Here is a 49,157-nt window from a genome sequence, read left to right on the forward strand (position 1 = left end):
TGGCACGCTGTTGAGTTCTCAAGGAACGGACACTTCCTTCGGACCGCCTTCCAGCGGGCCCTCCGGGCGCTTCGTTCTTTCGTGTTTCCAGCTTATCAGATCCTCGCGGCCGTTCTTACCGGCTTCGTTTCTCCGAATTCCCGCTGGCGGGATTTCCTTCGAACTTCGCTCCGAAGCTTATCAAAGCTTTCGGTGTGCTCAGTCCGCGGGATTTTGCTTCGTCGAAGGATGCGCATTCATAAAACGCACTCACCTCGATTTGGCGGTGTCGTAGACACTAACGCCCGGGACTGACCGTTGTCCAGTCTGTCCCAACCGTTCAAACCTACTAGCCCACCCTCACCACGTCAATGGTTTGGTCGGGATGCGAGAAGGGTACCAGGTCAGAGGCGTGTGGATCACCTCGCCTCAGGCCGCGACGGGTTGCAGATCCGCCCGATCGGCCGCGTCCAGATCACCGACTTCGCCGGCCTCGGCGGCCTTTCGGCCCCACACCAGCGCGTAGAGGAGGAATGCCGCCTCGGCCAGCACGCCGATCGAGATGCGCGCCCAGGTGGGCAGTCCGGAAGGGGTGACGAACGCTTCGAGTACACCGGAAACGGCCAGCACCGTCGCGAGGCCGATGGACATGCCGATGATGGAGCGGCCCTGTTCGGCCAGGGCCGCTCCACGGGTGCGCGGGCCGGGGTCGATGACCGTCCAGCCGAGGCGCAGGCCGAGGCCGCCGGCCACGAACACCGCGGTCAGCTCCAACAGGCCGTGCGGGATGAGCAGGCCGAGGAAGACGTCGAGTCGCCCGGCGGAGGCCATCAGCCCGACGCCGACACCGAGGTTGACCACGTTGGTCCACATCACCCAGAGCACCGGGAGACCCAGCGCGATCCCGAACAGCAGGCACTGCACGGCGATCCAGGCGTTGTTCGTCCAGACCTGTGCGGCGAACGAACTCGCCGGGCGGTCCGAGTAGTACGACTCGTACTGCCCGCCCGGGCGGGTCATCTCCCGCAGGTGATCCGGGGCGACCAGGCTGTTGCGGACCTCGGGGTGGGTAGCCATCCACCAGGCGAGCACCGCAGTGGCCAGCAGCGAGACGACCGCGACCGGCACCCACCAGCGGCGCGCGCGGTACAGCGCGGCCGGGAAGCTCACCGTGTAGTACCGGGCGACGTCGTGCCAGCCGCTGCTGCGCGATCCGGTCACCGCGCTGCGCGCCCGCGAGACCAGGCCGGTCAGTCGGCTGAGCAGGGCCGGGTCCGGTGCGGCGGCCTGGACCTTGGCCAGGTGGCCGGTGGCGCGCTGGTAGAGAGTGACCAGTTCGTCGGCCTCCTCCCCGCTGAGCCGGCGCCGTCGGGCGAGGGCGTCCAGCCGTGCCCACTCCCCCTGGTGGGTGGCGACGAAGACGTCCAGGTCCATTCGGCGGCTCCATGGTCGGCGGTGGGCGCGAGGGGCCCGGTCGCGGGCGGGCGGACGGGCGGGTACGTACGGACACGCGCGGCCCAGCATGCCAGGAGCGGTGGGCACCCCGGCCGCCGGGATCTCACTTCCCGTGCGGCCACCGGGCGCCGTATGTTTGCGGCTGCGGATCAGACTGCGGAGAGCAGGTCGTGGGGGTCGGTCCGGGTGACGTCCCTCCCCTCGTCCGTGCCGCCCTCGGCGGCCTCCATGAGTGAGCTGTACGGCTCCACGAACGTGAACGGACAGGTGTCTTGAGCGACCTGGTGACGGGTGAGGCGGTCGTCCTCGACCTGCAGACGGCGAAGCTTCCCAGCCGGGCGCTGGCGATCACGCTGGACCTGCTCGTGGAGTTCGCCGCCCTGTTCCTGGTCTCGCTCACCCTGAGCGTCGCCCTGATCGGACTGGACGGTGCAGCGCTGGCGGCCACGCTGATCGGGTTGCTGGTGTTCTTCCTGGTGGCCGTGCCGGTGATGGTCGAGACCTTCAGCCACGGGCGCTCGCTCGGCAAGGCCGCGCTCGGCCTGCGGGTGGTGCGCACCGACGGCGGCCCGGTGCGGTTCCGGCACTCGCTGGTGCGCGGGCTGGTCGGCTTCATGGAGCTGGTCGCCATGACCGGCGTGCCGGCGGTGATCACCTCGGCCGTGAACGCGGACGGCAAGCGGCTGGGCGACATCTTCGCCGGGACGGTGGTCGTCCGCGAGCGCACCCCGGGTGGTGGGGCGCCGCCCCCGCTGCCGCCCGTGCACCCGCACCTGCTCCAGGCGATGGGCCGGGAGCTGGTCGCGATGGACCTGTCCGCGGTGCCGGAGCCGCTCTGGCTGGCGATCCGCCAACTGCTGGGCCGCATAGGCCAGTTGGACCCGGCGGTGGCGCTCCAGATGTCCACCCGGCTGGCCGGCGACCTGGCCGCCCGGACCGGTCACCCGGTGGCGCAGGGGCTGCACCCGGCGGCGTACCTGGGCGCGGTGCTCACCGAGCGCCAGCGCCGGGAGTGGACGCGGGCCCAGGCGCAGTGGCAGCGGACCGCGGCCCCCGCACCCGCCGCGTGGCCGGCTCCCGCACCCCAGCAGGCCGCCCCCTCCGTCGAGAAGCCCGCCCCGCCCACCGCCGACCAGCCGTCCCCGGCACCGGCACCAACCCCGGAACCGGCCCCGACACCGGCCCCCGACACCGGCTTCGCGCCGCCCGCCTAGGCTCACCGCGCCCTCGGGCCCGCCGCCCGACCCACTCAGCCCGGCCCGCGCAACCTGGGCCTACTCCCCGAACTGCGCCGGCCAGGCGTTCGGCGGCGACGCCAGCTCCTCCAGTTCGATCCCGTCGGCCGCCAGCACCACGTCCCCCGCGAGGTGCACGACCTGCTGCTCACCGGTCTCCAGGTCCGCGACCTGGTACCGCTCGACCAGCAGCGGCCCGGAGTCGGTCTGGTGCGTGTCGACACCCTCCAGCAGCCACCCCTGGTCGAAGGTGCGCGGCGCCAGCACCGGTTCGGTGAACGCGACCAGCCGCACCCGCGCGCTCGCCCCCTCCCGCAGCCGCAGCAGCCGGGCGGTGGCGACCAGGAAGGCCGGCGAGCCGCCGGTGAACCCGTGCGCCCGGTCGTGCCCCTCCACGCTGTGCTCGCCGCCCGGGTCCGCCGCGTCCGTCCGGACCCAGGCGACGCCGTCCACCGCGCCGCCGCGCACCTGCCAGCCGCCGGCCCGCAGCTCCATCCGCAGCGGGCGGGCCCGCGAGTCCAGGGTGAGGTCGACGCTGCCGATCACCCGCCCGTCCGGCGCGTAGGTCTTGGAGACGTACCGCCAGCCGGCCGCCCCGGGGGCGCAGCTGAAGCGCTCCTCCCCGAGCAGCACGCGGTCGTGACCCAGAGGAGTCATGGCTGTATGGAGCGAGTACCGGCCGTTGGGCATGCCCGAAAGCCTACGTGCGCATTCGCATGCAACGTTCGGGGCGGGTGCCCGCATTAGGGGGGTGGACGGCGCGCACGAGCGCCGACGACACGAGGGAGAAGGGGGGCGCAGATGGCGAAGCAGGCACGCGACGAGGAGTTCACGGAGTACGTGACTTCCAGGAGCGGCTGGCTGCGCAAGGTCGCCTATCTGCTGTGCGGGGACTGGCACCGCGCGGACGACCTGGTCCAGGAGACCATCACCAAGCTGTACGTGAACTGGTCGCGGGCAGGCCGCATGGAGAACCTGGACGGCTATGCCCGCAGGGTGCTGGTCAACACCTTCCTGGCCGAGCAGCGCACCTCCTGGTGGCGGCGGACCAGCCGGCCGGGCACCGACCTCGACACCGAGTCCGTGCCCGTCGACCTCGACGCCTCGCTGGACCTGCGCCACGCCCTGGCGACGCTGCCGGCCCGCCAACGGGCGGCCGTGGTGCTCCGGTACTACTGCGACCTGACGATCGACCAGGCCGCCGACGCCATGGGCTGCTCGTCGGGCAACGTCAAGAGCCAGAGCTCCCGGGCCCTGGACACCCTCCGCGGCAGGCTCGCCGCCCGCCCCACCGTCGCAGAGAGGACGCCATGACCAGCAAGGATCACCACGACCTCACCGCCCGGCTGACGGCCCTCGCCGACGGGTCGGCGCCACCTGCGCGGTTCGACGCCGACCGCTCGATCGCCGAGGGCACCGCCCGGCTGCGCCGTCGCAAGCGCGCCGCGGTCGGCGCCGTCGCCGCCGCCGTGACGGTGGCGGTGGTGGCGACCACCGCGCTGCTGGCCCCGGGAAGCAGCACCGTTGCCCCGACACCGCCGGCGGGGCCCACCTCGAGCACCTCACCGTCCTCGACGCCGACTCCGACCCCGACCCCGACCCCGACCCCGACCGTGAGCGGCATCGACCCGCTGACCACCGAGGTCCACTTCGGCTGGCTGCCCGACTGGGTGGGCGGCGAGCAGCACATCGGCTACGAGACCGGCTACCACGGCATCTACGCCCAGGCCCGAGGCGCGGGCAAGAACGCTGCCCGCATCAGGCTCTCCCAGTACCCGGCGGGCTCCGAGCCCCCGATGACGGGGGTCAACGTGAAACTCGGCAAGGTCGACGCCGAACCGGTCAACGGACGACCGGCCTACCGGGTGGTCGCCGACCAGCCCGAGAGCTACCAGCCGACGCTGCGCTGGCTGACCCCCGAGGGCCGCTGGGCCGAGGTCAGCGTGGACGGCCAGACGCCCGGGGACGTCACCGACGAAGTCCTCCACAAGGTCGCCACCGGCGTCCGGTTCGGCCACTGGAACGTCCCGCTGCCGGTGCAGTTCACCGGCCTGCCCGAGACGTTCAAGGCCACCGACGTCATGCTCTCGCGTCCGGACCTGGACGGCGTCGGCGCCTGGGACCTGTGGCTGATGTTCCAGGTCGAGGGGAAGAACGTCTCGGTCAGCATGCGGCCGGTCGGGCCGCGCCCGGTCTACACCAGCACGGACGGCTCGCCCTACACCGACCCGCACCCGCCCTTGGAGTCCGTCCAGAACGGGGTGGAGATCTCCATCGGCACCGGAGCCGGCGATCCGCCCTCCCTGGAGCAGCTCGGCGGCCTCCCCTGGATGCTCGCCCACACCAAGGCCCTCGGCCCGGACGCCGCCGACTGGACCACCGACGTCATCGTGCCCTGAACGCGGACCGCCGAACGCGCCGGTGGCCGGCACCCCTGCGCAGGGGTGCCGGCCACCGGCGTACGCCGCACCGCGTCAGCCGCGGTTCACCGCATCAGTAGCGGTACTGATCCGCCTTGTACGGGCCCTCGACCGGGACGCCGATGTAGTCGGCCTGGTCCTGGCTCAGGGTGGTCAGCTTCACGCCGAGCGCGTCGAGGTGCAGCCGGGCGACCTTCTCGTCCAGGTGCTTGGGCAGCACGTAGACGCCGATCGGGTACTGCTCGGTCTTCGTGAACAGCTCGATCTGGGCGATCGTCTGGTTCGCGAAGGAGTTGGACATCACGAACGACGGGTGGCCGGTCGCGTTGCCCAGGTTCAGCAGGCGGCCCTCGGAGAGGACGATGATGGTGCGGCCGTCGGCCTTGCGCCACTCGTGGACCTGCGGCTTGACCTCGGTCTTCACGACGCCGGGCAGCTGCGCCAGGCCGGCCATGTCGATCTCGTTGTCGAAGTGGCCGATGTTGCCGACGATGGCCTGGTGCTTCATCCGGGCCATGTGGGAGGCCATGATGATGTCCTTGTTGCCCGTGGTGGTGATGAAGATGTCGGCCGTCTCGACGACGTCCTCCAGGGTGGCGACCTGGTAGCCGTCCATCGCCGCCTGGAGCGCGCAGATCGGGTCGATCTCGGTGACGATGACGCGGGCGCCCTGGCCGCGCAGCGACTCGGCGCAGCCCTTGCCGACGTCGCCGTAGCCGCAGACGACGGCGACCTTGCCGCCGATCAGGACGTCGGTGGCGCGGTTGATGCCGTCGATGAGCGAGTGGCGGCAGCCGTACTTGTTGTCGAACTTCGACTTGGTGACCGAGTCGTTGACGTTGATCGCCGGGAACAGCAGCTGGCCGTCACGGTGCATCTCGTACAGGCGGTGGACACCGGTGGTGGTCTCCTCGGTCACGCCCTTGATGGTGGCGGCGACCTCGGTCCACTTGTTCGGGGAGTCCTTGAGGGTGCGGTTGAGCAGCTCCAGGATGATCCGGAACTCGTCGTTGTCCGCGGTGGACGGGTCCGGCGCGGCACCGGCCTTCTCGAACTCGACGCCCTTGTGGATCAGCAGGGTGGCGTCGCCGCCGTCGTCCAGGATCATGTTCGGGGTCTTGCCCTCAGGCCAGGTCAGGGCCTGCTCGGTGCACCACCAGTACTCGTCCAGGGTCTCGCCCTTCCAGGCGAAGACCGGCACGCCCTGCGGGTTCTCCGGGGTGCCCTCCGGGCCGACCGCGATGGCGGCGGCCGCGTGGTCCTGGGTGGAGAAGATGTTGCAGGAGCACCAGCGGACCTCGGCGCCCAGGGCGGTCAGGGTCTCGATGAGGACGGCGGTCTGCACGGTCATGTGCAGCGAGCCGGTGATGCGGGCGCCGGTCAGCGGCTTCGACTCGGCGTACTCGGCGCGGATCGACATCAGGCCGGGCATCTCGTGCTCGGCCAGCTGGATCTCCTTGCGGCCGAACGGCGCCAGGGAAAGGTCGGCGACCTTGAAGTCACCGGTGGTGTCGGTCGACATGCGTCTGCTCCTCGCTGATGGGGTGGGCGTGGCCAAGGTCCTGTGTGTGCGGTCGCAGCGGGGCGGGGCCGTACGGGTGCACGGCTACGCCGGGGCGGCCGGATCCGTGGTGCTGGACCGGTTCCCTGCTGCGCAGCACAAACCGTCGGAGGACCTCTCTCCCTCGACCGGGGCACACCCCACAGGGGCGGACCGCCGATCAACCGCCATCAGCAGCGACGTTCTGGCTCTGGTGACGAATCTACACCGGCGGCCCCACCGGCCGTCCGCCGATGAGCGATTTCGGCCTCGGACCGGACGGGTCCTCAAGCGGATCCCAGCCGGCCCCCTGGTCCGCCCCCGGCCGGCCCCGGCCAGGGGCGGCCCGGCGCCGGTCAGTGCGAGGCGCCGGGCCCGGGCCCGCCGGGGGTGGCCGCCGGGTCCTCGCCCGCGGCGGCCTTCTCGGCGCTGTAGACGTCGGGCTCCAGGTAGATCGCCCGCGCGATCGGGACGGCGGCCCGGACCCGCTCCTCCGCCGCGTCGATCGCCTGCGCGACGCGGGCGGCGCTGTCCTCCGCGTTGACCGCGATCTTGGCGGCGACCAGCAGTTCCTCCGGCCCCAGGTGCAGGGTGCGCATGTGGATCACGCCGGTGACGGCCTCGCCGTCCACCAGCGCCTCGCGGATCCGGCGCACCGAATCCCGGTCGGCGGACTCGCCGAGCAGCAGCGACTTGGTCTCCAGGGCGAGCACCACCGCGATCACCACCAGCAGGACGCCGATGCCCAGGGTGCCGACGCCGTCCCAGACGCCGTCGCCGGTGATCACGGTGAGCGAGACGCCGAGCAGCGCGAGCACCAGGCCGATCAGCGCGCCGGCGTCCTCCAGCAGCACCACCGGCAGCTCCGGGGCCTTGGCGGTGCGGATGAACTGCACCCAGCCCTGGCCGCCCTTGGCCTTCGCCGACTCGCGCATCGCGGTGAGGAAGGACCAGCCCTCCATCGCGACGGCGAAGAGCAGCACACCGACCGCCCAGCCCCAGGAGTCCAGCTTCTCCGGGTGGTTGACCTTGTGCCAGCCCTCGTAGATCGCGAACAGGCCGCCGACGCTGAAGAGGACGATCGCCACCAGGAAGCCGTAGACGTAGCGCTCGCGGCCGTACCCGAACGGGTGCTCCTCGTCCGCCTCCCGGCGCGCCCGCTTGCCGCCGATCAGCAGCAGCACCTGGTTGCCCGAGTCGGCGACCGAGTGCACGCCCTCGGCCAGCATCGACGAGGAGCCGGTGAAGCCGAAGGCGGTGAACTTGGCCACCGCGATCGCCAGGTTCGCGGACAGTGCCGCGACCAGTGCCTTGGTGCCGCCTTCTGTACTCATGCTTCGGGTCCCTCCGCCGCAATGGCTGGTCGCGCTGCTCCGTCGAGCGCTTACCGTACCGGCCGTGCGGCGCGGCTCAGGACTGCGCGGCGGCGAGCCCGAGGTAGACGGCGGCGAAGTCGGTCAGCGCGACCAGGTCGGCGAGCGCGTGCAGCGGGTCCGGCCGGCTGGTCGCGTACTCGGTCAGCCGGACGTCGTGGGCGCCGGCCAGCCGGTGCGCGCGGGTGACGCCGAAGCTGCGCGGGCCCGCGTCGTCCTCCGGCACCTCGGCCGGCCCGCCCTGCTCCTCGGGCGCGCCGCCGGGACGGACACCGGACTGGGCACCGGGCGCCCCCGGGACGTGCCGCAGCAGCAGGACCTGGAGGTGCAGCGGATCCGGCTCGTCGACCCGGTCGCGGAAGAAGTCGTCCGGGTCCGCGCCCGCGCCCAACTGGCCGGTGAACATGCCGCGGTGGGCGGTCAGCACCTGCGGCAGCGGCCCGGCCAGCGCCGGGCGGCCGGCCCGTTCGGCGAGCTGGGCGGCGAAGCGGGTGGCGACGGCCCCGGCGATCGGGCCCTCGGCCCACAGCAGCGGGACCGTCCCGGCCAGCCGGGCGGCCAGGCCCTTGGCCGGGTTGGTGTACGCGGCGGCGTCGGGGCGGCAGCGGACGGCGGTCGCGTCCAGCAGGTCGGCGACGGCCGGCAGCGCGTCGTACGGCAGCTGGGTGATGCCGATCTTCTGGGCGAGCGCGAGCAGCGGGGCGAGGTGGGACCACAGCGCGGCCGGGTCCTCGGCGGGGAGGTCCGGCTCGGCGGCCGGGCCGGCGGGCGCCTCGTCCTCGGGCAGCGCGGAGGCCACGTACGGCAGCGGCAGCGCGCGCACCTGCAGCGCAGCCTCGGCCAGCGGGCTGCCCGCCGGGGCGGTGACCACGATCGCGCAGCCGCGCGCGTAGGCCTGCTCGGCGAGGCCGACCAGGCCCGGTTCGCCGCCGTCGGCGGAGCTGACCACCAGGAGGTCCAGCGGGCCGGCCCAGCCGGGCAGTTGCCAGCCGAGCCCGGCGGTGAAGGCGGGCGGCGCGCCGGCCCGGTCGGCGCGCGGGGCGGCCGCCTCGGTCGGCGGCAGCGTGGTGATCAGGCCGGCGTGGCCGGCCAGCGCGGTCAGGATCTCGCCCGCCGTCAGGGCGCTGCCGTGGCCCGCGACCAGGACGGCGCGCGGGCGGCCGTCCGGGCGCAGCCGGTCCAGGCCGGCCGCGTCGGCCAGCCGCAGCGCGGTGCGGACCCGCGCGCCGGCACCGGCCAGGGCCAGCAGGGCGCGGTCGCGGTCGGCGCGCTGCAGGGCGGCCGGGTCGTCGAGCAGGGTGTCGTCGAGCATGCGGCGGGCCTCCGGCTGCTGTCCTGTGCGCGCTGGGCTGGCGGGGTGGGGGCTTCGCCCCAAGGATCAGGCCGGGCGGCGGGCCTCGTCCACCAGCAGGACCGGAATGCCGTCCCGGACCGGGTACGCGAGGCCGCAGTCCGCGCCGGTGCAGAGCAGCTCGGGCTGCTCCTCGGTGCCGCCCTCGGTGAGCGCGGCCCGGCACTGCGGGCAGACCAGGATCTCCAGCAGGAAGGATTCGAGCTTCATGGGGCTCTCCAAAAGTCGGGGGGTGGCACGGCGGTGCCCCGGCCGATAGGCAACCCTACCGGCCGGGGCACAGGAGGCCTCGGTCAGGCGCGGACGATGGCGAGCACGCCATCGCGCAGCTCGGCCATCTTCGCCGGGTCCTTGGCCTCGGCGTTCAGGCGCAGCAGCGGCTCGGTGTTGGAGGCGCGCAGGTTGAACCACCAGTCCGGGCCGGCCACGGTGAGGCCGTCCAGCTCGTCGACGGTGGTGCCCTCCAGGCCGGCGTAGGCGGCGCGGACGGCGGCGGTGCTGGCGGCCTGGTCGGCGACGGTGCTGTTGATCTCGCCGGAGGCGGCGTAGCGGTCGTACTCGGCGGTGAGCGCGGACAGCGTGCCGGGCTGCCCGCCGAGCGCGGCCAGCACGTGCAGCGCGGCCAGCATGCCGGTGTCGGCGCGCCAGAAGTCGCGGAAGTAGTAGTGCGCGGAGTGCTCGCCGCCGAAGACGGCGTCGGTGACGGCCATCTCCTGCTTGATGAAGGAGTGGCCGACCCGGGTGCGCACCGGGTTGGCGCCGAGCTCGCGGACCACCTCGGGGACGGTCCAGGAGGTGATCAGGTTGTGGATGACGGTCGGCTCGGCCTCGCCGGCGGCCTGGGCGCGGGCGATCTCGCGGGCGGCGACCAGGGCGGTGATGGCGGACGGGGAGACCGGCTCGCCGCGCTCGTCGACGACGAAGCAGCGGTCGGCGTCGCCGTCGAAGGCCAGGCCGAGGTCGGCGCCGACCTCGCGGACCTTGGCCTGGAGGTCGACGATGTTCTTCGGGTCGAGCGGGTTGGCCTCGTGGTTGGGGAAGGTCCCGTCCAGCTCGAAGTACATCGGGACGAGCTCGATCGGCAGGCCGTCGAAGACGGTCGGCACGGTGTGGCCGCCCATGCCGTTGCCCGCGTCCACGACGACCTTGAGCGGGCGGATCGCGGTGAGGTCGACCAGGCCCAGCAGGTGGTCGGCGTAGCCGCGCAGGGTGTCCTGCTCGGACAGCGCACCGGGCTTGACGTCCTTGGCCGGGACGGTGACGGTGTCGTCCTCGCCCGTCCAGGACTCGACCAGCTCGCGGATCTCGGCGAGGCCGGTGTCCTGGCCGACCGGGGCGGCGCCGGCCCGGCACAGCTTGATGCCGTTGTACTGGGCCGGGTTGTGGCTGGCGGTGAACATCGCGCCGGGCAGGTCGAGCTTGCCGCTGGCGTAGTAGAGCTGGTCGGTCGAGCAGAGGCCGATCTGGACCACGTCGGCGCCGTAGGCGGCGGCGCCCTCGGCGAACGCCCGGGTGAGCGACGGGGAGGAGGGGCGCATGTCGTGGCCGACGACGATCGCGGACGCGCCGGTGACCTGCACGAACGCGGCGCCGAAGGCCCGGGACAGGTGCTCGTCCCACTGGTCCGGGACGACGCCGCGGACGTCGTAGGCCTTCACGAGCTGCTTGAGGTCGCGCACTGCGGCTCCACCCTGGTCTCTGTACTGGTCGGTGTGCGTGTGATCGGCGGCTGGCCGCCCACGGTCACGATACGTCGGGGTCACCGCCCGTTCGGTCGACGGTCCGCGGTGACGGTAGACGGGCAGCGTACCCAAGTCGGACGAACGCCCGGTGCAGGCCCGGGCGGGGTACGGCGTCGGCTGTGCGGCGTCAGTTGTCCGGCGAGCGCAGGACGCGCAGGTGGCCGCGGCGGCCGCCCTCGGTGGACTCGCCCTCGGACCCGCGGCCCTGACGGGGGGTCTGCGGCCGGGCGGCCTCGCGGACGGCGTTGGCGAGGGCCTCCAGGTCGTCACTGCTGCGGCGCAGCGGCCCGGCCTCGGCGGCCAACCGGACGACCTCCCAGCCGCGCGGGGCGGTGAGGCGCTCGGCGTGCTCGGCGCACAGGTCGTAGCAGTGCGGCTCGGCGTAGGTGGCGAGCGGGCCCAGGACGGCGGTGGAGTCCGCGTAGACGTACGTCAGCGTCGCGACGGCCGGCCGGCCGCACGCGGTCCGCGAACAACGACGTACAGAGCTCACGAGGGTGGACGGTACCGCACTCCTCGCCGGGGAGCGAAGACCGCCTGTCCGGCGGGTGTGCCGTGTCGCGGTCCGCACGCCGGTCCACGCCTCCGCCACCCCGGGCGTTTCCCCGTCGGAGTAGTCCACTTCCGACCGTCCAAGGACTACCCTCGGCAGTGATATGGACAGCTCTGCACCGCAGTCATCGACGGGACCCTCGCGCCGTCCCCGGCATCGCGACCGGCACGGCAGGGGGCTGCGCGGCCCGCTGGCGCCGCCCCAGGTGCCGATCTCGCTCACCCGCTCCGAACTGTTCGACGACTACGTGCGCGAATCGGTGGAGCGTCTTGAACGGCGCTGGCCGCAGCTGATCGAAGTGGAGTTCGCCGTCCAGGAGGTGCCGCTGCACGAGCCCGACGCGGCCGACGGCGAGGACGGCGTGCCGCTGGGGCGGGTGTTGCCGGGCAAGCAGGGGCGCAAGAGTCAGATCGTGGTGTACCGGCGGCCGGTGGAGATCCGGGCGAAGACCCGCGAGGACCGCGCGGCGCTGGTGCACGAGATCCTGATCGAGCAGGTGGCGGAGCTGCTGGGACTGTCCCCGGACGCCATCGACCCGCGCTACGACGAGGACTGAGCACGCGGACGGGGCGGTACCCGGGCCTGCCGGGTACCGCCCCGTCCGACCGGTCAGCGCAGGACGACGCCCGCATCCTGGCCGGCCCGCGGGACCCTGACGGTGCTGTGGTCGTCGCGCAGCGCCTGGATGGTGAACATCGGCACGTCCTTGGCGGGCAGCGAGAGCATCCGGGCGGCCATCACCGGGCCGCCGGAGACGGTCTCGACGGTGAGCGCGAAGCTGCCGTTCAGCCCACCGGGCTCGGGCGCCGGAAGCGCGACCGTGCCGCCGGCCGGCAGCTGGACGTCCTTGCTCACCGGGGTGCCGCCGCCGCTGCCGGCCGAGGCGGTGACCCGGACGGTGGCGGCGTCGCCGGCGGAGGTCAGGAACAGCGTGGACGCGCCGGCCCGGTTGTCGGCGACCGTGGCGCGGGCCCCGACCGGGCCGGTGCCGGTGAGCCAGGCCGCGTCGCTCTTGCCGCCGCCCCCGGCCCGGTCGACCCGCAGGCCCGCCACGACCCGGGTCGGGTGCTTGTCGTCGGTGGGCGACAGCCGCAGCCCGGCGACCTCGTCGCGGGTGACCTTGCCGAGGTCGACGGCGGCCACCATGCCCGCCTTGATGTGGATGGACTCGTTGCCGGCCGGGGTGAACCAGCCGTTCTTGCCGGAGAGCTGGATCTTCAGGTCGGCGTCGTCCTCCGGCGGCGCCCAGACCACCAGGTGGGCGGCGGAGGTGTCGGCGGGCAGGCCGGGCAGCACCTGGGTGGCCGCCGGTTCGGCCGAGGCCGGGATCCAGTCGGCGCCCTTGGCACCATCGGCGGCGTGCAGCGCGGCACCGACCCGCCCGCTGCGGGCGACCACGTGCACGGCGAGGTCGTTGACCGCGCCCTTGCTGATCGTCGGCAGCAGCACGGACTGGGAGCTGCCGGGGGCGACGGTGATGCCGTTGGCGGCGTCGTTCTCGATCAGGCCCTTGTCGCCGTACAGCTTGATGTCGACCACGGCGGCGGAGGACTCGGTGTTCACCAGGCTGACGTAGTCGACCCGGTCGCCGGCCGTGCTGGCCCCGGCGAACCAGAAGCTGGTCCCGGCGGGGGTGCAGGTGAGGCCGGACAGGCCGAGGCCGCGCTGCTCGGTGACCACGGTGGTCTGGGTGACGGTGAAGCCGGGGGCGAGAGCGCCGGTGGCGACGGCCCCGGTGCCGGGCGCGGTGTCGCCGTTGGCGGCCGGGCCGGTGGCCGGGGCGCCGGGCTTGGCCAGGGTCAGCCGGGCGTCGGCGGGCGCGGCGCCCTTGTCCGGAGCGGCCGGAGCGGCCGAGCCGGACGGCGCGGCGGGGGCGCCGGACGCCGGGGCGGAGGGGGCGGTGGTCGGCGGGGTCGCGGGCGCGGCGGCGTCGGAGAGCCAGCCGGCCCCGCCGGTGGCGCCGCCCGCCCCGGGCGGGGTGTAGGCGGTGAGCGTGGTCGAGCCGGTCAGGCCCTGGAGCGGCTGCGGGCAGACCGCCGCCGTCCGCTCGACCTGCGCGGTGGTCGGGGCGACGCCGCCGTCCGCCTTGGCGGGGACGGCCGGCGGGCGCGTCTCGGCGATCCCGAACACCGCCGCGAGCACGACGGCCGCGGCCAGCAGGGACTGCGTGGTCCTGGTGCCCCCGGACCGCCCGGCCGGCCGGGCGGAGGCCGCGGGCTCCGGCGCCTGGGCCGGGGCGTGCCCGGACTGCCCGGACTGCCCGGCCTCGGCGGTCTCCGTCGGCTCGACGGCCTCGGGCGCGGACTTCTTCCTGAATGCGGGCTTCTTCATCGCGGGTCAGCTCCCCGATCCGTGCTGGTGCGGGTACCGGCCCGTGCCGTTGGGGTCGTTCGGGTCGTTGGGGTCGTAGTAGGGCTCGGCCTGCGGCTGCCCCGGCACCCACGGCTGCTGGTGCTCCGTCTGCTGGTAGGGCTGCTGCTCGTAGCCGTACTGCTGCTCCTGCGGGTACGGCTGCTGCTCGTAGCCCTGCTGCGGGTACGCCTGCGGCTGGTAGCCCTCGTAGCCCTGGCCGTCGTACCCCTGGCCGCCGTACGGCGCGGCCACCGGCTGCTGGGCCGCGTACTGGTCGTAGCTGTACGGGTCGGCCTGCTGGTACGTCTGGTACGGGTCGGCGTACGGCTCGGTCTCCTGGACGGCGGCGGCCGCCTGGACCGCCTCGGCCATCGGCTCGCCGGCCGGCTGCGCCGGGATCGCGCCCGGCGGGCCCTCGTACACCCCGCCGTCCTCGCCGCCCTCGCCGCGCTCGGCCATCCGGCGGGCCCGGCGGCTGCCGGGGGCGGGCGCCTGCGCCTGGGCCGCGGCGGCCAGCGCGGCGGCGGCCACCACCTCCTCGGGCAGGTCGTCGTCCTTGTGGCTGCGGCGTCCGGGCAGGGCCAGCACCAGGACGGTCAGGCCGAGCAGCACCTGGGCCCAGATCCAGCCGGTGTGCGCGAAGCCGTCCTCCCGGGTGACGGTCAGCTTGCCGCCGCCGGCCGGGAGCTTGAAGCCCTGCGCCCAGCCGTCGACCGTGACGGACTCCAGCGCGGTGCCGCCCACGGTGGCCTTCCACTCGGGTGCGGCGGACTCGGCGAGCCGCAGCACCCGGCCGTCCGGGCCGGCCGGGACGGTGGCGGTGAGGTCGCGGGCCCCGGCCGGGACGACCACCGGGGCGGCGCCCGGGGCGGTGATCACCGCACGGACGGCGGGGGCGCCGGTGACCTGCCAGAGCGCGGAGTCGCCGTCCTGGTTGGCCTTGACCAGACCGGGGGTGGTGTCCAGGACGTCCTTGTAGGTGCCGATCACCGACTGCTGGACCAGCACGTAGGCGATGCCGTAGCCGGAGAGCGCCCCGGCCTGGTCGGCGCCGGAACCGGCCAGCAGGCTGCCGACCATCTTGTTCAGGCCGTCCTGGGTGCCGGTCGCCGGGTCGACGGTGGACTCGGCCTGGCCGAGCGTCAGGCCCGCGCCGCGGACCACGGTGTAGCGGACCGCGCCGCCGCCCGGGTCGCCGGTGACGACCAGGGTGCGGGAGCGGTCGGTGGTGCCGGCCTCCTCCGCGATGAACGCGGGCACCTGGCCGGCCTGGGCCCGGTGCAGCGGCTTGCCGGCGCCGGTGAGCGCCCACCACAGGCCGGTGCCCAGCGGGGCCAGCACCGCGGCGGCCACCACCAGCGCGGCCACCGGCTGGCGCCAGCCGAAGGCGATCCCGGCCACTCGGGCGTTGGCGCCGTCGGCACCGATCGCGGCGGCCGCCAGCAGGGCGATCCCGGCGATCAGCGAGGCCGGGCCGGCCCAGGCGGGCACCGCCGGGCCGCCGGAGGCCGGGGTGACGGAGGTGCCCGCCACCGCGACCGCGAAGACCAGACCCGCACCGGCCGCACCCCAGGCGGACAGCACCGCACGGCGGCGGTCGGCGCGCAGCAGTGCGGCGAGCGCGGCGAGCACCACGCCGGCCGACAGCCAGACCGGCGGCACCCCGGCGCCGCCCGGGTTGACCAGCAGCAGGCCGGCCGCGCTCGCACCGGTGCCGTGCAGGCCGGGCAGGCCGGCCTCCAGCAGCAGCCACTGCGGGTGCGCCAGCACCGACAGCGACCACGGCGCCAGCACCAGGACGGGCAGCGCGAGGATCACCAGGACGCGCAGGCCGAGCAGGCGCAGCGCGGCGCCGCCCGAGCCGAAAGCACCGCCGCGGACCACCGCGACGACCAGCGTCGCCAGGCACAGCGGCAGGGCGAGCGCCCAGGTCAACGGCACGAAGGAGGTGGCCAGGGTGAGCAGCAGGACGGTCATCCAGACCGGCCGCCACCCCGGGCGGGCGCCCTTGGCGGCGCTCTCGTCGCGGATGCCGAGACCGGCCGCGATCGCGGCGGCGCGGGCCAGCGGCGGCAGCAGCACGGCGAGGACGGCGGTGCCGATCCGGCCCTGGGCGAGCGCGCCGGTCGCGGCGGGCAGCAGCGCGTAGGCGGCGCTGGCCCAGGCCCGGACGAGCTTGGAGTCCAGCAGCGGCCGGGACACCAGGTAGGCGCTGACCGCGGACAGCGGCACGGTGAGCACGACCAGCAGGGTGAGCGCGAGGTCGGCGTGGTCGAACAGCACCCAGGACAGCACCGCGAGCACGCCGAGGTACGGCGGCGCGGCGGCGGCGGAGCCGGTGCCGATCGGGTGCCAGGCGTCCGCGTACATCGACCAGAGGCCGCCGGCGCCGTCGGTGGCCGGCAGCAGGGCGCCGCCGAACAGCTCGCCGCTGCCGAACAGGCCGCGGCAGGCGATCAGGGCGAACACCAGCAGGGCCGCGAACAGCACCGGCGCCGGACGCCGGGCCAGCTTCTTGATCAGCGTGAACTGCTCGACGACCAGGTCCTCGTCGTCCTCGCCGCCCGGCCCGGCCTCGACCGTGCCGTGCCGGCCGGTGTCGTCCCCTCCCCCTATGCCGAGGGAGCCGATCACGCCCTCGACGGCGAGCCGGGCGGTGGCGCCGGGCGGCGGGAAGAGCGTGCGGTCGTCCAGAGCGTCGGCGGCCCGGGTGCGGGCGCGCTGCTTGCGCGCGGCCAGCAGCCGGGGGAAGCGGACGAGTTCGTGGCCGAGGCCGGTGAGCTCGTCGAAGGCCTGGCGCGGGTCCTTGCCGAGCAGGTTGGTGACGGCCCGCAGCAGGGTGCCGAGCACCAGCCGCAGCAGGACGTAGGGGAAGAGCGCGCCCTTGCAGTTGGCGAGCAGGGTGTAGACGGCGCCGGCCTTGTCCACCCGGTGCGGGTGGGCGGGGCCGCAGTCGATGGCGCGGCGCTCGCGGCTGGCCGCCTCGGCGTGCCGCAGCACGGCGTCGGGAGCGACCACCACGCGGTGGCCGGCGGCGTTGACCCGCCAGCAGAAGTCGGCGTCGTCGCGCATCAGCGGCAGCGCCTTGTCGAAGCCGCCGAGTTCCTCGAAGACGTCGCGGCGCACCAGCATGCCGGCGCTGGAGACGGCGAGCACCGGACGGACCTGGTCGTGCTGGCCCTGGTCCTGCTCGCGGCGGTCGAGGCCGGTCCAGCGGCGGCCGGAGCGGGCGATGGTGACGCCGACCTCCAGCAGCTGGCGGCGGTCGTACCAGCTGCGCAGCTTGGGGCCGACCACGGCGGCGCTGGGGGTGGAGTCGGCGACCTGGAGCAGCCGGCGCAGCGCGTCGGTCTGCGGCTCGCAGTCGTCGTGCAGCAGCCAGAGCCATTCGACGGGCTGGGTCTCGCGCGGGCCGCCGCGGCCGAGGTCGTCCTCCTGGGCGAGCGGGTCGCCGAAGTCGTCCCAGCCGCCGGTGACCGGGTCGTAGCCGGAGGGGTCGAGCCGGTACGGCAGGTCCTCCGGGCGCAGCGGCGGGCTGCTGAAGACGGCCTCGGCGACGGCGGTGCCGAAGCCGGCCCGGCGGCCGAGGAGCAGCGGGCCGCTCTCGGGCAGCCAGTCGGCGAGGGTGTCCGCCAGCAGTTGCGGAGAGTTGTCGGTGGAACCGGTGTCGACCGCGAGCACCCGCTGGACCTGGCGGTCCTGGCCGAGCAGGCCGGCGAGGGCCTGCGGCAGCCAGCGGGCCCCGTCGTGCGAGACGATCACCGCGGTGACCAGGTGGCGCGGGTAGGCGGGCGGCCTGGCAGCGGTGAAGCCGCTCTGGTGGCTGTAGACGGTCATCGAGTGCGCGGGCCTCAGTTCTCGGTGGACACAGCCGGTGAACGGCAACCGGATGGCGCACCACACTAACGGCTCCGGATGGCGGCTTCGTCCGCGGTGCCGGTGCGGGACCGGTGAAGAGCCGGCAGGGAACACGAAAGCGCCCCACCGCCGCGGTGAGGCGCCCGTACTGCCGTGTGGTTGTCGAAGGGTCAGCGGGGGTCGGCGGCCGCCCCGGTCAGACCGCGCTCTTCTTGAGCCGGCGGCGCTCGCGCTCGGAGAGGCCGCCCCAGATGCCGAACCGCTCGTCATTGGCGAGGGCGTACTCCAGGCATTCCGAACGGACCTCGCAGGCGAGGCAGACCTTCTTGGCCTCGCGCGTGGAGCCGCCCTTCTCGGGGAAGAAGGACTCGGGGTCGGTCTGGGCGCACAACGCGCGCTCCTGCCAACCGAGTTCCTCTTCCTCCTCCGCGATGCCGTCACCGATCAACAGCTCAAAGAGCTCGCTCATGTGGCGCGCCTCCTCTGCCCCTACTTGGCGTCCCCGTGGTTGCCGTTGCCTCGTGCGGCCGACGACACGAGTGAAATTACAGTTGCGTCACTCTGGCTCAGTCAAGCCGAGCTCTGGTATTGGGGCGAGGATTCACTCCCCGGCACCAAGCCGTTACGAATAGTGTACATATTCGGACACATTGGACCTTCGATCCGAAAGCCCTGAACGGCGTCGAACCAGCCACAACCCTTCGGCGAGTGACGCTCGGTCACCATCACAGGCCGGTCATCGCCCTGCCTTCCCGGCGATCTTCCCATCGAAACATAGAGCGTGATTTATCACCCCATCCGGGCAACTTCTTGGCGTAACCCTCTCGAATGCCGCATCCCTGTGTTTGACACCGGCCCCACGGATGCGGTCTCCTTTCCCCCATGTCAGAGTTCGCCAGCCCCCGGAGCGGTTCCACGCTCCGCCGTGCCGTGAACTCTTGTTGTCGCCTCTGCTCCTGCTGTATCTAGGCGCCCGCGTCCCACCGCGCGCCGCCCCCAGGAAGCACAGAGGCCGCCCGCGATTCCCGTCCCAGGACATCCCGGATCCGGCTGATCCCCGACGAACCAGCCGCCACTCCGAGGACGACTCCCGTGCGTATGACCCGCATCCGCAAGCGGAACCGCGACCGCAACAAACTCGCCCGCCGAAGCCCCTCCCCCACCGCGCCCACCGCGCCCGCCCGGGGCTGGACCGACGGCCTCAGCGACGTCTCCATCGCCGGCGACCCGCTCGCCTTCCCGCACCTGGCCCGCACCGACCTGCCCCGCCACCCCACCACCGTGGCCGGCCACGCCCGGCTGATCCGCGAGATCGCCGCCGACCGCGCCCGCTGGGAACCCCTGGTCCGCTACGACGCGCTCACCCGCTGGTACGCCCGGCTGGAGACCGGCCCCGGCTACGAGGTCTGGCTGCTCAGCTGGCTGCCCGGCCAGAGCAGCGGCTTCCACGACCACGGCGAGTCCTCCGGCGTGATGACCGTCGTCCAGGGCGAGCTGATCGAGCGCTCGCTCACCCGCGCCGGCGAGGGAGCCCGCACCCTGCGCCCCGGCGGGCAGCGGGTCTTCTCCTCCGGCTACCTCCACGAGGTGGTCAACGGCACGCTCGAACCCGCCGTCTCCATCCACCTCTACACCCCGGGCCTCACCGAGATGAACCAGTACGGCGGCACCGCCGTCCCCGAGCAGCACCCGCAGGCCCAGGCCGAGGCACACTGAGCACCCGCCCGCGTCAGCCCGGCCGTCGCACCCGCCGGCGACCGGACCTACGACCGGGCTGACGGGCAGTCGGACCGTGGCAGGATGAACCCATGCGCATCGTGGCACTGGCAGGCGGAATCGGCGGAGCGCGCTTCCTGCGCGGACTCCTCGCGGCGGTCGGACCGCAGGACGAGATCACCGTCATCGGCAACACCGGCGACGACATCCACCTCTACGGCCTCAAGGTCTGTCCCGACCTCGACACCGTGATGTACACCCTCGGCGGCGGCATCCACGAGGAGCAGGGCTGGGGCCGCACCGACGAGACCTGGTCGATCAAGGCCGAGATGAAGGAGTACGGCGTCGGCCCCGAGTGGTTCGGGCTCGGCGACCGCGACTTCGCCACCCACCTCGTCCGCAGCCAGATGCTCACCGCCGGCTACAGCCTCAGCCAGGTCACCGAGGCGCTGTGCGTGCGCTGGAAGCCCGGCGTACGGCTGCTGCCGATGAGCGACGACCGGGTCGAGACCCACGTGCGGATCACCGACGAGCAGGGCACCCGGGCGATCCACTTCCAGGAGTACTGGGTCAGGCTGCACGCCGCCGTCGACGCCGAGGCGATCATCCCGGTCGGCGCCGACACCGCCAAGCCCGCGCCCGGCGTCCTGGAGGCCCTCGCCGCCGCCGACGTCATCCTCTTCCCGCCGTCCAACCCGGTCGTCTCCATCGGCACCATCCTCGCCGTCCCCGGCATCCGGGAGGCCGTCGCCGCCGCCCCCGCCCCCGTCGTCGGGCTCTCCCCGATCATCGGCGGCGCCCCGGTGCGCGGCATGGCCGACAAGGTGCTCGCCGCCGTCGGCGTCGAGGCCACCGCGGAGGCGGTCGCACTGAACTACGGCTCCGCACTCATCGACGGCTGGCTCGTCGACACCGCCGACCAGGCCTCGGTCGCCGCCGTCGAAGCCGCCGGGATCGCCTGCCGGGCCGTCCCGCTGCTGATGACCGACGTCGAGGCCACCGCCGAGATGGCCCGGGCCGCCCTCGCCCTCGCCGAGCAGGTGCGCAAGTGAGCGGGCGCGGGCGCGGGCGCGGGCGCAGCGGGGCGGGCGCATGAGCCTGCAGATCCTGCCGGTCGAGGGGCTGCCGGAGATCGACGCCGGGACCGACCTCGCCGCGCTGCTCGCCAAGGCCGGCGAGTACCAGGACGGCGACATCCTGATCGTCACCTCGAAGATCGTCAGCAAGGCCGAGGGCCGGCTGCTGCACGCCGCCGACCGCGAGGCCGCGATCGAGGCCGAGACCGTCCGGGTGGTCGCCCGGCGCGGCCACGCCCGGATCGTCGAGAACCGCAACGGCTTCGTCATGGCCGCCGCCGGCGTCGACGCCTCCAACACCGCCCCCGGCACCGTCCTGCTGCTGCCCGAGGACCCGGACGCCTCCGCCCGCGCCCTGCGCGGGCGGCTCCAGCAGCTCACCGGCCGCCGGCTCGCCGTCGTCGTCACCGACACCTTCGGCCGGCCCTGGCGCAACGGACTCACCGACGTCGCCATCGGCGCCGCCGGACTGTCCGTGCTGGAGGACCACCGCGGGCGCACCGACAGCCACGGCAACGAGCTGGCGCTCACCGTCACCGCCACCGCCGACGAACTCGCCGCCGCCGCCGACCTGGTGAAGGGCAAGACCAGCGGCGTGCCGGTCGCCGTCGTCCGCGGGCTCGGCCACCTCGTCACCGCCGAGGACGGCGACGGCACCCGGCCGCTGGTCCGCCCCGCCGTCGACGACATGTTCCGGCTCGGCACCTCCGAGGCGCTGCGCCAGGCCGTCACCCTGCGGCGCACCGTCCGCTCCTTCACCGACGCCCCGGTCGACCCCGGCGCCGTGCGCCGCGCCGTCGCCGCCGCCGTCACCGCGCCCGCCCCGCACCACACCACGCCGTGGCGGTTCGTCCTGCTGGAGACGGCGCAGACCCGCACCCGGCTGCTCGACGCGATGCTCGCCGCCTGGCAGCGCGACCTGCGCGAACTCGACGGCTGGGACGACGCCCGGATCGCCCGCCGCACCGCCCGCGGCGACGTCCTGCGCGAGGCGCCCTACCTGGTGGTGCCCTGCCTCGTCATGGACGGCTCGCACCACTACCCCGACCAGCGGCGCGCCGCCGCCGAACGGGAGATGTTCACCGTCGCCGCCGGCGCCGCCGTGCAGAACCTCCTGGTCGCCCTCACCGGCGAGGGCTACGGCTCCGCCTGGGTGTCGTCCACCATGTTCTGCCGCGACACCGTCCGCGCGGCCCTCGACCTCCCGGACGGCTGGGACCCGATGGGCGCCATCGCCGTCGGCCGCCCCGCCGAACCCCCGCGCGAACGCCCGGACCGCAGCGCCGACACCTTCATCGAGGTGCGGTAGCGGTTCAGAGACCGCGATAGACCTCGCGGCGATTGCCAACGGCCACCACGAGGATCACCAGCACGCCGTCGTGGATCTCGTAGGCCACGCGGTAGACGCCGACCCGGAGACGGTAGAGGCCGACGTGACCCGCCAGCTTCTTGACATCCGGGCCCTCGACGTAAGGGTCCTCGCCGAGAACGGTGAGCGCGGTGAGGATCCGCATCGCGTCGACCTGGCTGATGTCACGCAGCTGGCGCCTGGCGTGCGAGGTGAAGCGGAACGCGTACTTCACGCAGCGCTCCCGGAGGAGTCCTTGGGCGAGTCGAACAGGTCGGCCAGGAGCTCGGCCATGGTCACGGTGGGATCGTTCCGGTGCTGCTCGGCCTCACGGGCGAGCAGTTCGTCGGCGGCATCCTCGATGGCATCGAGGATCTCGATCGGCACGACCGCTCCGACCCGCTCGCCCTTCCGAGTGATCACGGTGATCTCGCCGGCCTCGGCCTGGGTGACCACCTCGGCGAGGTTCGCACGCAGTTCCCGGATGCTCAGTGCGTCAGTCATGCATCAAGCGTACACATCGACGTGTACACCGCACGGCGCTTCCGGTTCATCGCCGCCGGTGGTCGTCGGGGGTGAGGCGGGGGCCGTAGCGGGGGGCGTGGGGGGTGGTGGCCAGCAGGAGGCGGCAGAGGCGGTGGCGGTGCGGGCGGTAGGGCTCCAGCAGGGCGAGCATCTGGGCGTCGTCGCTGCGGGGGCGGCCGGCCAGGGCCCAGCCGACCAGGTTGGGCAGGTGGAAGTCGCCGACCGAGACCGCGTCCGGGTCGCCGTTGCTGCGTTGCAGGGTCTCGGCGGCCGTCCAGGGGCCGATCCCCGGGACGGCGGTGAGCCGGGCGAAGGCCTCGACGTGGTCCATCGCGGCGGCCTCCTCCAGCCGGGGCGCCAGCCGGACGGCGCGCATGACCGTCGCCGAGCGCTTCGGGTCCACCCCCGCGCGGTGCCACTCCCAGCTCGGCACCAGCGCCCACTCCCGGGCCGACGGCGCCACCCGCATGCCCTCGGCCGGGCCCGGCGCCGCGGTGCCGAAGTCCCGTAGCAGGGTGCGCCAGGCGCGGTAGGCCTCGTCGGTGGTCACCTTCTGTTCCAGGATCGCCGGGACGAGGGACTCCAGGACCAGCCCGGTGCGGGTGAGGCGGACCGCGGCGGTGCGGCGCTGGGCGTCCCGCAGCGGGCCGGGCGGAAGCACCAGGGCCTCCGGATCGTCCTGCGCGCCCAGCAGCGTCGGCAGCCGCTCCAGCAGCCACGTCGCACCCGGGCCCCAGGCCGTCGCCTCCACCTCGCCGGCCGCCGGGCGCGCCAGCACCCGCAGCGTACCGATCCCGGCCGGGGTCCGGGACGCCCGCCAGAGCGCGCCGTCGCCGGTGGTGCGGTACGCCGGGTCGGCGGGGCCCCGGCGCAGCGGCAGCAGCGTCCGGGCGACGTCCAGCGGGAAACCCGGCCGCCAGCGCCGTACCGACTCGCCCGTCACCGCCGCGCACCTCCTCCGCTGTCCGGCTCCACCGCCTTCGTCGACCATGGGGATATGAACGATACGCGGCTGCCGGAGCTGTCCTCCGGGGACGAGAGCGCGGTGCGGGCGCTGTACCACCGGGCGCTGGAGGGGTGGAACCAGCGGGACGGTTCGGCCTTCGCCGGGCCGTTCGCCGAGGACGGGGAGGTGATCGGCTTCGACGGCACCCGGCACTGCGGGCGGTCGGTGATCGCCGCCGAACTGGGGCGGCTCTTCGCGGACCACGCGACACCGGAGTACGTGGCCAGGGTGCGCCGGGTCCGCGCGCTGGGGCCCGGGGTGGCGCAGCTGGACGCCGTCGCGGGGCTGGTGCCGGACGCCGCGGAGGACCTGGACCCGGCGCTCAACGCGGTGCAGACGGTGATCGCGGTGAACGCCGGGGCGGGCTGGCGGATCGGGCTGCTGCAGAACACGCCGGCGCGCTACGACCTCCGGCCGGATCTGGCGGCGGCGTTGACGGCGGAGCTGCGGGGGCTGGTCGGGCGGGGGCCGGGGCCGGCGTAGGGCGGTGCGGTGCGGTGGGGTGCGTCAGGGGGTCTGGATGCGCACCGCGGCCGTACGGAGGGCGGGGAGCCGGGCGTAGAGGGCGTTGCCGGGGCACTCGGTGTTGAAGGCGTCGCGGTGGCCGGAGACGGCGTCGAAGTCGACGACGGTGCCCTTGGGGTAGCGGCTGGCGTCGGAGGCGGAGGTGAGCTTGGTGCGGCCGTCGGCGGGGTGGCCGGTGAGGCCGAGCTTCCAGCCGGCGATGGCGGCGAGGCCGTCCAGGAGGGGCTGGGGCGGGGCGTCGCCGACGTAGGTGCCGATGGCGGCGACGCCGGCCGAGTCGGTGTTGAAGCCGAGGGTGTGGGCGCCGTGGACGGGCTGGTCGACGCCGCCGGCCCGGCCCTCGTAGACGGTGCCGCAGCGGTCGACCAGGAAGTTGTAGCCGATGTCCCGCCAGCCGCTGCTCTGAACGTGGTACTGGTAGATCGACCTGATCACCCGGGGGGCGTCGGAGCAGGCGTAGTCGGTGGCGGTGGCGGTGTGGTGGACGAACACCTCGTGGACCGGGCCGGTGTACTCGAAGGCCTGGTCGCGCAGGGACTCGTCCGCGCCCCAGCCGGCCCGGGTGACGATGGCGGGGCGCGGGGCCTGGTGGCCGTCGGCGGGGCGGCGGGGCAGGACCCGGGCGGCGGGCGCGGGCGCGCCCTGGCCGGGGTCGACCAGGTCGAGCCGCAGGCCGGGCGGGGGCCCGGCGGGGCCGGGGCGCACCTCGACGGCGACGCCGTCGCTGCGGCCGGTCCACAGGGGCGCGGTGGCGCCGCGCGGGGCGAGGTCGGGGCCGTCCTCGGTGTCGGCCTCCAGGTCGTGCCAGTCGCCCCAGCGGCCGGTGGCCGCGTCCCGGGTGCGGACCCGGACGGCGCCGCCGGCCAGCGCGTCCGCCGGGCCGTCCCAGCCGACGCCGAGGAGTTCGAACGGCCGGGTGGTGCGCGGCGCCAGGGCCGGGCCGGGGCCGAGCGGCAGCGAGGTGACCGACCCGCCGCCGGCGGAGCCGCGGCGCCGGGCGCCGTCGGGGTCGGCCGGGCCGGCGGTGGCGGCGGGCTGGAGGAGCAGGGCGGCGGTGCAGCCGGCGAGCACGGCGGCCGGGAGGGAAAGGCGCATAAACCGGATGGTGGCGGCAAATCGGGCCACTCGCCACGTCGCCTCGCGCCCGGTCCGCCACCCCTCCCGACGGCCCACTCGAAGGCCGTAGGCTGGGGCGCACCATGACTGCGCATTTCGCTGCCGATGCCCGCACCCCCGTCGAACTGCTGCACGCATATCTGCGAGGCGGCACGTCCACGGTCGATCCCGCGGCCCCGCTGGTCACCTTCTACGACGACGCCACCGGTGAACGGGTGGAACTGTCCGCCCGGACCTTCGACAACTGGGTGGCCAAGACGGCCAACCTCCTCCAGGACGAGTTGAACGCCGGCCCGGGCGACCGGGCCGTACTGCTGCTCCCCGCCCACTGGCAGAGCGCCGTCTGGCTGCTGGCCTGCTGGTCGGTCGGGGTGGCGGTGGTGCCCGGCGGCGACCCGGCCGCCGCCGACCTGGTGGTCAGCGGCCCGGACGGACTGGCGGCCGCCAACGCCTGCGAGGGCGAGCGGGTGGCCCTGGCCCTGCGCCCGCTCGGCGGACGCTTCCCGCAGCGCCCCGACGGCTTCCTCGACTACGCCGCCGAGGTGCCCGGCCAGGGCGACCGCTTCGCGCCGTACTCGCCCGTCGCCCCGGACGGCCACGCGCTGGAGACCGCCGTGGACGGGCTGCCGCTGAAGCTGACCGGCGAGCAGACCGTCGCGCTGGCCCGGGAGGGGGCCGCCCGGCTCGGACTGGAGCCCGGCGACCGGGTGCTGTCCACCTTCTCGTTCGACGACTGGACCGGCCTGGAGGCCGGTCTGCTGGCGCCGCTGGCGGCCGGCGCCTCGGTGGTGCTGTGCCGCAACTCGCAGGGGCTCGACCCCGAGCAGTGGGAGAAGCGGACCGAATCCGAACGGGTGACACTGCGCCTCGGGTAACCCCCGGGTCGGGCCGGGCGGGTAGGGATCCCTGCCATGGCCGAGGACGACACCGCGCACCCCCCGACCGACCCGCCCCCGACGGATGCGCACCCTTCCGAACCCGGACGCCCGCGTCGGCGCCGGCGGTGGCTGATGATCACCGCCGGCGTCGTCGCGTTCCTGCTGGTCGCCACCGGGGCACTGCTCTGGATCGCCTACCGCACGCTGGACGGCAACATCCGCACCGACTCGGCCACCGACCGGCTGCTCGCCCGGCTGGAGGCCGAGCGGCCGAGCCGGACCGCCGGGGCCAAGGGCTCCGAGAACATCCTGCTGATCGGCAGCGACGACCGCTCCGGCACCAACTCCTCGTACGGCGGCGAGCCGGGCACCCAGCGCTCGGACACCACGATCCTGCTGCACCTGGCCGCCGACCGGAAGCACGCGACGGCGGTCTCCATCCCGCGCGACGTCATGGTCACCGTCCCCGCCTGCGAGAAGCCCGACGGCACCCGCAGCAAGGCCGGGCTGATGCAGTTCAACTGGGCGTTCGAGATGGGCGGCGCGGCCTGCTCGATCCGCGCCGTCGAGCAGCTCAGCGGCATCCGGATCGACCACTACGTGATCCTCGACTTCAACGGCTTCAAGACGATGGTGAACGCGATCGGCGGGGTCGAGGTGTGCGTCCCGCAGGCGATCCACGACAAGGACGCCAGACTCGACCTGCCCGCCGGGCGGCAGACCCTGCACGGCGAGCAGGCACTCGGCTACGTCCGGGCCCGGGAGAGTCTGGGCGACGGCAGCGACACCCAGCGGATGGGCCGTCAGCAGCAGTTCCTGGCCGCGCTGATCCGCAAGGTGCAGTCGCAGGGCGTGCTGCTGAACCCGGCGCGGCTGTGGCCGGTGCTGGACGCGGCCACCTCCTCGGTCAAGGCGGACGGCGGGCTGTCCTCGCTCGGGGCGCTGTACGACCTCACCCAGGACCTGCGGGACATCCCCTCGGCGGACGTGGTGCTCCTGACCGCGCCGCGCCGCCCGTACCGGTACGACTCGGACCGGGACGAGTTCGTGCAGCCGCAGACCACCCAGTTGTTCACCGCGCTGCGGGACGACCGGTCGGTCGCCGTCCGGCCGCCCGGTTCGGCGCCGTCGCCGGGCGCCGTCGCCGGGGCGGGCGTCGGCGTCGGGGCGGGCGTCGGCGTCGGGGCGGGCGTCGGCGTCGGGGCGGGCGTCGGGGTCGGGGCGGGCGCGAGCCCGAGCCCGGTGGCGGCGGGTACGAGCCCGAGTCCAAGTCCGGCGGGTGCGGGCGCGGGGTCGGACGGGGCTGCGGGGGCCGCGGGGGCCGCGGGGGCTCCGGCGAAGGCGTCACCTTCGGCGGACGCCTCGCCCACCTTCGAGGGACGCACGGCCGACGTGGACGCCTGCGCGCAGCACTGATCGCGGCTGCGCCGCAGGTCGGCGCGGGTTTTCCGGAAATCCCGCACACCCAGGGGACTTTGCCCGGCCATTACCTGGACATGGCGCAGATCACACCGGAACGATTCAGTCGTTCGGCTCGTCTAGTGTGTCCGGATCGGCCCGCCGAACGGGCGAGCCGGAGCCGTGACCGGTCGGAGGTAGGGAACCCCCGTGCAGCAGGACAAACCGGAGGTCGATCCCGCCGACCAGTGGACGCGCGACCCGGAAACCGGCCAGTACCGCCTCGACCCGGCCGCCGGCATCCCCGGGCAGCGCCGCCGGACGGCCGACCGGAGATCCCCCGAGGAGACGCCGGCCACCGAGTCGGCCGGGACCGCCGACGTCCCCGGGCCGGGCCGCCGCGACTCCCGGCGCCGGGCGGCCGCCGCCGCCAAGCGGACCCGGCGCCGCCGGGCGCTCAAGTGGACCGCCGGGGCCGGCGCCCTGGTGATGGTCGCGGGCTGCGGCGGGGCGTACTACCTGTACCAGCACTTCAACAGCAACCTGACCTCCGTCAAGGTCCAGCTGGGCAACGAGGAGGAGCGGCCCAAGGCCGCCGGGGACGCGCTCAACATCCTGGTGCTGGGCACCGACAGCCGGCAGGGCCTCGGCCGCGAGTACGGCAACGAGGGCAGCGCCGGGCACGCCGACACCACGCTGCTGTTCCACATCTCCAAGGACCGCTCCAACGCCACCGCGATCAGCATCCCGCGCGACCTGATGGTGCCGATCCCGGAGTGCCAGAGCGGCAGCGGCAAGAAGATCCCCGGCTCCGCGCGGGACATGTTCAACAACAGCCTCGGCCAGGAGGGGCGCGACCCGGGCTGCACCTGGAAGACCGTCGAGAAGATGACCGGGATCCGGGTCGACCACTTCGTGCAGGTCAACTTCGAGGCGGTGAAGACGCTGTCCAGCGCCGTCGGCGGGGTCGAGGTCTGCGCGGCCAAGGACATCAACGACAAGGACTCGCACCTGAAGATGAGCAAGGGCCGGCACGTGGTCCAGGGCGACGAGGCGCTGGCCTTCGTCCGCACCCGGCACGCCGTCGGCTTCGGCGGCGACCTCACCCGCATCCCGCTCCAGCAGCAGTTCATCAGCTCGATGATCCGCAAGATCAAGAGCGACGACACCCTGACCAGCCCGAGCAAGCTCTACAAGCTCGCCGACGCCGCCACCAAGGCGCTCACCGTGGACTCCGGGATCGGCAGCGTCGACAAGCTCAAGGACCTCGCGCTGGACCTCAGCAAGGTGGACACCAAGAACATCACCTTCGCCACCGTGCCGGTCCTGGACGACCCCAAGGACAAGGACCGGCTGGTGCTCAAGCAGCCGGACGCCGGGCAGCTGTTCTCGATGGTCGCGGGCGACCGCTCGCTGACCGAGACCGCCGCCCCCGCCGACGCCGCCACGGCCGCACCGGAGACCGCACCGGCGGCCCCGACCGCCGCCGCCCCGACGGTGGACCCCAAGGACGTCCGGGTGACGGTGCGCAACGGCAGCGGGACGCGCGGGCAGTCGGGGCCCACCGTGGAAAAGCTCCGCACCAAGGGCTTCGCCAAGGCCACGACCGCCCCCGACGCGCCCGTCACCGCGACCACCACGGTGTCCTTCCCGACCGGGCAGGACGCCGCGGCCGCCGCCCTGGCCGCCGCGCTCGGCCTGCCGGGCGACGCCGTCCGGCCGGACCCGAAGGCGGATCCCAAGGGCCCGCTGGTGCTGGTGCTCGGCAAGGACGTCCTCGCCGCTCCGGCGGCGGCCCCGACCGAGGCACCGAAGGACCTCCAGCGGGTGCAGGCGGACGACACCGATGCGTGCGCCAAGTAGCTAGGGGCCCTGGGCCCTACTCCGGAGCGAGGGTGCCGTCCGTCTCCCGGTAGTGCTCGCCGGTGCGAGGGCAGCGCCAGCGGCCGTCGCCGACGGGTTGCAGCGGCTCGCCGGCGCGACCGACCCAGCCGATCCGGCGGGCCGGGACGCCGGCGGCCAGGGCGAAGTCCGGGACGTCCCGGTGGACCACCGCGCCGGCCGCGACCAGCGCCCAGCGGCCGACCGTCACCCCGGCGACCAGGACCACCCGGCCGCCGATCGAACAGCCCTGACGGAGCGTCACCCCTTCGGCGTGCCAGTCCTGTTGACGCTTGGGCCGACCGTCGGGGGTCACCGCGCGGGGGTGGCGGTCGTTGGTGAGGACGGCGGCGGGGCCGATGAACACCCCGTCCTCGACCAGCGCGGGCTCGTACACCAGCGCGTGGTTCTGCAGTTTGACCCGGTCCCCGATCCGGACGCCCGGGCCGACGTAGGCGCCGCGGCCGATCACGCACTCGGCGCCGACCACCGCGCCCTCGCGGACCTGGGCGAGGTGCCAGACCGTCGTCCCCGCGCCGATGACGGCCCGTTCGTCGACGTCCGCGCTCGGCTCGATCCGGGCCGCGCCGGGCCCGCCCTCAACTGTCGCCATGCGCACCGACGATAGCGGCGCGGGCTCGACCGTCAGGGCTTGTCCGGCAATTCGCGCGCCCGGCGGGAATTGTCGGACAAACCCTGCCGGGTCGGCGTCAACTCGCCCTGGAGAGCACGTCCTTGGCGGCCGGTCCGACGCTGCCTATCACCCGGCGGGCCAGTGATCGGGGCGAGGTGAGGAAGCCGAAGCCCCAGCTGAGGTGCATGGTGGCGAGCGCCACCGGCAGCATCGCCCTGGCCTTGAAGGACAGGCCGCGGCCGCCGACCAGCCCGCCGCCGAGGATGCCCAGCAGGTACGCGCCGGGCACCGCGAGGAGGGCCGGGTGGACGGCGACGCCCAGCACCAGCCCGAGGGTGACGGCCAGCAGGGCGGTCGGCGGGGCCAGGTAGCGGAGGTTGACCGAGCCGCGGTGGTAGCGGGTGACCACCCGGCGCCAACGGCCGTAGTCCTTGTACTGCTTGGCCAGCGCCTTCACCGACGGCCGGGGCCGGTAGGTCACCTTGAGCTGCGGGGTGAACCAGACCAGCCCGCCGTCCTGGCGGATCCGGTAGTTGAGCTCCCAGTCCTGGGCGCGGATGAACTCCTCGTTGTAGCCGCCGAGCTTCTCCAGCACCTCGCGCCGGAACACCCCGAGGTAGACGGTGTCCGCCGGGCCGGCCAGGCCGCCGGTGTGGAAGGCGGCGTTGCCGACACCGATCTTGGAGGTCATCGCGGCGGCGACCGCGTTCTCCCACTCGGTCTCGCCCTCGGCGTGCATGATGCCGCCGACGTTGGCGGCGTCCATCTCGTCGAGCAGCCGGACCGCGGTGGTGATGTAGCCGGGGGTGAGCAGCCCGTGGCCGTCCACGCGCACCACTATCGGATGGCGCGAGCCGCGGATCGCGGCGTTCAGCCCTGCGGGGGTGCGACCGGTGGGATTCGGCACGGTCCGCACCCGCGGGTCCTCCGCCACCAGTTCGGCCGCGATCTCCGCGGTCCGGTCGGTGGACGGACCGAGGGCGATCACCACCTCCATCGGCCCGGGGTACTCCTGGTCCAGGATGCGCCGGACCGCCGTCCGCAGGTGTCGTTCCTCGTTGAGCACCGGCATGATCACGGAGACAGCCGGCAGCTCCTCAGCAGCCTTGGTGTTCATCGGGGCCAACCGTACCGGTGCGGACACGTCTCCGTCTTGTCCCGGTCTGGGCCGCTGCTCGCAGCCCGCGACGCCCGGTTGGACTCCTTGATCACGTCCACCGTACTCCGCTCCGCGTACGGGCCCGCAGCCGGGTCGGAACGGGCGGTTTCCGGAGGACGGGACGGAGCCCGGGAGAGCGCCCTCGGCGGGGTTCGGCGGCGGCCGCGCGGGTTCGGTGCAGGTTCGGCGCAGGTTCAGAGCAGGTGGTGAACGATGGTGAAGAGCGCGTAGCCGGCCAGCGACAACCGGTTCAGCAGGTGCTGCGGGCCGCCCAGCCGGTCCGGCAGCGACCGGTGCGGGCGCAGGTCCGGCCGGTGGGCGGCGGTCGCGACGGCCCGGGCCAGCTCCACCGGGTCGTAGCGGTCCCCGAAGTGTCCGGCCAGCCAGGCGGCCGGGCGACTGCCGACGGTGACCTCCTCGCCCGAGCGCAGCTGGACGGTGAGCAGGTTGCGGTGGACGGCGGCCGCGTTGATCTCCTGCCACCGGAAGGCCCGGGTGCGCAGCGCGGTGGCGATCCGCAGGCCGTCCCGGTCGGCGACCATCTGCCAGGAGAGGGTGCGGCCGCAGGCGAGGATCGCCACCGTGCCGGTCAGGAGCGGGTGCACCAGGCCGCCCCACCAGCCGCTCCGGCCGAGCAGCACGACCAGGCCCGCGAGCAGCAGGGCGGGCACCGGACCGGCCGCCGCCCGCAGCGGCAGCGGCATCTCCCAGCGGCGGGCGGGCACCGGTTCGGCGTCCGGCCCGGCCGCGGGGGCGGCGGCCACCGTCTCGGCGGTCAGGGCGGCGACGGCCAGTTCCCGCTCCCGGTAGCCCTCGGTGCGCCGGCCCGGCCGCGGGGCCCGGGCGGCGGGGGCGACCACGGCCGCCACCCAGCGCGGGTCGTGGTCCAGCAGTCCGGGGCGGACCAGGAGCTGCTGCTCCGGCCCGTCGGGCCCCCGGTACAGCACGGCCGGCACGCTCCGGCCGGCGCGGGCGAGCCAGGCGGCGGCCTGCTCCGGGGTCAGCCGTTCGAAGACGTCCCCGAGCTCCTCCTCTTCCTCGTCGTAGGAGACTTCGAGTTCGAGGTGGTCGGCGTCGTCGTCCTCGGTCTCCAGGTGTTCGGGCACCCAGGCCGGGCCCTCGCCGTCCGGGGCGCCGTAGCGGGCCCAGCGGTAGCGGTCGCGCTCGACCAGCCGCCAGAGCGCGGGGCCGTCCGGCGGGCCGTCCAGCGGCTGCACCAGCAGGTCGCCCTGGGCGTCGGCGCGGACCCGGACGGCGAGGGCGGGCGCGGAACCCGCGAAGGAGGGCCGGGCCCGGCGGGCGTTTGCGCTGGCGGCCGAGCCGAGCAGCAGCAGGCCGGGCAGGGCGAGCAGGCCGCCGGCGGTCAGCGCGCCGGTGAGGTCGTAGTCGTCGCCGGCGGCGCGGACGGCGTCGCCGTCCACCAGCAGTGGGACGGGCTCGCCGGGCTGCGGCGGCCGGGCCCACCAGACGTCCAGCCGGGCGGTGCGTTCCGGGCCGCCGCCGGGCGGGTGGAAGCGGACGGTCAGGACGCCGTCCTGGTCGGTGTCGCCCGCGGTGCCGGTGACCTGGTCGGCCCGTTCGGCGCTCGCCTGCTGTCGGGCCTGCCCCCACAGCCCGTACAGCGGGAACGCCAGGGCGGCGGCGAGCAGCAGGGCGCCGAGCGCGCGGCGCAGCACCGGCGGGCCGTCGGGGTGGACGGGCGAGGGCGCTCCGGCGGCGGTCCAGGGGAAGGGGACGGGCGGGGCCATCAGTTCGTCGAGCTGCTGGCGGGCGCGGCGGCGGCCGAGCTCGGCGCCGATCAGCGCGGCGGAGAGCAGCAGGTGGAGCAGGACGGCCGTCCAGCGGCAGAGCGGGGTGACCAGGCCGTGCGGGGCGTACCAGAGCACCGCGAGGACGGCCGGCGGGACCAGCGCCCGGCCGCGGAACCGGCCGGCCAGCAGGACCACTTCGGCGAGCACCGACCAGACGGCCAGCGAGGAGCCCCAGGTGTCCCGGCAGACGCCCTGGACGTTGCAGTCGCCGGGGGTCGGCTCCACCGCGGTGGCCAGGATCACGAAGGCGGCCGGCAGCAGCGCCGACCAGCGGCTGTCCAGGCGCCAGGCGGTGCGGGCGGCGCGCCAGCGGGCGGCAGCGGCGGCGGTGAGGGGCGCGGCGCTGGGCAGCGGCGGGGCGTCCGGGGTATCCGGGGCGAACATCGGACGATCATCTCAGTCGGCCTGGGGCGGCCCGCGCCGCAGGGGCCGGGTGCTGCCCGCACCCGGCCCCTGCCCCCCGTTCCCCCCTCGGCGGCCCCCCACCGCCGGGTCCTGCGGCCCGCGCCGCCCGGTCAGTCCGTCGCGACGGCCCCGGTCAGTCCGTCGCGATGGCCGCGAGGACGTTCATCCGCCCGGCCCGGAAGGCCGGGACAAGGGCGGCGACCAGTCCGATCACCACCGAGGCGACCAGCGTCACCGCGAGCGTGGTCGTCGGGACGGAGAGCGTGGCCAGGCCCTGGTCGCGCAGCACCCGCTGGGCGGTGACGCCCCAGGCCAGCCCGAGCCCGGTGCCCAGGACCGCGCCGAACACCGAGATCACCACGGCCTCCAGCCGGATCATCCGGCGCAGCTGGCGGCGGGAGAGCCCGATCGCCCGCAGCAGGCCGATCTCCCTGGTCCGCTCGACCACCGACAGCGCCAGGGTGTTGACCACCCCGAGCACGGCGACCGTGATGGAGAGGCCGACCAGGCCGTAGATCAGGTAGAGCAGGGTGTTGACCTGGGACTGCACGACCTCCTTGTAGCCGGCCTGGTCCTTGATGGTCAGCTGCGGGTACTCCTTGAGCGCGCCCTCCAGGGCGGTCAGCGTCTTCGCGACGTCGGCTCCGGAGGAGGCCTTGGCGAAGAACGTCCAGACCGGCGGCTGCTCGTCGGCGGGCACGGCCCTGGCCATGGTGTCGAAGTCGACGAAGGAGCCGTCGCCGAACAGCGAGCCCTTCGCGAACACGGCGCCCACCGGCAGCACCTGGGTGCGGCCCTTGCCGTAGGCGACGCTCACCTGGTCGCCGACCTTCAGGCCGTGGTCCTTCGCGAAGGCCTCGCCGATCCCCAGCTCGCCCCGCCCGATCGCGTCCACCGAACCGGCGGTGACCGGGAGGTGGAAGTCGGTGCCGAAGAAGGCGGGCGGCGCGGCGGTGAGGTTGGTCTTCGCGCTCCGGCCGTCCGGCAGCTGGAGCTTGGGGTTGAAGAACTTCTGGGTGGTGACGTGGTCGATGCCCGGGGTCCGGCGGACGGCGTCCAGCATCTCGGGGGTGATGGAGGTGCGGCCGCCCTGGACGATGTAGTCCGCGCCCACCGACCGGTCGATCTGCGCGTTGGCCGAGGTGACCGTCGAGGCGCTGAACACCGAGGAGCCGATCACCAGCGCCAGTCCGATCATCAGCGCGGCGGCGGTGGCCCCGGTGCGACGCGGGTTGCGCATCGCGTTTCGCTGGGCGAGCCGGCCGGACGAGCCGAACAGCGCCGGCAGCAGCGCGCCCAGCACCCGCACCACGGCGGTGGCCAGCAGCGGGCCGAGCACCACGAAGCCGATCAGGGTGAGCAGCACGCCGAGACCCAGGTACTGGCCGCCGGTGGCCGCCTTCTGCGCCTGCGCGGCCAGCACCAGCAGACCGCCGCCGCCCGCCGTCAGGACGAGGCCGACGACCGTGCGGACCAGGTTGGCACGGCCCTCGGCCGGCGTGCCGTGGTCGCGCAGGGCGGCCATCGGCGCGATCCGGCTCGCCCGGCGGGCCGGGACCCAGGCCGCCACCAGGGTCACCACGATGCCCAGGGCGTACCCGGCGAGGAACACCGTCGGACCGATCTTCAGGTCGCCCGCGTCGAGCTTCATGCCGATCGCGTTCATCAGCTTGATCAGGCCGACCGCGATGCCCAGACCGGCCGCGACCCCGAGGGTCGAGCCGAGCACGCCGAGGATCAGCGCCTCGACCAGGACCGAGCGGTTCACCTGCCGGCGGCTGCCGCCGATGGCGCGCAGCAGGCCGATCTCCCGGGTGCGCTGGGCGACCAGCATCGAGAAGGTGTTGATGATCAGGAAGCAGCCGACGAACGCCGAGATGAGCGAGAAGCCGAGCATCGCGTTCTTCATGAAGCCGAGGCCGCTGCCGATGCTCTTGGTGTTCTCGTCCTTCTGCTCGGCCGCGGTCTTGACCTGGTAGCCGGCGCCCAGCTCGGCCAGGGCGTCGGCCTTCAGCCGGTCGTTGCCGCGGCTGCCGTCGCCGAACGCCTCGACCGAGGTGTACGCCTGCTCGCCGAGCAGCACCTGCTGGGCGGTCGGGGTGTCCAGGAAGGCCAGCGCCGCACCGGGGTTGGTGGTGGTGAAGGAGGCGATGCCGGAGATCGTGAACTCGTGCCGGCCGTCGGCGTTGTCGACCCGGAGCTTGGCGCCGACGCCGAGTCCGGACTTCTTCGCGGTGTCCGCGTCCAGCACCAACTCGCCCGCGTTCCGCGGGGCGTGGCCCTGGGTGAGACGCACCGCGCTGCGCGGGGTCTCGGTCCAGTTGCCGACCAGGGTCGGCGCACCGGAGGTCGGGCCGACCAGCTTGTTGGTGGCCGGGTCGACCAGGGTCGCGTTCTCGACCATGACCTGGCCGACCGCCGACTTCACCCCCGGCACCGCGGCGACCTGCTGCGCGGCCGCCACCGGGACGGTCCGCGGCTTGTCGGAGGCCTGCTGGTCGTCGTCCTCGGCCGGCTTGGGCGGCTGGACGGAGACGTCGGAGGCGGTCGCGGCGAACAGCTTGTCGAAGGTGCTGGTCGCGGTGTCGGAGAAGACCAGGGTGCCGGAGACGAACGCGACCGACAGCATCACGGCGATCAGGGAGAGCACCATGCGGCCCTTGTGGGCGAAGAAGCTCCGCAGAGCGGTCTTGAGCAGCATCTGTCCCGTCCCGCCCGCTCAGCTGGTCCGCTTGCCGTCGAAACGGCGCATGCGTTCGAGGACGGAGTCGGCGGTGGGCGCGTGCATCTCGTCGACGATCACGCCGTCGGCGAGGAAGAGCACGCGGTCCGCGTAGCCCGCGGCGACCGGGTCGTGGGTCACCATCACGATGGTCTGGCCCAGTTCGTCGACCGAGCGGCGCAGGAAGGTGAGCACCTCGGCGCCGGCCCGGGAGTCCAGGTTGCCGGTGGGCTCGTCGCCGAAGATGATCTCGGGCCGGGCGGCCAGCGCCCGGGCCACCGCGACGCGCTGCTGCTGACCGCCGGAGAGCTGCGCCGGGCGGTGCTTGAGCCGGCCGGCCAGGCCGACGGTCTCCACCACCTGGTCCAGCCAGGCCTGGTCCGGCCGGCGGCCGGCGATGTCCATCGGCAGCGTGATGTTCTCCAGCGCGGACAGCGTCGGGAGCAGGTTGAACGCCTGGAAGATGAAGCCGATCTTGTCCCGGCGCAGCCTGGTCAGCTGCTTGTCCTTGAGGCCGGTGATCTCGGTGTCGCCGATCCAGATCCGCCCGCCGCTGACCGTGTCCAGGCCGGCCAGGCAGTGCATCAGGGTCGACTTCCCGGAGCCCGACGGGCCCATGATCGCGGTGAAGCGGCCGCGCTGGATGTCGACGTCCACCGCGTCGAGCGCGGTGACCCTGGTCTCGCCCGCGCCGTACGCCTTGCTGACCCGGCGGGCCGCGGCGGCGACGGCGGGCGCGCCGTCGGGAAGCTGGGGGTCGTACACGGCTGTGGCTGCCGTCGTCACTGGAGTCTCCTAAGAAGTGGGCCCGACCGTCGACCCCGGCCGGCCCCTCCGTGCGCGGGCATGCCGCAGGACGCGGGCATGGCGCAGGAAGGGTCGTCGACCGGGAGTTGACCCCACCCACCGGGCCCGGCGGGCGCCGGCTCCCGGGAGAACCTCGCCCCTCGTCGGCACGAGCGGGGACGTCCACAACGTTATGAGCAACGGCGGGCACGCTCGTCATCCGCCGGAATGAAGCCGCCCGACCAAGGATCTACGGGGCGCGGCGCCCCTCCCCCTAAGGGGTGCCGCGGCCCGTCTCGGGGACGCCCCGTACGGGGTCCGGGCCCCGGTTCCTCAGCCGGTCAGCGCCGGTGCGGCCAGCCGCTCCAGGGCCTGCGCGAAACCCTCCACGACCGGGGCCAGCAGGGTGTCGGTCTCGCGCTCGACCAGGGTCGTCCCGTCCTCCCTGGTGGTGATGTGGCGGTCGAGCACGAACCAGCCCTGGGTGATGTGGCCGGCGCCCATCGAGCTGAGCACCGGGCGCAGCGCGTAGTCCACCGCCAGCACGTGCGCGGGCGAGCCGCCGGTGGCCAGCGGCAGGACGGCCTTGCCGGCCAGCGCGTACTGCGGGAGCACGTCCAGCAGGGCCTTCAACAGGCCCGAGTAGGCGGCCTTGTAGACGGGGGTGCCGATCACGACGCCGTCCGCCCGGGCGAACAGCTCGGTCACGGCGACGATCTCCGGGTGGTCGAAGTCGCCCGACAGCAGCGCGTGCGCAGGCAGGCTGCGCGCCTCGAACGGGACGACGTGGTGGCCGCGGGCCTCCAGCCCGGCGTCGACGTGGCGCAGCAGGCGGGTGGTGCGGGAGGTCGCGGACGGGGAGCCGGAAACGGACAGGACGGTGGCCATGGGGTTCACCTTTGGCTGGAGGCGGGGGCGGCGCGACGCGGCGCAGGAGGACCGCTGCGGGTCGGAGCCCGGGAAGGTGTTTCGACGTGCTCGACGCGTTCGACTTACTTCGACGTGCTCGACGCGTTCGACGCGTTCGACGCGTTCGGGGTGAGGTGCTCGGCGCGGGTGGGGGTGACGCCGAGGTGGTCCGGTGGGCGCGCTTCAGCCGCGACAGAGCGAACAGGCCACACCACGCCGCAGATCGACGTGCCGCCGACGCGTGAGTGCCCAACGCTGATCCATACCCGAAATGCAAACACGCTGCGTTCGAACCGGTCAAGAATCGTTTCGCCAGTTGAACGGCGGGTGACGTGACGTGTGGTGACCGGGCTCACGTCGACCCGGCGCCCGCGCCGTCCCGCCCCGTCCCGCCCCACCGTCGTACGGCCGCGCGGAAGTTGCGGCGGAACGATCCGACCCGTGCATCAAAACTGCTACAAGCGACCTGGTGAGTACCCCGGGGGGAGTCAGCACGAGCGGGGTCGGGCATCCTCGACGACATGAACACGTGGCAGGAGGGCCGCCCGGGAGGCGGCGGGAACCCGTACCGAGACGGGAACCCGTATGGGGGCGGCGGCAACGGCGGCGCGTACGGGCGCGGCGGGGGCGGCGGGGCGGCCGAGCCGCCGCTGCCGTCGTCGATGAACCCGCGCGGGCCGGGTGCGCCCGCGCCACGACAGCCGGAGCCGTCGCGGCTCGGCGGCGTCCCGCCGCAGGGTCCGGGCGGGCAGCCCGGCGGCCGTCCCGGGGGGCCTGGTGGGCCTGGGGGCCCCGGTGGTCCTGGTGGTCCTAACGGTCCCGGGGGTCCCGGACGGCCGGGTGGGCCCGGGGGGCCGGGCGGCGCCCAGCCGGGCGGTATACAGACCAAGCGGTGGCCGCGGCGCCGGATCGTCAAGTGGTCGGTCTTCGGCCTCCTGATCGCCGTCATGGTCACCGCCGTCTCGACCTGGTTCTGGGCCGACTCCAAGCTCAACCACGAGAACGTGCTCGCCGACTACCCCGGCCGCCCGCCGGCCGGCAAGGGCACCAACTGGCTGATCGTCGGCTCCGACAGCCGCCAGGGCCTCACCGACTCGGAACAGGACGACCTGCACACCGGTCACGACACCGAGGGCAAGCGCAGCGACTCGATGATGGTCCTGCACGTCGGGGACAACGGAAACACCCTGATGAGCATCCCGCGCGACTCCTGGGTGCCGATCCCCGAGTACAAGAGCAGCAGCGGCAAGACCCTCAAGGGCACCACCTCGAAGATCAACTCGGCCTTCGGCAACGGCGGCGGCCGCCTCCTCGTCCAGACCGTCGAGCTGAACACCGGCATCCGCATCGACCACTACGCCGAGATCGGCTTCGCCGGCTTCGTCGGCATCGTCGACTCCATCGGCGGCGTCGAGATGCACATCGACCAGGACCTCAAGGACAAGGACTCCGGCCTCGACCTCAAGGCCGGCGACCAGACCCTCAACGGCAAGCAGGCCCTCGCCTTCGTCCGCCAGCGCCACCAGATGGCCGACCAGGACCTCGGCCGGATGCGCAACCAGCAGAAGTTCCTCGGCGCCCTCGCCCACCAGGCCGCCTCCCCCGGCACCGTGCTGAACCCGTTCACCTTCTACCCGCTGGTCGACTCCGCCCTCGGCACCCTCATCGTCGACGACGACGCCGGCCTCACCGACCTCGGCTCGCTCTTCCTCGCCATGAAGGACGTCAACGGCGGCGGCGGCAAGACCCTGACCGTCCCGATCGGCAACCCGGACTACCGGACCAAGACCGGGGAGTCGGCGGTGCTGTGGGACGCCGCCAAGTCCAAGCAGGTCTTCGACGCCTTCAAGAACGACACCGCGGTACCGGACATCAAGTAACCCCCTGTGACGTGAAGTAGCCGCGCCGCCACAATGGGTGGATGTCACTCGTCACCGCGCTCGTCTACCGCCGCCGCCACCGCCTCCTGGGCCGCCTGGTCCAGGAGGCGCTCGCGCTCTACGGCATGGAAGTGCCCGCCGCCTGCGAGATCGGGCCCGGGCTCGTCGTGTTCCACCGCGGCTTCGGCACGGTGCTCCACCCGTACACCACCCTCGGCGCCGGCGTGACGCTCTACAACGGGGTCACCATCGGCCGGGCCGACCCGTGGGTGCCGCAGGAACGGAGCGCCATGCGGCGGGTGGTGGTCCAGGACGGCGCGGTGCTGTGCGCGGGCGCCAAAGTGGTGTGCAAGGAGGGCGTGCTCACCGTCGGCGCCGGCACCGTCATCGGCGCCAACGCCGTGCTCACCCGCTCCACCGGGCCCGGCGAGATCTGGGCCGGCGCCCCCGCCCGCAAGGTCGGCCTGCGGGACGGGGCCCGGACGGCAGCGGCCTGAGACGCGCCCCGACCGGCCCGTACCGCAGTCGCCTAACCCGCCTGCGGGAGCAGGCCGGTGCCGCACTCGGGGAAGCGGACCAGCCACTCCCCCTCGCCGCCGGCGGCCTCGGTGGCGCCCGCGTAGCCGTAGTGGATCAGCCGCCCCTCGCCGCCCGCCAGCCAGCGGGCGCCGGTCAGGTGCACGGTCAGGGCCGCCGGGCGGTGCGGATCGGGCCGCTCCAGCACCAGTTCGTGCTCGGCCTCGCCCGGCCGGAAGGCCACCGCGGTCTCCGTGGTCGGCCGGCGCGGGCTGCCACCCTCCCGGTACGTCCAGTACGCGGCCACCGTCACCGTGAGCGCGCCGTCCACGCCGCCGGTGCCCGGCCGCACGTACTCCTCGTCCGGCACCCAGCGCGAGTGGTGGCGGATCTCCTCCGGCCCCCAGCGCTCGTCCCAGCGCACCCAGTAGCCCGCCACCCGCTTGACCGTCATGACCTCGCAGGCGACCCGCACCGCGATCCGCGCCGGATTGACCGGCTCGCACGAGGCGAGCGAGACCACCGTCACCTGCTCGTACGTCACCGCGCCGTCGTCGGCGTCCTGTTCCATCGGTGAACCACCTTGCCGGAGTGTCGAGTTCGCCGCGGCTCCGACCGCGCACGGAGAGCCTAGAGCGACCGCGCCGGCGCACGCAGTGATTGCCCGGTTCCGGCCCGCCCGCCCACCCACCCGGCTACCCTGCCCCCGCACTCCGGAAGCCAGTCGAGGCCGAAGTGGTCCAGCTAGGGCACCAGCGCCTCGGGGCCGGTGAACCGCCGCTCGGTGCGGGCGCCGTCCGGCGCCTCGGCAGACCTAGCCGAGGTAGGGAATCGCCCTGTTCGCCAGGAAGTGCTGAAGCCGGAGGCGCTGAGTGTGGTGCATCGGCAGCCCTTCGATGTCGCCCGGCGCCACGAACTGGACGTCCGTGGACTCATCCGAGATCCGCAGTTCCCCGCCCGTGATGCGCGCGGTGAAGCAGACGTTGAACTGCTGCCGGACTTCGCCGTCCGAGTAGGCGATCACGTGCCGGGGGTCGGTGTACGTGCCAACCAGCCCGGTGATCTCGACGTCAAAGCCGGTCTCCTCGCGGACCTCCCGAACGGCCGTGCCCGGGAGCGACTCACCAAGGTCCATCGTTCCACCCGGTAACGCGTACAGCCCGTTGTCGGTGCGTCGTTGGAGGAGGATGCGCCCTTCGTCGTCCGTCACCACGGCGGACGCTGCCACTACCAGCCGATTCGGTTTGGGCGCGTCGGGATCGTCGTAGAACTCGGTCCGTGCCACGTGATCAGCTCTCCTCAACCGGTCGGGCGGTGCTCCACACTGCGTCGAAGCTCGCAGCATAGGTGTCGAACAGCGTCCCCGACCCGGTCCGGCGCAGGTGCCACACCGGGGCTCCGAAGGCGTTGACTCCCCACACATGCGCGTTCACCAGCACCTGGTCGTCCGCCCGGTAGAGGCTGTTGTACAGCGTGGTTCCGTGGGTGCGGATCTCGATCCCCGGCGTGCCGAGCAGCGGGCGGTAGTGCAGGAGGGCAAGCCGGCATCGGGACTCGATACCGTGACCGAACTTCTCCTCCTCTCCGCGCCGACTGACGTTCCCGCTGTCGGCGTCGCCGAGTGCGATCCGAACCGCGCAACCATCGGCAGCGCGTTCCCGAAGCAGATCGTTCAGCCGGGGGTACGCCTCGTGGAGGAAGACAGCAGCGTAGACAAGCACGTCAATGCGTTCGGCGGCCTGCCCGAGCAGGCTCACGAAGACGGATACCGGCAGGTCGGCGCGCTGTTCGTAGAGCGCCACCAGTTCAGGGCTCATCGCCCTTGCGGCACGTGGCTGCCGCAGACTCGGCCACAGTGCGAACATGTCTTCCCCCAGCGCTTCGGCCGCCAGACGGGCCGTCGCCAACCTGGGCGTCCGGTTCTGATTGGCCCATCGCTCAACCGACTTGATGTCCACGCCGACCTTGCCCGCCAGAGCGGCGCACGTCCAACCAGCCGACGTCATAACGGCTTTCAGCCTCTCGTTCGGCATCTCGCCTGCCTCCCCGCAAAGCCGGACTCCTACAGGGACGTTGTACCGCGTGGGGGACGTTCTGAAGTGTCCCTTCCACGAGGTTCCACCGTCCTGGGGTGTTGTCAGATCTTGGTGACAGTTCGGAATCCGGGGAAGCAACAGCCGGAACGGGCCCGCAACGCGCATGACAGGAAGAGGGAACCCCATTCTTCCTGACCGACAACACGATCGGGGAAGCACATGCCCACGTTCGGCGACAACGGGAAGCACAGCGGCGGCCAGGGAGACGGAAAGGGCGGCGGCCAGCAGGACGACAGCAGCAGCGGCAACAAGCACGGTGGCGGCGGCAGCGACGAGGGCGGAAACACGTCCGACGGCCGAGGCCCGGCGTAGGGTCGCCAACCAGTGATCGAGAAGCACGAAGCGAAGGCCGGTCGGACCCGGCTGGCCTCCGCGCTCATCGCGAACGGGTCCCTCACTTCGGACTGGTTGGCGCCCTACAACGACGTTCCCCGCCATTGGTTCGTGCCGGACGTCGTTTGGCCGGGCCGGGCAGACGGCGTGCGCCAGGGTGAGGCCGTGCACCGGTTCGCCGACCCTGCGAAGTGGTGGAACGCCGTCTACTCGGACGTTCCGCTGACGACGCAGTGGGACGACGGCGACCACACCGGAGCCGACCGGGGTGTCATGCCGACGTCATCCAACTCCATGCCCACCATGGTGTTCTCCATGCTCGCCGCCCTGGAGGTGGAGGACGGAAACCGAGTGTTGGAGGTCGGCACCGGAACTGGGTGGAATGCAGCACTCCTGTCTCACCGGCTCGGTTCGGACAACGTCGTCACGGTGGAGGTGGACAAGACCAGCGCCGGCGACGCGCGGTGTCGTCTCTCGCGAGCCGAGTACTACCCGACGTCCGTCGTCGGCGACGGGGTCGAGGGATATGCCACGGGCGCTCCGTACGACCGGGTCATCGCCACCTGCTCCGTCGGCCGGGTACCGCACGCCTGGGTGAACCAGGTCCGACCTGGCGGGGTGATCGTCGCCCCGTGGGGACCGGAGTACGGCGGGGAAGCCGTGGTACGGCTCAAGGTCAGCGCCGACGGCACGGCGCACGGCCGGTTCGTCGGGTCGTCCGCCTTCATGCGGCTGCGTCGGCAGCGCGCCTCCCGGCCGAACAGCCTGGAGTACCTGTCCGGGCCATGGCCGGCGGACGGGACCGAGTCGACTACAGGTGTCTCCCCGGACGACGTTGGCAGTTGGCTGGCCATGTTCGCCGTTGGGGTGCAGGTGCCCGGGGTGTTCCCGCTGGTTGAGCGGTACGCCGATGGCACGTACACGTTGTGGCTGCACGACACGGCCATCACGTCGTGGGCCACCGTCGACTGGGAGCCTGGCCGGCACGACTACGAGGTGGTGCAGTCGGGCCCCCGGAGCCTCTGGGACGAGGTGGAGGAAGCCTGGCACTGGTGGTGCCGCCACGATCGACCCGGCTTCGACCGCTTCGGCCTCACCGTCACACCCGGTAGTCACACTGTGTGGCTCGACAGCCCAGAGAATCCGATACCGCTCCGAGGCTGACCGCCGTCCCGCCCGCCTCAAGCCCGGAACCGTACCGAAAACTGCCACCGCCCCGGGGTGGGAAGTCGACTGATCAGACTTCCGCGGCCGGGGCGGTGTGCGGTTTCGAACTGGTGAACCGGTGACTACTCGACGATGCCGGACTTGGCGATGGTGACCTTCGCCGAGGTGCGGCCGCTCTGCGAGCCGAGCTTCTCGACCGCCGTCACGACGTCCATGCCCTCGACGACCTCGCCGAAGACGACGTGCTTGCCGTCCAGCCAGTCGGTGACGATGGTGGTGATGAAGAACTGCGAGCCGTTGGTGTTGCGGCCGGCGTTGGCCATCGACAGCAGGCCCGGGCGGGTGTGCTTGGCCTGGAAGTTCTCGTCGGCGAACTTCTCGCCGTAGATGCTCTTGCCACCGGTGCCGTTGTGGTTGGTGAAGTCACCGCCCTGCAGCATGAACTGCGGGATCACGCGGTGGAAGCCGGAGCCCTCGTAGCCGAAGCCGTTCTGGCCGGTCGCGAGCTCGCGGAAGTTGCGGGCGGTCTTGGGGACGACGTCGTCGTACAGCTTGAAGACGATGCGGCCCGACGGAACGCCGTCGATCTCGATGTCGAAGAAAACGTTGGAAGCCATGCAGGGATCATGGCACGACCCGTCGGCCGACGCGCGTCACCCCCGGCACGGCGCCGGGTGGCGGTCCCGTGTTATCCGGCCGGTGCGAGGGCCGCGGAAGCTAACATCGGCGTCAGGTTCAAGCGGTCACGGCGACGGGGTGGGCGGCATGCGGATCGGTGAACTGGCCCGGCGGACGGGCGTGAGCGAGCGCTCGCTGCGCTACTACGAGCAGCAGGGCCTGCTGGCCGCCCGGCGGACCGACGGCGGGCACCGGGAGTACCCGGAGCCGGCGGTGGACCGGGTCGTGCTGATCCAGGAACTGTTCGCGGCCGGGCTGCACAGCCGCACGATCTACAAGATCCTCCCCTGTATGCGCGACTCCGACGGCGGCCCGAACGAGGTCGCCACCCCGCTGCTGGTCGAGGAGCTGGCCTCCGAACGGGACCGGATCGACCGGATGGTCACCGACCTGCTCCGCTCCCGCGACGTGCTGGACGAGGTGATCGCGACCGCCTCCGGCCGGCCGCGGGTCGAGGCGGCGGAGGCCGAGGCTGCGGAGGCCGACGCGGTGTAGACCCGGGCCCGGGGCTCAGGCCTTCAGCTTGCGCCAGACCGCCTCCAGGGCCGCGATGTCGCCCTCGTCGAGCCGGTCGGTGAAGACCGGCGCGAGGACGGCCCGCCGGGTGGCGTCGGCCTCGGCGAAGGCGGCGCGGCCCTGCCCGGTCAGTTCGATCCGCACCGACCGGGCGTCGGAGGTGGAGGGCGTGCGGGCCACCAGGCCGCGTGCGGCCAGGGCGTCGACCACCCGGGAGACCTGGCTGCGGCTGAGCATCGTCTTCGCGCCCAGGTCGGAGGCGGCGACCGGCTCCTGCTGCCCGTTGAGCCAGAGCATCACCTCGAACCAGGACAGCGACAGCCCGTGCACCCGGGTGAGCTCGCGGTCCACCTGGGCGGCGAGGGTGGTGCCGGCCCAGACCAGGCCGTAGAAGGCGTGGTCCCGCTCGGACAGCGGGCCCAGGGAGAGGTCGGCACGGTTCATGACGTTCATCGTACCGAGGTGCGTGCGCGTGCACGGATTCCGCGCACGCGCACGACCAGAGCGGCCGGGCAGGACCTAGAACGCCTGGTGGTCCGGCTCGCAGACCGTGCCGGGCGGCGGGAGCTCACCGCTGACCAGGTACCGCTGCTCGCGGTCCCAGGCGCAGGCGCTCGGGTTGCCCAGCGCCGTGTGGCCGTAGCCGTGGACGGTCAGCAGGCGGCCGCGGGCGAGGGTGTCGGCCAGCGCGCGGGAGCCTTCGTAGGGCCAGGCCGGGTCGCCGGTGAGGGCCACGACCAGGATCGGCGCGGAGGTCGGCCGGTTCCACGGGCCGGTGTAGCGGTCCCGGGCGGCCTCGGCCGGCCAGGCGGCGCAGCGCTGGTTCTGCCAGACCAGGTACGGGCCGGTGGCGCCCGCACGGACCCGGGCGAGGGCGGACAGCGCCGGGTAGGTGGTGTCGGCGGCCGGGTCGGCACCGGAGGCGGGCGGGTTGACGGTGTCGGCGCAGAGCGCCCCGAGGGTCTGCGCCTGCTCGGGCTGGCCACCGGTCGGCAGCGGCGCCGAGGCGTCCGGGGCGGCAGTCCACAGCTGCTGCAGCAGTCCGCCCAGCGCCGGCCAGCCGGTGCCGGGGGCGTTCGGCACCGGGGTGGCGGCGTAGAGCATCGGCAGGACGGTGGAGGCGGTGGAGGCCTGGTCGAAGGTGACCGCCGCCGGCGGGGTGCCGAGCGTCACCGGTGTCCGGCCGAGCCGGTCGAGCAGTTCGGCGAACTTGGCGCGGGTGGCGTCCCGGCCCGCCGCTGCGAAGGCGCAGGCGGCGGGTCCGGCGTCGGCGCACTGGTCGAGGAAGGCGTCGAGGGTGCGGGCGCCGGCGAGGTCGCTGCCGGTGCGCAGGAACGGCGGCAGGGCGCGCTGCTGCGGCGAGCGCCCGGTGGACCAGGCGACCGGGTCGGGGGCGCTGTCCAGCACCATCGCGCGCACCCGGGTCGGGAAGAGGTTGGCGTAGGTGGCGCCCAGGTAGCTGCCGTACGAGGTGCCGAGGTAGCTCAGCCGGCGGTCGCCGACGGCGGCGCGCAGCAGGTCCAGGTCACGGGCCGTGTCGGCGGTGGAGAGGTGGGCGAGCAGGCCGGTCCGCTCGTTGTCGGCGCACTGGCGGCCGAAGCGCGCGTACGTCGTCGCCCAGGCCGACTCCTGGGTGGCGCCGACCGGGTAGCCGGCCGGCAGCCCGGCGAGCAGGCCCTGCTCGGCCGCCGCGTCCGGGAAGCACTGCGGCAGGGTGGAGTCGCCGACGCCGCGCGGGTCGAAGCCGACCAGGTCGAACCGCTCCCGCACCTGCGCCGGGAGCATCCCGTACACGGCGGGCAGCGCCTGGGTGCCGGGCACGCCCGGGCCGCCGGGGTTGAAGAACAGCGAGCCGATCCGGTGCGCCGGGTCGGTCGCGGGGTGCCGGATGACGGCCAGCTCGACGGTGCGCCCGGCCGGGTCGCGGTAGTCCATCGGCACCGTGGCGCGGGCGCAGTCGAAGTCCGGCACGCAGGACCGCCAGTCCAGCCGGGGCACCGGCGCCGCCGGGGCCGCCGGGGCCGCCGCCGAGGCGGCCGGGGCGAGACCGGCCAGCAGCAGCCCGGCGGCCGCGGCGGCGCCGGTTCTGAGGGCGGAGGTGAGGCTGGGTCGGGGCATGGGGCAGGGCCTCCCGTTTCGGCGGACTGACGTGCAGTCACCAAGGTTCGGGGCACCCGCTGTCGGACCTCTCACACCCCACCGGCGCCACTGTCATGCCGCTGTCACCACCGCCCCAGGTGACTCAGGCGACTCAGGCGGGCTTGCGAGCCAGCAGGTAGGCCTGCGGGGTCGGCTGCACGCCCTCCTCCGGCTCGCGGAGCGTGCGGGAGGTGAGCCGCAGGCCGGCCGCACGGATCAACTCCGCGATCCGGTCCGGCTGCTGGCGGCGGAAGTCCAGCGTCACCGGGTGCCCGAAGGGCTGGTCGATCCGCAGCGGCTCGTCGCCGACCTGGAAGGCGAGCAGCAGGTGGCCGCCCGGGGCGAGCACCCGCGCGAACTCGGCGAACACCTCCGGCAGGCGCTCCGCCGGGGTGTGGATGATCGAGTACCAGGCGACCGCGCCGGTCAACTCGCCGTCGCGCAGCGGGAGGTCGAGCAGCGAACCCTCGGTGAAGTCCAGCCCGGGGTACGTCGCGCGGGCCAGCTCGACCATCCGCGGCGACAGGTCGATGCCGCGGACGTCGAGACCGAGGCCGTGCAGGTGGTGCGTCACCCGGCCGGGGCCGCAGCCCAGTTCGGCCACCGGGCCGTCCGCGCGCCCGGTACGGACCAGCTCGGCGCGGACCAGCTCGGCGAAGGCCGCGAGCACCGCCCGGGACAGCGGTTCGCCGGCCAGTTCGTCGCGGAAGCGGTCGGCGTAGTCGACGGCGATGGCGTCGTAGAACGCCCTGGTCGTGGCGAGGAAGTCCGGCTCGGTCATGGTCCGGCACCCTACTCGTCACCGCCGGGCCGCAGCATCGCCGCGGCGGTCAGCGCACGGCCGGCTCCAGCTCCAGCTCCGCCACCGTCTGGTCGCCGCTCGTCTCGCCGGTCGGGCGGAAGCCCAGGCCGGTGTAGAAGGCCGCGGGGCCCTCCGGGCCGGGGACGTACGTGACGGTGGCGCGGGTGCCGCCCCGGCGGCGGATCTCGGCGCAGACCTGCTCGACGGCGAAGCGGCCGTAGCCGCCGCGCTGCTGCTCGGCGTCGACGAGAAGGCGCCAGAGGCCGGAGCGGGGGCGGTCGTCCGGCTGCTCGGGGTTGAACCTGATGTCGAAGAACGCCATCACGAAGCCGACCGGCCGTTCCCCGTCCATGATCAGCCGGGGCCAGGCGGTGTCCCCGTGGGCGTACGCCTCGGCCAGCGACGTCGCCACCGGCGCGACCAGGGCCTCCTGGTCGGGGCGCACCTTCAGGGCGAGGGCGGCGTCGATGGTGTCGGGGGTGATCCGGGCCAGGCTCAGTGCGGAGGACATGGCGGGCAGCCTACGAAGCGGGGCCGCCCGCCGTCGCCCGCTTTTCGAGGCCGAGGCGCGGTCCGGGCCGAGGCGCGGTCGGGGCCGAGGCGCCGTCCGGCTACGGCAGGTTGCGGGCCATGACGATGCGCTGGACCTGGTTGGTCCCCTCGTAGATCTGGGTGATCTTCGCGTCCCGCATCATCCGCTCCACCGGGTAGTCCCGCGTGTACCCGTACCCGCCCAGCAACTGCACCGCATCCGTCGTGATCTCCATCGCCGCGTCCGACGCGTAGCACTTCGCCGCCGCCCCGAAGAACGTCAGATCCCCGTCCCCACGCTGCGACTTCGCCGCCGCCGCATACGTCAGCTGCCGCGCCGCCTCCAGCTTCATCGCCATGTCCGCCAGCATGAACTGCACACCCTGGAACTCCGCGATCGCCTTCCCGAACTGCCGCCGCTCCTTCACGTACCCCTTCGCGTAGTCCAGCGCCCCCTGCGCGATCCCCACCGCCTGCGCCGCGATCGTCACCCGCGTGTGGTCCAGCGTCCGCATCGCCGTCGCGAAACCCGTCCCCTCCGCACCGATCATCCGGTCCGCAGGAATCCGCACATTGTCGAAGTACACCTCACGCGTCGGCGAACCCTTGATCCCCAACTTCCTCTCCGGCGCACCGAACGACACCCCCTCGTCGCCCTTCTCCACCACGAACGCCGAGATCCCCTTCGACCGCAGCTCCGGATCCGTCACCGCCATCACCGTGTAGAACTCGGAGACACCCGCGTT

At 73.6% G+C, this 49,157-nt stretch carries 46 protein-coding genes; 16 read left to right on the top strand and 30 right to left on the bottom strand.

Features of this window, described 5'->3' with window-relative positions:
* Positions 1-408: 408 nt before the first annotated feature.
* The gene (locus tag ACFWPI_RS32195; RefSeq protein WP_380380946.1) at positions 409-1,413 is read right to left on the bottom strand and encodes a stage II sporulation protein M; all 1,005 of its coding nucleotides are present in this window, start codon (positions 1,411-1,413) and stop codon (positions 409-411) included.
* Positions 1,414-1,706: 293 nt separating this feature from the next.
* On the opposite strand from ACFWPI_RS32195, the gene ACFWPI_RS32200 reads away from it, so the two are divergent.
* Positions 1,707-2,648 carry an RDD family protein gene (locus tag ACFWPI_RS32200; RefSeq protein WP_380380944.1) on the top strand — a complete coding sequence of 314 codons (942 nt, stop codon included), beginning with the start codon at positions 1,707-1,709 and terminating at the stop codon, positions 2,646-2,648.
* A 60-nt stretch (positions 2,649-2,708) separates the two neighbouring features.
* Here ACFWPI_RS32200 and ACFWPI_RS32205 read toward each other — a convergent pair whose 3' ends face one another.
* Positions 2,709-3,359, bottom strand: a complete 651-nt coding sequence (locus tag ACFWPI_RS32205; RefSeq protein WP_350886472.1) for a hypothetical protein — start codon at positions 3,357-3,359, stop codon at positions 2,709-2,711.
* Positions 3,360-3,470: 111 nt separating this feature from the next.
* Here ACFWPI_RS32205 and ACFWPI_RS32210 point away from each other — a divergent pair, with 111 nt between their 5' ends.
* The gene (locus ACFWPI_RS32210) at positions 3,471-3,983 is read left to right on the top strand and encodes a SigE family RNA polymerase sigma factor (RefSeq protein WP_380380942.1); all 513 of its coding nucleotides are present in this window, start codon (positions 3,471-3,473) and stop codon (positions 3,981-3,983) included.
* A complete protein-coding gene (locus ACFWPI_RS32215; RefSeq protein ID WP_380380941.1) occupies positions 3,980-5,068 on the top strand; it encodes a hypothetical protein in 1,089 nt (362 codons plus the stop codon). Before ACFWPI_RS32210 ends, ACFWPI_RS32215 begins: the two co-directional genes overlap by 4 nt.
* 94 nt (positions 5,069-5,162) lie before the next feature.
* Here the strand turns inward: ACFWPI_RS32215 and ahcY are convergent, their stop codons facing one another.
* From ahcY to ACFWPI_RS32245, 6 genes are all read right to left on the bottom strand, one after another.
* Positions 5,163-6,611: an adenosylhomocysteinase gene (gene ahcY / locus ACFWPI_RS32220; protein WP_063349141.1), complete on the bottom strand. Its 1,449-nt coding sequence runs from the start codon at positions 6,609-6,611 to the stop codon at positions 5,163-5,165.
* A gap of 374 nt (positions 6,612-6,985) precedes the next feature.
* Positions 6,986-7,963, bottom strand: a complete 978-nt coding sequence (locus ACFWPI_RS32225) for a cation diffusion facilitator family transporter (protein ID WP_380377365.1) — start codon at positions 7,961-7,963, stop codon at positions 6,986-6,988.
* A gap of 76 nt (positions 7,964-8,039) precedes the next feature.
* Entirely contained in the window at positions 8,040-9,314 is a 1,275-nt protein-coding gene (locus tag ACFWPI_RS32230) for an SIS domain-containing protein (RefSeq protein WP_380343738.1), read from the bottom strand.
* Between the two features lie 66 nt (positions 9,315-9,380).
* Complete coding sequence (locus tag ACFWPI_RS32235) at positions 9,381-9,563, bottom strand: Trm112 family protein (protein ID WP_063349138.1); 183 nt, start codon at positions 9,561-9,563, stop codon at positions 9,381-9,383.
* 83 nt (positions 9,564-9,646) lie between these two features.
* On the bottom strand, positions 9,647-11,032 hold the full coding sequence (locus ACFWPI_RS32240) for a phosphomannomutase/phosphoglucomutase (protein ID WP_380377363.1): 1,386 nt from the start codon (positions 11,030-11,032) through the stop codon (positions 9,647-9,649).
* A gap of 190 nt (positions 11,033-11,222) precedes the next feature.
* On the bottom strand, positions 11,223-11,666 hold the full coding sequence (locus tag ACFWPI_RS32245; RefSeq protein WP_079136306.1) for a DUF3499 domain-containing protein: 444 nt from the start codon (positions 11,664-11,666) through the stop codon (positions 11,223-11,225).
* 85 nt (positions 11,667-11,751) lie between these two features.
* Here ACFWPI_RS32245 and ACFWPI_RS32250 point away from each other — a divergent pair, with 85 nt between their 5' ends.
* Positions 11,752-12,204 (top strand): metallopeptidase family protein, encoded by a 453-nt coding sequence (locus ACFWPI_RS32250; protein WP_079135840.1) that lies wholly within the window; start codon positions 11,752-11,754, stop codon positions 12,202-12,204.
* Positions 12,205-12,257: 53 nt separating this feature from the next.
* Here the strand turns inward: ACFWPI_RS32250 and ACFWPI_RS32255 are convergent, their stop codons facing one another.
* From ACFWPI_RS32255 to ACFWPI_RS32265, 3 genes are all read right to left on the bottom strand, one after another.
* Positions 12,258-13,979: a DUF5719 family protein gene (locus ACFWPI_RS32255; protein ID WP_380377361.1), complete on the bottom strand. Its 1,722-nt coding sequence runs from the start codon at positions 13,977-13,979 to the stop codon at positions 12,258-12,260.
* 6 nt (positions 13,980-13,985) lie between these two features.
* Positions 13,986-17,837 carry a glycosyltransferase family 2 protein gene (locus ACFWPI_RS32260; RefSeq protein WP_380377359.1) on the bottom strand — a complete coding sequence of 1,284 codons (3,852 nt, stop codon included), beginning with the start codon at positions 17,835-17,837 and terminating at the stop codon, positions 13,986-13,988.
* A 217-nt stretch (positions 17,838-18,054) separates the two neighbouring features.
* Entirely contained in the window at positions 18,055-18,327 is a 273-nt protein-coding gene (locus ACFWPI_RS32265) for a WhiB family transcriptional regulator (protein ID WP_063349134.1), read from the bottom strand.
* Positions 18,328-18,956: 629 nt separating this feature from the next.
* On the opposite strand from ACFWPI_RS32265, the gene ACFWPI_RS32270 reads away from it, so the two are divergent.
* The 3 genes from ACFWPI_RS32270 (at position 18,957) to ACFWPI_RS32280 (ending at position 21,959) form a co-directional block, all read left to right on the top strand.
* Positions 18,957-19,574, top strand: a complete 618-nt coding sequence (locus tag ACFWPI_RS32270) for a cysteine dioxygenase (protein ID WP_380377367.1) — start codon at positions 18,957-18,959, stop codon at positions 19,572-19,574.
* A 92-nt stretch (positions 19,575-19,666) separates the two neighbouring features.
* Positions 19,667-20,626: a 2-phospho-L-lactate transferase gene (gene cofD, locus ACFWPI_RS32275; protein WP_363377420.1), complete on the top strand. Its 960-nt coding sequence runs from the start codon at positions 19,667-19,669 to the stop codon at positions 20,624-20,626.
* A 40-nt stretch (positions 20,627-20,666) separates the two neighbouring features.
* A complete protein-coding gene (locus tag ACFWPI_RS32280; protein WP_380377358.1) occupies positions 20,667-21,959 on the top strand; it encodes a coenzyme F420-0:L-glutamate ligase in 1,293 nt (430 codons plus the stop codon).
* Between the two features lie 4 nt (positions 21,960-21,963).
* Here ACFWPI_RS32280 and ACFWPI_RS32285 read toward each other — a convergent pair whose 3' ends face one another.
* From ACFWPI_RS32285 to ACFWPI_RS32295, 3 genes are read right to left on the bottom strand one after another with little or no spacing between them, the layout of a single operon-like run.
* A complete protein-coding gene (locus tag ACFWPI_RS32285; protein WP_380377356.1) occupies positions 21,964-22,233 on the bottom strand; it encodes a type II toxin-antitoxin system RelE/ParE family toxin in 270 nt (89 codons plus the stop codon).
* Positions 22,230-22,502, bottom strand: coding sequence for a type II toxin-antitoxin system Phd/YefM family antitoxin (locus ACFWPI_RS32290; protein WP_063349130.1), 273 nt, complete (start codon positions 22,500-22,502; stop codon positions 22,230-22,232). Before ACFWPI_RS32290 ends, ACFWPI_RS32285 begins: the two co-directional genes overlap by 4 nt.
* A gap of 46 nt (positions 22,503-22,548) precedes the next feature.
* On the bottom strand, positions 22,549-23,514 hold the full coding sequence (locus ACFWPI_RS32295; protein ID WP_380377354.1) for a DNA-3-methyladenine glycosylase family protein: 966 nt from the start codon (positions 23,512-23,514) through the stop codon (positions 22,549-22,551).
* Positions 23,515-23,520: 6 nt separating this feature from the next.
* On the opposite strand from ACFWPI_RS32295, the gene ACFWPI_RS32300 reads away from it, so the two are divergent.
* Positions 23,521-24,012 (top strand): SgcJ/EcaC family oxidoreductase, encoded by a 492-nt coding sequence (locus ACFWPI_RS32300; protein WP_363377415.1) that lies wholly within the window; start codon positions 23,521-23,523, stop codon positions 24,010-24,012.
* A gap of 24 nt (positions 24,013-24,036) precedes the next feature.
* Here the strand turns inward: ACFWPI_RS32300 and ACFWPI_RS32305 are convergent, their stop codons facing one another.
* Positions 24,037-25,149: an N-acetylmuramoyl-L-alanine amidase gene (locus ACFWPI_RS32305; RefSeq protein WP_380377352.1), complete on the bottom strand. Its 1,113-nt coding sequence runs from the start codon at positions 25,147-25,149 to the stop codon at positions 24,037-24,039.
* Positions 25,150-25,253: 104 nt separating this feature from the next.
* On the opposite strand from ACFWPI_RS32305, the gene ACFWPI_RS32310 reads away from it, so the two are divergent.
* The 3 genes from ACFWPI_RS32310 to ACFWPI_RS32320 all read left to right on the top strand — a co-directional run bounded on the left by ACFWPI_RS32310 (position 25,254) and on the right by ACFWPI_RS32320 (position 29,309).
* Positions 25,254-26,045, top strand: coding sequence for a TIGR03089 family protein (locus ACFWPI_RS32310; protein WP_380377350.1), 792 nt, complete (start codon positions 25,254-25,256; stop codon positions 26,043-26,045).
* Between the two features lie 36 nt (positions 26,046-26,081).
* Complete coding sequence (locus tag ACFWPI_RS32315; RefSeq protein ID WP_380377348.1) at positions 26,082-27,464, top strand: LCP family protein; 1,383 nt, start codon at positions 26,082-26,084, stop codon at positions 27,462-27,464.
* A 192-nt stretch (positions 27,465-27,656) separates the two neighbouring features.
* Positions 27,657-29,309, top strand: a complete 1,653-nt coding sequence (locus tag ACFWPI_RS32320; RefSeq protein ID WP_380377346.1) for an LCP family protein — start codon at positions 27,657-27,659, stop codon at positions 29,307-29,309.
* Positions 29,310-29,325: 16 nt separating this feature from the next.
* On the opposite strand, the gene ACFWPI_RS32325 is transcribed toward ACFWPI_RS32320, so the two are convergent.
* From ACFWPI_RS32325 to ssuE, 6 genes are all read right to left on the bottom strand, one after another.
* Complete coding sequence (locus ACFWPI_RS32325) at positions 29,326-29,940, bottom strand: acyltransferase (RefSeq protein ID WP_063349121.1); 615 nt, start codon at positions 29,938-29,940, stop codon at positions 29,326-29,328.
* A gap of 97 nt (positions 29,941-30,037) precedes the next feature.
* Positions 30,038-31,078, bottom strand: a complete 1,041-nt coding sequence (locus tag ACFWPI_RS32330) for a glycosyltransferase family 2 protein (RefSeq protein WP_063349120.1) — start codon at positions 31,076-31,078, stop codon at positions 30,038-30,040.
* A 236-nt stretch (positions 31,079-31,314) separates the two neighbouring features.
* Positions 31,315-33,315 carry a hypothetical protein gene (locus ACFWPI_RS32335; RefSeq protein ID WP_380377345.1) on the bottom strand — a complete coding sequence of 667 codons (2,001 nt, stop codon included), beginning with the start codon at positions 33,313-33,315 and terminating at the stop codon, positions 31,315-31,317.
* Positions 33,316-33,469: 154 nt separating this feature from the next.
* Positions 33,470-36,037, bottom strand: coding sequence for an ABC transporter permease (locus tag ACFWPI_RS32340; RefSeq protein ID WP_380377343.1), 2,568 nt, complete (start codon positions 36,035-36,037; stop codon positions 33,470-33,472).
* A gap of 18 nt (positions 36,038-36,055) precedes the next feature.
* On the bottom strand, positions 36,056-36,844 hold the full coding sequence (locus ACFWPI_RS32345) for an ABC transporter ATP-binding protein (protein ID WP_380377341.1): 789 nt from the start codon (positions 36,842-36,844) through the stop codon (positions 36,056-36,058).
* 333 nt (positions 36,845-37,177) lie between these two features.
* Positions 37,178-37,732, bottom strand: coding sequence for an NADPH-dependent FMN reductase (gene ssuE / locus ACFWPI_RS32350; protein ID WP_063349116.1), 555 nt, complete (start codon positions 37,730-37,732; stop codon positions 37,178-37,180).
* A gap of 968 nt (positions 37,733-38,700) precedes the next feature.
* Between ssuE and ACFWPI_RS32355 the strand changes: the two genes are divergently transcribed.
* Both ACFWPI_RS32355 and ACFWPI_RS32360 read left to right on the top strand, forming a co-directional pair.
* Positions 38,701-39,633: an LCP family protein gene (locus ACFWPI_RS32355; RefSeq protein ID WP_244293658.1), complete on the top strand. Its 933-nt coding sequence runs from the start codon at positions 38,701-38,703 to the stop codon at positions 39,631-39,633.
* Between the two features lie 41 nt (positions 39,634-39,674).
* Positions 39,675-40,130 carry a hypothetical protein gene (locus ACFWPI_RS32360; protein WP_380377339.1) on the top strand — a complete coding sequence of 152 codons (456 nt, stop codon included), beginning with the start codon at positions 39,675-39,677 and terminating at the stop codon, positions 40,128-40,130.
* Between the two features lie 32 nt (positions 40,131-40,162).
* On the opposite strand, the gene ACFWPI_RS32365 is transcribed toward ACFWPI_RS32360, so the two are convergent.
* From ACFWPI_RS32365 to ACFWPI_RS32375, 3 genes are all read right to left on the bottom strand, one after another.
* Entirely contained in the window at positions 40,163-40,720 is a 558-nt protein-coding gene (locus ACFWPI_RS32365; RefSeq protein WP_380377338.1) for a hypothetical protein, read from the bottom strand.
* A gap of 243 nt (positions 40,721-40,963) precedes the next feature.
* A complete protein-coding gene (locus ACFWPI_RS32370; RefSeq protein ID WP_380377336.1) occupies positions 40,964-41,434 on the bottom strand; it encodes an NUDIX domain-containing protein in 471 nt (156 codons plus the stop codon).
* Positions 41,435-41,438: 4 nt separating this feature from the next.
* Positions 41,439-42,182 (bottom strand): XRE family transcriptional regulator, encoded by a 744-nt coding sequence (locus ACFWPI_RS32375; RefSeq protein ID WP_380377334.1) that lies wholly within the window; start codon positions 42,180-42,182, stop codon positions 41,439-41,441.
* Positions 42,183-42,404: 222 nt separating this feature from the next.
* Between ACFWPI_RS32375 and ACFWPI_RS32380 the strand changes: the two genes are divergently transcribed.
* Together ACFWPI_RS32380 and ACFWPI_RS32385 are read left to right on the top strand one after the other, a co-directional pair.
* On the top strand, positions 42,405-42,557 hold the full coding sequence (locus tag ACFWPI_RS32380; RefSeq protein WP_167745869.1) for a hypothetical protein: 153 nt from the start codon (positions 42,405-42,407) through the stop codon (positions 42,555-42,557).
* A gap of 12 nt (positions 42,558-42,569) precedes the next feature.
* Positions 42,570-43,742 carry a protein-L-isoaspartate(D-aspartate) O-methyltransferase gene (locus ACFWPI_RS32385; RefSeq protein ID WP_380377332.1) on the top strand — a complete coding sequence of 391 codons (1,173 nt, stop codon included), beginning with the start codon at positions 42,570-42,572 and terminating at the stop codon, positions 43,740-43,742.
* Between the two features lie 125 nt (positions 43,743-43,867).
* Here ACFWPI_RS32385 and ACFWPI_RS32390 read toward each other — a convergent pair whose 3' ends face one another.
* Positions 43,868-44,362, bottom strand: coding sequence for a peptidylprolyl isomerase (locus tag ACFWPI_RS32390; protein WP_063349110.1), 495 nt, complete (start codon positions 44,360-44,362; stop codon positions 43,868-43,870).
* A 148-nt stretch (positions 44,363-44,510) separates the two neighbouring features.
* Between ACFWPI_RS32390 and ACFWPI_RS32395 the strand changes: the two genes are divergently transcribed.
* Positions 44,511-44,918 (top strand): MerR family transcriptional regulator, encoded by a 408-nt coding sequence (locus ACFWPI_RS32395; RefSeq protein WP_380377330.1) that lies wholly within the window; start codon positions 44,511-44,513, stop codon positions 44,916-44,918.
* 15 nt (positions 44,919-44,933) lie between these two features.
* Here the strand turns inward: ACFWPI_RS32395 and ACFWPI_RS32400 are convergent, their stop codons facing one another.
* The 5 genes from ACFWPI_RS32400 to ACFWPI_RS32420 all read right to left on the bottom strand — a co-directional run.
* Complete coding sequence (locus tag ACFWPI_RS32400) at positions 44,934-45,383, bottom strand: MarR family winged helix-turn-helix transcriptional regulator (protein WP_380377328.1); 450 nt, start codon at positions 45,381-45,383, stop codon at positions 44,934-44,936.
* 75 nt (positions 45,384-45,458) lie between these two features.
* Positions 45,459-47,057, bottom strand: a complete 1,599-nt coding sequence (locus ACFWPI_RS32405; RefSeq protein ID WP_380377326.1) for an alpha/beta hydrolase — start codon at positions 47,055-47,057, stop codon at positions 45,459-45,461.
* A gap of 133 nt (positions 47,058-47,190) precedes the next feature.
* Complete coding sequence (locus ACFWPI_RS32410; RefSeq protein WP_380377325.1) at positions 47,191-47,859, bottom strand: class I SAM-dependent DNA methyltransferase; 669 nt, start codon at positions 47,857-47,859, stop codon at positions 47,191-47,193.
* A 49-nt stretch (positions 47,860-47,908) separates the two neighbouring features.
* Positions 47,909-48,391, bottom strand: coding sequence for a GNAT family N-acetyltransferase (locus ACFWPI_RS32415; protein ID WP_380377323.1), 483 nt, complete (start codon positions 48,389-48,391; stop codon positions 47,909-47,911).
* A gap of 100 nt (positions 48,392-48,491) precedes the next feature.
* Positions 48,492-49,157, bottom strand: a 666-nt coding sequence (locus ACFWPI_RS32420) for an acyl-CoA dehydrogenase family protein (protein WP_380377321.1), incomplete at its 5' end; no start/stop codon positions are given.

It is taken from the genome of Kitasatospora sp. NPDC058492, assembly GCF_042720685.1.
In the GTDB taxonomy this organism is placed as follows: domain Bacteria; phylum Actinomycetota; class Actinomycetes; order Streptomycetales; family Streptomycetaceae; genus Kitasatospora.

Bases quoted from the DNA above. Each gene is read 5' to 3' on its own strand.
- ACFWPI_RS32195 (WP_380380946.1), bottom strand. From the start codon at position 1,413: ATGGACCTGGACGTCTTCGTCGCCACCCACCAGGGGGAGTGGGCACGG.
- ACFWPI_RS32205 (WP_350886472.1), bottom strand. From the start codon at position 3,359: ATGCCCAACGGCCGGTACTCGCTCCATACAGCCATGACTCCTCTGGGT.
- ACFWPI_RS32210 (WP_380380942.1), top strand. From the start codon at position 3,471: ATGGCGAAGCAGGCACGCGACGAGGAGTTCACGGAGTACGTGACTTCC.
- ACFWPI_RS32215 (WP_380380941.1), top strand. From the start codon at position 3,980: ATGACCAGCAAGGATCACCACGACCTCACCGCCCGGCTGACGGCCCTC.
- ahcY (WP_063349141.1), bottom strand. From the start codon at position 6,611: ATGTCGACCGACACCACCGGTGACTTCAAGGTCGCCGACCTTTCCCTG.
- ACFWPI_RS32225 (WP_380377365.1), bottom strand. From the start codon at position 7,963: ATGAGTACAGAAGGCGGCACCAAGGCACTGGTCGCGGCACTGTCCGCG.
- ACFWPI_RS32230 (WP_380343738.1), bottom strand. From the start codon at position 9,314: ATGCTCGACGACACCCTGCTCGACGACCCGGCCGCCCTGCAGCGCGCC.
- ACFWPI_RS32235 (WP_063349138.1), bottom strand. From the start codon at position 9,563: ATGAAGCTCGAATCCTTCCTGCTGGAGATCCTGGTCTGCCCGCAGTGC.
- ACFWPI_RS32250 (WP_079135840.1), top strand. From the start codon at position 11,752: ATGGACAGCTCTGCACCGCAGTCATCGACGGGACCCTCGCGCCGTCCC.
- ACFWPI_RS32255 (WP_380377361.1), bottom strand. From the start codon at position 13,979: ATGAAGAAGCCCGCATTCAGGAAGAAGTCCGCGCCCGAGGCCGTCGAG.
- ACFWPI_RS32260 (WP_380377359.1), bottom strand. From the start codon at position 17,837: ATGACCGTCTACAGCCACCAGAGCGGCTTCACCGCTGCCAGGCCGCCC.
- ACFWPI_RS32265 (WP_063349134.1), bottom strand. From the start codon at position 18,327: ATGAGCGAGCTCTTTGAGCTGTTGATCGGTGACGGCATCGCGGAGGAG.
- ACFWPI_RS32270 (WP_380377367.1), top strand. From the start codon at position 18,957: ATGACCCGCATCCGCAAGCGGAACCGCGACCGCAACAAACTCGCCCGC.
- cofD (WP_363377420.1), top strand. From the start codon at position 19,667: ATGCGCATCGTGGCACTGGCAGGCGGAATCGGCGGAGCGCGCTTCCTG.
- ACFWPI_RS32280 (WP_380377358.1), top strand. From the start codon at position 20,667: ATGAGCCTGCAGATCCTGCCGGTCGAGGGGCTGCCGGAGATCGACGCC.
- ACFWPI_RS32290 (WP_063349130.1), bottom strand. From the start codon at position 22,502: ATGACTGACGCACTGAGCATCCGGGAACTGCGTGCGAACCTCGCCGAG.
- ACFWPI_RS32295 (WP_380377354.1), bottom strand. From the start codon at position 23,514: ATGGTCGACGAAGGCGGTGGAGCCGGACAGCGGAGGAGGTGCGCGGCG.
- ACFWPI_RS32300 (WP_363377415.1), top strand. From the start codon at position 23,521: ATGAACGATACGCGGCTGCCGGAGCTGTCCTCCGGGGACGAGAGCGCG.
- ACFWPI_RS32305 (WP_380377352.1), bottom strand. From the start codon at position 25,149: ATGCGCCTTTCCCTCCCGGCCGCCGTGCTCGCCGGCTGCACCGCCGCC.
- ACFWPI_RS32310 (WP_380377350.1), top strand. From the start codon at position 25,254: ATGACTGCGCATTTCGCTGCCGATGCCCGCACCCCCGTCGAACTGCTG.
- ACFWPI_RS32315 (WP_380377348.1), top strand. From the start codon at position 26,082: ATGGCCGAGGACGACACCGCGCACCCCCCGACCGACCCGCCCCCGACG.
- ACFWPI_RS32325 (WP_063349121.1), bottom strand. From the start codon at position 29,940: ATGGCGACAGTTGAGGGCGGGCCCGGCGCGGCCCGGATCGAGCCGAGC.
- ACFWPI_RS32330 (WP_063349120.1), bottom strand. From the start codon at position 31,078: ATGAACACCAAGGCTGCTGAGGAGCTGCCGGCTGTCTCCGTGATCATG.
- ACFWPI_RS32335 (WP_380377345.1), bottom strand. From the start codon at position 33,315: ATGTTCGCCCCGGATACCCCGGACGCCCCGCCGCTGCCCAGCGCCGCG.
- ACFWPI_RS32340 (WP_380377343.1), bottom strand. From the start codon at position 36,037: ATGCTGCTCAAGACCGCTCTGCGGAGCTTCTTCGCCCACAAGGGCCGC.
- ssuE (WP_063349116.1), bottom strand. From the start codon at position 37,732: ATGGCCACCGTCCTGTCCGTTTCCGGCTCCCCGTCCGCGACCTCCCGC.
- ACFWPI_RS32355 (WP_244293658.1), top strand. From the start codon at position 38,701: ATGGTCACCGCCGTCTCGACCTGGTTCTGGGCCGACTCCAAGCTCAAC.
- ACFWPI_RS32360 (WP_380377339.1), top strand. From the start codon at position 39,675: ATGTCACTCGTCACCGCGCTCGTCTACCGCCGCCGCCACCGCCTCCTG.
- ACFWPI_RS32365 (WP_380377338.1), bottom strand. From the start codon at position 40,720: ATGGAACAGGACGCCGACGACGGCGCGGTGACGTACGAGCAGGTGACG.
- ACFWPI_RS32375 (WP_380377334.1), bottom strand. From the start codon at position 42,182: ATGCCGAACGAGAGGCTGAAAGCCGTTATGACGTCGGCTGGTTGGACG.
- ACFWPI_RS32380 (WP_167745869.1), top strand. From the start codon at position 42,405: ATGCCCACGTTCGGCGACAACGGGAAGCACAGCGGCGGCCAGGGAGAC.
- ACFWPI_RS32390 (WP_063349110.1), bottom strand. From the start codon at position 44,362: ATGGCTTCCAACGTTTTCTTCGACATCGAGATCGACGGCGTTCCGTCG.
- ACFWPI_RS32395 (WP_380377330.1), top strand. From the start codon at position 44,511: ATGCGGATCGGTGAACTGGCCCGGCGGACGGGCGTGAGCGAGCGCTCG.
- ACFWPI_RS32400 (WP_380377328.1), bottom strand. From the start codon at position 45,383: ATGAACCGTGCCGACCTCTCCCTGGGCCCGCTGTCCGAGCGGGACCAC.
- ACFWPI_RS32405 (WP_380377326.1), bottom strand. From the start codon at position 47,057: ATGCCCCGACCCAGCCTCACCTCCGCCCTCAGAACCGGCGCCGCCGCG.
- ACFWPI_RS32410 (WP_380377325.1), bottom strand. From the start codon at position 47,859: ATGACCGAGCCGGACTTCCTCGCCACGACCAGGGCGTTCTACGACGCC.
- ACFWPI_RS32415 (WP_380377323.1), bottom strand. From the start codon at position 48,391: ATGTCCTCCGCACTGAGCCTGGCCCGGATCACCCCCGACACCATCGAC.